The sequence below is a fragment of the Pedobacter vanadiisoli genome (genome assembly GCF_042684385.1).
Taxonomy (GTDB): Bacteria; Bacteroidota; Bacteroidia; order Sphingobacteriales; family Sphingobacteriaceae; genus Pedobacter; species Pedobacter vanadiisoli.
Genome location: NZ_JBHULL010000003.1, coordinates 519,044 through 576,024, shown reverse-complemented (window position 1 = coordinate 576,024; position 56,981 = coordinate 519,044). Strand labels below are relative to the sequence as shown.

Sequence of the window (56,981 nt, the reverse complement as noted above, 5' to 3'; positions counted from 1 at the left end):
GATCACCGCCAAAGTAATGCAGATCAGCACCATACAGCTTTTTCATTTCGTTGTAATAGATATCAGCTATACGTTTAAAAGCAGGATCGCCGGTTGATAAAAAATCGGGACGGGTAAATCCACCAGCCCATTTGCCCTGCGAAATTACATCTACCTTTACTTTGTTTTTTAACGTAGTGGGCACCATACCATAAAAGCCATGCATTACCGGTTCTATACCGAGCCCCTTCATCCTGGCAATTATCTTTTTTTCCAGATCAGCCTGCTGGTTGATGAGGTTTTGAGTTACTGGGCCACCCCACGATTCCATATTCCCCATTAACCACCAGGCACCAAAAGCTGGCCCCGGGATAAATTCCAGTGTTTCTTGATCGGAATAGCCCAATTTTTTTAATGTATTCTGCCATACGGCTTCCATACCAACCGGAGCCAGCATGATATTTACCCCATTTAATGCCATCCAATCGAGCTCGCGTTCCCAATCGGCCCAATTGTAAAAACTCATCGAATAACTGATGGTACAATAATTTAAGGCATAGCGATATGGATAGGGCGAAGCGATCCTGATTTTTTCTTTCACCAGAGGGATTTTTCCGATTGGAGAAAGGTTATCGCCCATGTGCGACATGCTCCTGTGGCAATAATACCTGAGGTACCAGTTTAAACCTTCGGCAGCGGCATTTGCACCCGAAGCACTGATTTCTATTTTATTATTCCTGCTAAAAAGTTCAAATACATCTTTACCCTTGTTTGCTGGTATAGATTTAAAAACCAGCGATTTTGTTAACCATGGAGCCCGTCTTTCCGCCAATTGTCTAACTGCGTCAAACGTTTGCGCTTTAATATGTGTATTCAGAAACAGAACTGCTAAAAGAAAAACAAATTTTAAAATACGCATGCCCATTTTAATTAATTAAGGTATCAGAAATTAATTTGAAAAAGGCAAGAAAGAATGTCCAGCCTGTACGATGAAGCTTAAAAACTGAACACCTTATCTTTACCTTATTAGTTTAATATTGGTTTAGAGTCGCTTACCCTATTCTCATTAATCTTTTTAATTATCTCCTCAAATTCAGGTTCTTTGGCAATGTACTTATTCAGCAAATCGATCTGATTTAAGCCCCTTACGAGGTTGTGTTCAGGATAATTCGTTTTATAGTAAATATCGCCGTTTAAGAAATCAGCAATAAACCTTACCGCCTGCATGTAAATCATAAATTTACCAGAATAAATAAAGAACTGTTTTTCGGTAAAGGCCAAAACCTGGTCCATCTCTTCCATGTAACCTTTATGTATTGCAGCAAAAACGTCTTCTCTAATGGCTATTTTATTAAAGTCTTTTTCTTCTTCATTGGCTTCTGAGAGATAGGTTCGCATCATATCACCCACATCGCTGATGAAGTATCCCGGCATTACGGTATCCAGGTCAATTACGCATAAACCCACACCGGTTTCGGCCTGTAACAATACATTACTGATTTTGGTATCGTGGTGTATCACACGTAAATTAAGTGCACCGCTATCTACCATATGTATATACTGCTCTTCTATATCGTAATGTCTGATAATCTCTTCTATAGCGAACTTTGCCTCACTGATCCTTTCGTCGCTGGCTTGTTCCAATGCTTTTTTAAACTGCTCTACACGCAAAGGCAGGTTATGAAAATCTTCGATAGTGGGCTTTAGTTTTTGTGCGTTGAAAGCACAAAGCATCCTGGTAAATTTACCAAACTGCTTGGCAGCGTGGTAAGCCTGCTCTGGCTGGTGTACAAAATCAATGGAGCAAGAATTTTCTACAAACGGAAAAATCCTGTAAAAATGATCGTCAACAACCGCAAAATCATCTCCGTTCGAAGCCGTAATGGGAGCAACAAACAGGTATTTAGGGGCGGTTTGATCGAGATATTTTTTTATTGTCTCGATATTCTGAGCAATATTTTGGGGCTGGCGAAAAACCTCGGTATTCACTTCCTGCAAGATATAGGCTACTTTTTCATTGTAAACTTTCCAGGTATGGTTAATTAAACCCGAGCCGAAAGGTTCAATTTTAAAATTTTCTGTATTAAGTCCATAAGCACCTAAAACTGCTTGAAACATAAGATGTTAATATATTTGAATGAATATTGTTTTAGGTAAACCACTTACCATGGCAACCTAATATTTGTTTTTTAAAAATATGCGGGCAAGCCATAAGCAATACCCGCAACCGAGACTAAAAACCGCTATCGTCTAAAGCAAAAGTATTTTTACGATCTTTCCATTTTCCTTTGGTAAAATCAGGGAATTTCTGCGGCATATTACCCTCTTTTAACGATTTGGTAGAAAGTGGGGTAATTACACTCATGGTAACTGAATCGTATACATCTATCGGTGTTTGTTTTTTCTGTTTTACCGCCTGGATAAATCCATTAAATACAAACCAATCCATACCACCGTGGCCAGCCCCTACTGCTTCTGCTTCGTACTTTTTCCAAAGTGGGTGATCGTATTTATCAAACCACTCTTTTGCAGGATCCCATACATCGTCTTTTTTCGATTTGTGGTCGATGTAAACCGATTTGTTTACGTCCATCCACAATCCTTTTGTACCCTGTACCCTGAAACCGATCGAATACGGGCGTGGCAGGTGTGTATCGTGACTTAGTAACACAGTTTCTCCGTTTGCACAGTTGATCAAGGTAGTGGTTATATCGCCGTTTTTATAATTGATTTTGGCATTTGGATGACCCGGAGACATTTCTTCTACATAAGCGGCCAAGCCTCTTGCTTTAGAACTGAACGATACCAGGCTGGTAAATCTATTTCCCCTGTTAATGTTAGCATATTGCATTAATGGACCAACACCGTGGGTCGGATATAAATCACCGTCCTGATCGATGTTAAACTGTGTACGCCACTGCGCCTCACTTAGGGCTTTTGGCCCATACTCTACCCCACCGCCATAATAATCTTTACCGTTATTGAATAGTACATTTCTTAAATTATGCTGATAACCACCTTCAAGGTGTACCAATTCGCCAAAAAGTCCTTGTCTAACCATGTTTAGAGCAGCCAAAACATCTCTGCGGTAGCAAACGTTTTCTAAAGTCATGTAAGGTATGCCGGTTTTTTCTGAAGTATTTACAATATCCCAGTGATCCTGAACGGTTAAACCTGCTATTACTTCACAGCCTACATATTTACCAGCTTTCATGGCATCAACAGCCTGGTCCCGGTGAAACTGCCATGGTGTTGCTATAATTACGGCATCAATGTCTTTGCGTTCCAAAAGTTTCTTATAAGCATCTACACCACCTGTATATTCTGTTGCTGCAGGTCTGCCTTTTTTAGCAATAAAAGCACGGCAAATTTTAAGCGAGCTTTCCTGGGTATCGCAAATGGCCACGATTTCTACATCATCTCTTAAAGCACCTTCAGAGATATGGCTCATGCCCCGCGCGCCAACGCCGATATAGCCCAATCTTACTTTTGCATTGTCTGATGATGCAAATAAACTTCCGGTTGGCAGGATGGTTAAACCCGCAGCCGTAAATGCACCATTTTTAATAAATTCTCTACGTTCCATTTGTGTTATTTACGTTTATTATTTAAGTTTTAAGTTGATTGCAAATTGTTATTAAACAAACGTTCTACAACCGTTTATTTCGCTGTTTTATAGCCATAACTAATTCACATTCAAGATTATAAATTTTTAAAAGGTTTTTGATTAAAATATAGTCGGTAATCTTTAATTCTGCCGTTGGCGTTATCTTGTCTGGGTAAGAGTTTCAGTGCCTTAATACTGTAATTTTTACCCAGGTCTATCACAATCTGGTGCGGTGGTTTTGGCGACTTGTTTTCCCATTGGGTATGCCAGATACTCGTAAACTGCAGATCGAAAACATTTGCCGCATTTCCGTCATCGCCCCCCAGTTCTTCGCTATCGGCAAAAACAACCTTCCAATCGTTACGCGGAATCTCATTTCCCTCATCATCAATTAATACCATTTCGGCTACAGTGGTAAAAGGCTGTCCCTTTTGCTCGGTAAGCGCCTCGAGGCAGAAATAACGGGCTGTAACCGGTTTAAAGTTTACAGTTTGCCATTTGTTATCGTTTGCAAAAGTACCTTCAGCGTAGGGCTGCTGGGCATCGGCAAGCCATTTCTGACTTGCGTTACGGTGCAACTGGGGCTGCTTTTCGTTTACTATATCTAAAATAGGGTGATCTAAAAAGCTTAATGCTGGCGTTTGGGTACCAAACAAATCGAAAACAACAACTTCGTTATTCCCCTTTTTTAACCAGCTGCCTGGCACCAGCATGGTTTGCGTTGGGCCGATATTCCAGTATCTGCCCAAGCACATGCCATTTAACCAAACTAATCCTTTATTCCATTTACCCATATCCAGGTAAGTATCTTCTAATTTACTGGCCTTGAAGCTACCTTTGTAAAACGCTGCAGCTGCAGGCTGGCCGTTAAGTTTTTCGTAACGGAGCGGAATGTTTACCTCTCCCATCCTGACCGGATAATTTTTCCAGCCTTTTAAGGCAGTCTGTTTTCCGTTTTCGCTCAAATAAACTTCGCCATGAATGCCTTTCCAATCGTGCATTTGGTAGCCATAATTTACCCTGCCCGTTGCTTCTACCAAGATGCTAAGCACACTTTTATTTACATGAGCAGGTATTTCTATACTAAAACGACCTTTTCTTCTATCGAGTTCACCAATCTTTTTGCCATCCAGGTACACCAAAGCGTAATCATGTATATCTTTAAAAACCAGGTTAGCTTTTTTACCGGCATTTAAACTGGTTTCATATAGCACACAGCCGAAATCCTGATTTAAATCTTCCATTAACAGTGCGGTATCTGCTAAAACCGGTTTAGGCAGATTTTTAGTAAGTACCGCAACCGATGAGAAAGTAACTGGATCTAATTTTTGTATTTTATTGGCCACCGGAACATCGGGCAAAACCTCTCCTTCCTGCAGGTAATTGGCAAATAACTTGCGTATAGCGTAAAATTTCCCGGTGGCATTACCTGCTTCATCAATCGGTGCATCGTAATCGTAACTACTGGTTTGTGGCAGGTACGGAGGGGCATTTGCACCACTGTAAGTTCCAAAACTGGTTCCACCGTGGGCCATATAGATGCTAAATGAGGTTTTATGATCGAGCATGTATTTAAGTTCGTCAACAATACGTTGGGTATTACCTTTATGGTGCGGCCTGCCCCAGCTATCGAACCAGCCCGGATAATATTCGCCGCACATTAATGGTCCGGTTGGTTGTATGGCCCTTAGCGCTTTAAAATTAGCCTCCGGATCGCTGCCAAAGTTTACCACGGCAAATAAACCTTCTGGGTGGTCGTTCTTTAACTGAGATGGCCCATCGCAATGAAACAAAGGAACGGTAAAACCCGCTTCCTGTAAGTTGGATTTAATGATATTCATGTAATCCTTATCCTTACCGTAGCTGCCATACTCGTTCTCCACCTGCACCATAATGATATTGCCTCCATTAGTGATTTGTAATGGCGCGAGCTGTTTTCCTACTTCTAGCAGGTATTTTTTAGCCCGGTTTAAAAAATATGGATTTTGTGTGCGCAAACGGATGTTTTTATCTTTAAGCAGCCACCAGGGGAAGCCACCAAACTCCCATTCGGCACAAGAATATGGCCCTGGCCTTAATATTACGTACAAACCCACCTCTTTTGCCAGTTTACAGAATTCAGCCGCATCACTTTGGCCTGTCCAGGTAAACTGATCGGGCTGTTTTTCGTGCATGTTCCAAAAAAGGTAGGCACAAACCGTATTTAAACCCATGGCTTTTGCCATTTGCAGGCGCTGTTTCCATTCGGCTTTCGGAATCCGTGCAAAATGCATCTCGCCGCAACGGATAATATAAGGTTTGCCATTCAGTTCGAAAGATTCACTGCCTATGGCAAAACTAGTTGCATTTTGAGCCCAGCTACCTGCCGACAGGCTGATTAACAGCAATAAAGCAATTATTTTTTTAAGCAGTGGGAAGCGCATTGGTTAAAATTCTGTTCAGTTTTGTTGATTTGTATTTTTAAAAGTAGAACAAGCAAATGAGCATTACAACATAAATATCAGCGCAAACGATTGACTAATATTTATGTTACCCATGTTATTTAAGCGGTGAAGTTTTCGCTATACTTCTTTTTAGTACAAAGGGATTAGACGTTCAGCACGGTCTAGCTTAAGAACCAGGTCAGGACTTAAGTTCATCAAGAAGCATAAAGAGGTCTGCATTACCGGTTCTGCCGAATTATTCGAAGAACCAATAGAAGAAAAAGATGGATGTTGAAATGTATTAAGCCGGAATGGATCGGCTAAACTACTTTTTTACCTCAACCCTGAGCGGTTATTTCGCTGTGGCAAAGGTGCGGCGGTTTCAACTCTACCAGAGTTTTATGTTTTATACCCCACTTTTCGAGTTCGTTAATGATCGACCTCAATTCGTAGCCAATTGGAGTTAATTCGTATTCTACCCGCAGCGGAACTTCGGCATAAATGGTTCGCTTAACAATTTTATCTGCTTCTAATTTACGGAGTTGCAATGTCAGCATTCGCTCTGTGATATTTGGCAAATGTTTTTTTAACTCTCCAAATCTAAGTTTACCGTTCATTAACCATGAACAGATCACCAGGGCCCATTGCCCGCCTATAATATTGGCGGCATAAACTTCTAAACATTCATCAGCTAAAGCTTGTTTGTTAGCATAGTTGGTTGAGGTTTCCTTGATCTTGGACATACTTACATTTTTTATAGTACATTACAATGGGTTGCTAATTTACAAAATAAGAGGTTACAGATCTATTTTTGCGCTTGTAACATTAAAATTCGAAAAATGAAAACATTGATCATCGTAACCCATCCCAATATTAAAAGTTCTTTAATCAACAAGCGCTGGATTGAGGAGTTAACTAAATACCCCGAGAAATATGTGGTACATCAACTCTATGAGACATATCCCGACGAACAGATTGATGTATTGGCAGAACAAAAGCTTGTTGAGCAACATGATAGGATTGTATTCCAGTTCCCCTATTATTGGTTCAATTGTCCTCCGCTTTTCAAAAAATGGTTAGACGAAGTATTGACCTACGGTTGGGCCTATGGTAGCAAAAGCGGTTTCAAAGTATCTGGCAAGAAGGTTGCCCTGGCGATTTCGCTTGGAGTTGATGAAAACGAATTGCACCCATCAGGAATGTATAAGTATACATTAGAAGAATTAACGCGCCCGTTCGAACTTTCTTTTCAGTATGTAAAAGCCGATTACACGCCGCTGTTTGCTTATTATGGAATGGAAAATAATGTTTCGAAAGAATGGATAGAAGGCAGCATTCCTTTGTATTTAAATTTTTTAGAATCGCTATAAAACAATATGCATTGATTGCCCCTCTAAGTAATTCTTAAAGGGGAATCAAACCTTCCTGGGGATGGCAACAATCTCTAACGCGGACTCATCACCATTAATTACGGTAAGCCCCCTAGCCAGCTTTCAAAAAGCCTGACAATTTCCGAATCATGACGTTATTGCATCTTTACAGTACATTATTTTATATTTTCTTCTATATTCGTTGGTATAAACTATGCCACCCCTAAGCCACGTACCGGATCTTGAACTGATCTTGCTGATAAACCAGGAAGAGGAACAGGCATTTACTGAAATTTACAACCGCTATTGGGAAAAAATGGTATCTTATGCCGTAAGGTTAACCAAGTCGGAAGAGGAAGCTGCTGATATAGTGCAGGAAATCTTTGTATCAATCTGGAACAGAAGGACTACCTTAGTGGTTAAAACTACTTTAGGCGCTTATCTCATCCGCAGTACCCGCAATCTGTGCTTAAGGTATATTGAAAGAAATATCCATACCGGTGATTTTTTAGATAAAATAACCGAACAAGCGGTTGATAACAGCCTGAACATTGAAGAAAGCATCTCGTTAAAAGAATTACAGGAAAATATAGACCTGGGAATTGCCAAATTGCCTAAAAAAATGCGCGAAGTTTATCTTTTGAGCCGCGATGAGCAGCTATCGTACCGCGAAATAGCCGAAAAACTTAATATTGCTGAAGGAACAGTAAAAAAACAGGTAAGTAATGCACTCAAAATAATAGCCGATTCTTTAAATGGCAAACTTTCGGCCACTATGATGGCTATATTTTTACACCTTTTAAAGTAATAAAAAACTTTTTTTATTTTTTTTAAAATAAATCTACCACCAAAACTACTTTTTCGGAATATCTATTTGTAAGGCACGCTCAATGCGCTTCAAAAACCTATGAAAACCGAACAGGCAAAACAATTAATACAGCATTATTTAGATGGAACAGCTTCAGCGAAAGAAGCGCACCTGGTTGATTCTTTTGTGGAGCAGCAGTTATTGGAAAATACATGGACTGCCGATGAGGCGCAAAAAGCGGCTTTTGGCGAAAAGCTGAAAGCACGCATTGATGCACAAAGGTTAAAAGGAGAACATAACAGGCAAAACCAGGTGGTAAGGCCTAAAACCATCACCCGCCGCCTGTGGATCATTGCCGCTTCGGCAGCAGTGCTGGCCTTGTGTATAATTGGCGGCTTGTTTTTAATAGAGAATAAAACCGAAGACCGGTCAGAACGCTATGCCAACGATGTAGCACCTGGCGGTAACCGTGCCATTTTAACGCTTGCCGATGGCCGCAGAATCGATTTATCAGATAGTAAAACTGGAGAGCTGGCCATTACAAACGGACTCAACGTTAAAAAGGCTGCAGACGGCTTGCTGGTTTTTTCTGTTATTGACAATGGAAGGGCAAAAGAAGAAGGAACAAATAATACCATAACAACCCCCTCAGGTGGCCAGTATCAGGTAAACCTGCCCGATGGTACCCTGGTATGGTTAAATGCAGAAACGAAATTCAGTTTTCCAGGTCATTTTAACGGGAAAAACAGGGAGGTTGAGCTGGATGGAGAAGCTTATTTTGAAGTGAGCAAAGATAAAAACCACCCTTTTATTGTTAAAAGCAAAAAACAGGAAGTTGAAGTTTTAGGTACGCATTTCAACATTAACAGCTACGAGAACAGTTTAAGTACCAAAACAACACTTTTAGAGGGCTCGGTAAAAGTAAAAGGAACCGGGGACGAAAAAATAATTGCGCCGGGTGAGCAATCGGTATTGTATGGCAATACCATTGAGGTAAATGCAGTAGACCCTGCATTTGCCATCGATTGGAAAAACGGTGAGTTCAGGTTTAAAAACGAGCCTTTACCCAGCATTATGCAGAAACTATCACGTTGGTATGGTGTTCAGTTTGTGATGAATGTTCGCTCTGAACGAACGCCTTCTTTTTCAGGTTCGGTATCGCGTTTCGATAACATTTCTGAAGTGCTTAAAATGCTCGAAGAAACAGGAAATATTAAATTTTATATTAACGGTAAGGTAATAACCGTAAAGTAATATTGCCAACAGCCTTAACCATGCTGTTTTAAATCAATCAATATCAACTAAAACCAGAAAAAAATGAAGAAACCACTACAGGAACAGCGTTAAATAGCACAATAGGTTTAGAAGAAAAAACCATGGAAGTGTTGGAAGCACAACCATGGCCATAATCTGAGTTAACCCTTTAAAAACGAATTCTGAGGTCCATTTACGCATTAACCCAAACAAACGAAAGTATGAATATTTATCCTTTTTATCAAGGAAGGCATTCGGCGTGCCTTCCTAAAAAAATCCTGTTAATTATGAAACTCACCATCATCATCATGACGACTTTACTCATGCATGTTAGTGCCAGTAGTTTCTCGCAAAAACTTACCTATGCGGCTAAAAATATAACCGTAGACCGGGTTTTTAAAGAAATAGAAAAGCAAACCAACTATAGGGTATTGTACGCCACCAGCACGCTGAACGATGCGGCAAAGGTGAACGTAAACTTTAAAAATACGCCACTTAAAGAAGTAATCGAGTACCTGTTAAAAGACCAGCAGTTAACCTACAATATTGAACAGAATACCGTATTGATTAAGAAGCAGGAACGCTCATTTATCGATAAAATAGCTTCGGTTTTTAGCTCCTCGCGTTTTAACGGCCGCATTGTAGACGAAAACAATTCGCCCCTTGTAGGCGCAACCATTACCGTTAAGGGCAGTAAAAAGTATACCGTAAGCGGATCAACCGGTGCTTTTGTACTCGATCTGGACGAAAATGAGGTTTTGGTTATTTCCTATATCGGTTACGAAACCAAAGAACTGAAAATAACGCGAGGCTTATTGCAGAGCGGTGTAGCCAGTTTGCTCGATATTAAATTAAGTCCTTCGGCTTCCTCTTTAGACCAGGTGCAGGTAATTGGTTATGGCAGCACTACCAAACGCAACAATACCGGTTCCGTAAGTTCAATCACTGCCGAAGAAATTGGCAAACAAACTGTAGAAAACCCTTTGCTGGCTTTGCAGGGGCGCATTGCCGGTGTGCAAATTACGCAAGATAACGGCTTGCCTGGTGCCGGTGCCCGGATGAATATCCGTGGCGCATATACGGGAGTATCCGGTGCAGGTTATATTCCATTGTACATCATTGATGGTGTTCCTTTTACCTTATTTAACGGTGCACAACCTGCTACCGATAACCTGAACGCAAACGGAGTGAGTGCTGCAAACGGGGGCGTAAGTCCTTTTAGTATTATTGCACCCGAAGATATCGAGCGTATTGATATCCTGAAAGATGCCGATGCAACTGCCATTTATGGTTCGCGCGGATCGAATGGTGTGGTATTAATCACTACTAAAAAGGGAAGTAAAGGTAAAACAGCTTTTAATTTCAACGTAAATTCAGGTGTAAGCAATGTGGCCTATTACATCCCGATGATGAATACGCAGGAATACCTGGCTACCCGAAGGGCTGCCTTTGCCCGTTCGGGCGTTACGCCAACCACTGCCAATGCCTTAGACTTAACGGTGTGGGACCAGAATGCCTATACCGATTGGCAAAAATACTTTATTGGCCATACCGGGCATACCACTAATGCTACCGGATCAGTTTCTGGAGGTAATGCTCAAAATTCCTTCCTGTTTTCTTCGACCTATCGTAAACAAAGTACCGTTTTCGAAGGCGATTTTGGCTCCACTACCTTTTCGAGCAGGTTAAACGCTGGTCATAAAAGTAGCGATGGCCGCTTTAATATAGATGGTTCGGTAAACTATACCTACATGAAAAACCTGTTGCCATCTACCGATTTGAGTACCATTTACAACCTGGCACCTAACTATCCTTTGTACAATGCCAACGGCAGTGTAAACTGGACATCCACCAGTCCGCTTTCTTACAGCTCGCAAACAACCAATGCACAAACCACTAATTTATTCAGTAATGTAAACCTTTCGTACCGCATTATCGATGGTTTGGTGGTTAAAGCCAATTTGGGTTATACCTCAACCCGTTTAAAGCAGCAGCAAATTAACCCGGCCAGTTCGCAAAATCCGAATACTGCACGGGTAAGCTCGTTAAGGTATACTGATAATGATAACAACAATTACATTATTGAACCACAGGCAGTGTACACCACTAAAATTGGAGAAGGTAACCTCGAAGCTTTAATCGGTACCACTTTTCAGCGTACTAAAGCAACCGGAATCTTTTTAACCGGTACAGGTTACAACAACGAAAACCTGATTAACTCTTTGACAGGAGCTTCGGCTGTGATTACCAACTACAATGCAGATGCAACTTATAGTTATACAGCCTTTTTTAGCCGGTTAAACTATAACTGGAAAGGTAAATATATCGTTGATGGAACATACAGAAGAGATGGTTCATCACGTTTTGGGGGTAACAACAAATTCGGAAATTTTGGTGCTGTAGGGGCATCGTGGATTTTTACCCAGGAAGATTTCATGAAGAACCTTGGCTTTTTCAGCTTTGGTAAATTAAGGGCCAGTTATGGTATTACCGGTAACGATCAGATTCCGAATTATGGTTACCTGTCACTTTATACCTCTACTGGTTCAGGCAATGTTTACGATGGAGTGGGTACCTATGTACCTTCAAGTATTCAAAACCCGGATTTAAAATGGGAAACCAATTATAAACTGGATGTAGCAGTAGAATTGGGTTTCTTAAAAGACCGGATTTTGCTAAAAGCAGATTATTACCGCAACCGTGTTTCTAACCTGTTAAATTTTATTGCTATCCCCTCTCAAACAGGTTCAACGGGTTATACAGCTAATTTAAATGCAACGGTACAAACCAAAGGTTTTGAATTTGAGTTAAACACCATCAACGTAATAGCCGGCGATTTTAAATGGAATACCAACCTGAATCTAACCATCAGCCGCAATAAATTACTGGCTTTTGATAACCTCGAAAATACTTTTTATGCCAATACCTATATTATCGGGCAACCAACCGATATCCGGAAGTTTTATAAATACACCGGGGTTAACCCGGCTACTGGCCTGCCAACTTACCAGGATTTAAACGGCGATGGCAGCATTAGTTTTGCAGGCGACCGGTATGTGGGCTATTATGGTCATCCTTACTTTGCCGGTATGAACAACAGCCTGAGCTATAAAGGTTTTTCACTCGATTTTATGTTCCAGTACAATCACCGTTACGGCATATTAAATCCGACTTTAAGTTCGAGCCCTGCTGGTATTAACTACAACAACATGAGCACTGCCCTGTTAGATCGCTGGGGAGCCGTGGGCGATGCAGCGCTTTTCCCGGCTGCATCGACCGTTAACGATCCATCTTACGGAAACTTAACTTCATCGGATGTGAACTGGGGCGATGCTTCTTACCTGAAACTGAAAACAGTAAGCCTGAACTATACTTTCCCTAAAGCAATTGCCAGTAAATTAAAACTATCTAACCTGGGCGTGTACGTACAGGGGCAGAACCTTTATACCTGGGCCAAACAGAAATATACTTACGACCCTGAAACTACTTTACCAGGCACAGGACCTGCTTTGGGTACAGGGCAGTACATTGCCTTCCCGCAGGTACGTACCATTGTATTCGGTTTAAACTGTTCATTTTAATCAAGGAAATCATGAAAATTAACTATATGTATTTCAAAAAAATAATGGCATTGGGCTTGGTTTTAATGGCAATGTCATCATGCAAAAAATTTGTTGAAGCCGATTTGGCCAATAACCTTATCGCTAAAGAAGATGCCTTTACTACCGATAATTCGGCTACCAGCGCTACCTTATCACTTTATTCTTACTATTCAACAGTAGATCACTTAAGATACAGTACCTGGTTTGGCGGTTTACTGGCCGATGAATTGCAGAATACCACCTCGAATGCTGATTTAATTCAGCTCTCGCAAAATGTGGTAGCACCAACCAATACCAACCCTACCAATTACCTCTGGACCTATCCTTATCAAACCATCCGCTATTGCAACCTGATTTTGGATGGCATTAGTCACTCTACCGGAATGACCACACCGATGAAAAACCAGTTAAGCGGCGAGGCTAAATTTTTCAGGGCTTTAATGTACTTTAACCTGGTAAACTTTTATGGAGGTGTGCCCATTACTTCAGAAGTAAACGAATTGGATAACGCTTTTAAACCTAGGGCAACGGTTGCTGAGGTTTATGCACAGGTGCTTAGCGATTTAAAGGATGCTCAAAACCTGTTACCCACTACTTATGTAGGTAGTGCCGCATTTAAGGTTAGGGCAAATAAATGGGCAGCAACTGCATTACTGGCTAAAGTTTACCTATATAATAAAGATTATGCCAACGCCGAGGCAGAGGCAACCAAAGTAATCGGATCGGGTACTTATAGCATGGCTACTTTATCAAACGCCTTCATTAATACCAGCGGTGAAACCATTTTGCAGTTATCTACCTTGTATGGTGCATCGGCCTTTAGCACTTACCGCACAACCAGTTCGGCAGCTAATGTAGCACCACCGGCTTATGTGTTGTATAACAATTTCACCAAAGATTTCGAGCTGAACGATAGCCGTAAAACCTCCTGGATTGATTCGACTACTTTTAATGCCGTTAAATACTACCGTATTAATAAGTACAAGGTACAATCGGCCACAGCGGCTACTCTGGGTAACGAATATACTGTGTTGTTGCGTTTAGGCGAACAATACCTCATCAGGGCAGAGGCCAGGGCACAACAATTAAATATTGGTGGTGCACAGGACGATATTAACGTCATCCGCACCCGCGCAGGTTTGGGCAATACCACTGCTGCCACACAAAGTGCATTGTTAACAGCTATTGCCAAAGAACGCAAACTGGAGCTTTTTGGGGAGTATGCCAATCGCTGGTTCGATTTAAAACGTACCGGAACTGCTGATGCAATTTTAGGAGCCTTAAAACCAACCTGGAAAACAACTGCACAACTGTTGCCTATTGGTTCAGACCAGATTTTACTAAATAACAAACTCACACAAAACCCTGGCTATAACTAAGAGATTTAAAATTAATCTGCCTGAAATTAAATTCAGGCAGACTAATGATTGCAAAAAATAAATATAAAAGCTTATGAAATTATTAAAAACTGCCTGCTCAGTACTGTTATTGCTAGTTGCTACTCATGCAACAGAGGCACAAACCACCAAACCAGCCGACACCCTGGTTCAATACCTGGATAAACTGGCAGCCTCTAAGGATTCGGCCGATAAAACTGTTTTAAGCGCCAGATTGGCTAATTTATCAGAAGCTAAAACCGAAAAAGAAGTATTAACAGCTGCCAATTATTATTACCGTATCGGCGATACTAAAAAATCCGACGCCATCTACAGCACTATCGCCACCCGTTTCCCTTTGGGTACACGAGCCAGAAATGAAGCTTCTAAAGACTTTTACCTCCTTAAAACCGCTGCCGAAGCCGAAGCCGCTTACAAAGCCTGGATAAAAAAGTTTCCACCAACAATGTACGAGAACACCAAGGTAGACGACCGCCTGGCTTACGATTATGTAAGGGCAGTGATTGCCGGTAAATTTGCAGCCGAAAAAAATGTAGCTAAAGCTAATGAATATGCCAATATGCTTGAAGTTGATTTCTGGAAAGGTAATGCTTATTCCGGCCTCACCAGTGCTTTTTATAAAAATGGCGATTTAGCCAATGCCGAAATTTATGCTAAAAAAGCAATGGATAATGCTTTTTCTTATATAGATGGCAAAAAAGGCAATGAGAACTGGGCCAAATTTTCAGCTTCAGGCTATGCGGGCCTAACCAGTACTTATGCCAATATTTTATTCGAAAGGAAAAAGTATGCCGAGGCTTTAAAGTATTCGGAGATTGCCTATAAAAAATCGACCAGCCTAAGTCCTAATTTGAACTACCGCTATGCACAAATTTTAATGGGCCTGAACAGAAACCAGGAAGCTTACGATAAACTGGAAGAAGTAGTTAAAGCGGGTAAAGCCACGCCCGAAATGGCTGCCGATTTCAAAAAACTTTATGTAAAAGTTAAAGGTAGTGAAAATGGTTTCGATGCTTATGCAAGTGCAATCAGAGAAGCCTATCTGGGAAACCTGAACAAACAATTAACCAAAGGAATGGTAAATGAACCTGCCCCGGCTTTTACCTTAACCGATTTAAGCGGCAAACAGGTTTCGCTGGCAGATTATAAAGGTAAAATCGTAATTATTGATTTCTGGGCAACCTGGTGCGGTCCGTGCAAGGCCTCATTTCCGGCGATGCAAATGGCCGTAAACAAATATAAAGATGATGATAACGTAAAATTCCTTTTTATCCATACCTGGGAAAAAGTGGCTGATCCGGTTAAAGATGCTGCCGATTACATTAAAGGTATGAAATACTCATTCGAAGTACTGATGGATGTGAAGGATGCCGAAACCAAGGTAAACAAAGTAGTAAGCAGTTACAAGGTAAACGGTATCCCGGCCAAATTTGTAATTGATGCAGCCGGTAATATCAGGTTTAAACTAACCGGTTTTGATGGCAGTAACGAGGCCGCTGTTGATGAACTGAGTATGATGATAGATATGGCAAAAACCAAATCATAAATTGAAAGAAGTCAGGCCTTTAAAGCCTGACTTCTTTGTTTATAAGGGCCTGAGCAAAATAATAGCTCAAGAGATTTACAAACTAAAACTTCCAGATCCGCCAAAGTACAACTGCATTAATGGCTATAACTAACGACATCAGTAAGAACAGTTCAAAATCTGTTTCCGGAAACCGGCTTGATTGTGAAAGAAAGGCTGCTGTAAACAATATTGTTAATACGCCTATGGTGACACTAAGTATCAGTTTCCTGGGTTTATTGATTACTGGCTTAGCCTCTACCTGGGGAACTGCTATTGGTGTTTCCGTAAATCTTTTGTTGAGCACCTGCAATGCTTCAACATCCAGCTCTAATTGCTGAGCCAACAGGTTTAGGTTAAATGTCCTGGGTATAACCTCGGCATTTTCAATCCGCTGCACCGATCGCAGGTTAAGTTTTGCCAGATCTGCCAATTGCTGTTGAGAATAGCCTTTTTTTAAGCGTGCCTCTTTGATTAGTTTAGCAATTGTGTCTTTTTTGACGTTATCCATTCTTTTGCAGTACGGCGTTATTACGGCATATGTAAATGTCGTAATCTTCTACAATTTTATAGGCATATTTTTACAAAAAAACTTATGCTTGCTATTGTTATTGAATTATTGCTTTCCTGGTTATTGTTAAAGTATACAGTTGATCAAAATTTAAATGTATTAAACTGGTATCCTTGTCCTAAACAACTGCGCAATATGTTGCATGGCTTTATGCTGCCGGCTGTTTATTTGTCGTGCCTTTACCTCGGCATCTCTTTATGGGTACAAAATCCCTATAAAATGAACCCGGATTACACAGCTGTCAATTTTTTTAAAAGCTCATTATTTGTATTAAAAGGAGTAGTTTTTGAAGAGCTGATCTTTAGAGGTGCATTATTATATATCCTCATCAAAAAACTCGATACCACAAAAGCGGTAATTTTATCTGCAATCGCTTTTGGTGTTTATCACTGGTTTTCTTATGGTATACTTGGCCAACCATTTCAAATGCTGGTTGTGCTCGTCTCAACTGGTTCCATGGGTTATTTGCTGGCATTAGCGTTTGTAAAGACCCGATCTATACTGCTGCCATTCGCATTGCACTTGGGTTATAATTTCACCTCGATGATCTTATTTTCTAAAGAAAAAAGTATCGGCCTGCAATTGATGGTTAAAACCTTTGCAACTGACCCGGTTCAACCGAAAGGTATATTACCAATCATCATCGTTATTGTTTATTATACCGGATTTCCGATGGTTTGCTTTATTTATCTCAAATTATTGAAACCGGCTGCTATCGATCAATAACTGAAGATACACGACAGAAAAGAGCTTTTAAGCAATTCTGATTGATAAAAAAACTCTAAGTCGTCCTTAGAGGGGCTTTAAAGCAGGGGGCGGCACAATGGAAAACTTGAACTGTTTTACGGAATTTTCGGGCAATTATAATTCGACTACAATCTTACCAACTGTCCTGCCACTTTCAATTTGCTTATGGGCCTTGGCTATTTGGTCAAAAGTAAATGTTTCTGATATATGAGGTTTTATAATATCCTGTGCTAACCATTCAGCGATAATCTTCATCTGATCTCCATTCGAGCTTACAAGAAAAAACAAACCATTTACTCCCTTTGCTTTAGCTCTTTCGTTAATGTCTTCACTTAATCCGGATGGAATACTGATTAAGGTTCCAAACGGCTTAACAACATGCAACGATTTATCAATATTAGCACCACCCACAGTATCAAAAACGAAGTCAAATCTAGCTTCGCTATTTTTCCAATTGTATGTATGATAATCAATATGCTCATCTACACCCAGTTCGAGTACAAAATCCTTATTTATCTCAGAAGAAGTGCCTGTTACTTTAGCACCCAGATGTTTAGCCATTTGAACGGCGAAATGACCAACACCACCGGCAGCAGCATGTACCAATACACTTTGCCCCCTTTTCAAATTAGCATGTACAAGCAATGCCTGATAGGCTGTAAGTGCTGCCAATGTACTTGATGCAGCCTCGGCATGTGTTACATTGGCTGGCTTAAGTGCTAATTGATTGATGGGTGCGGCAATATATTCAGCGTAAGCCCTACCATGCCCGGGAAATCTAATTAACCCAAACACCTCATCTCCAACCTTAAATATCGAGTCATCGCCTGCCTCCATTACAATACCGCTAATATCCCAGCCCAAGATTAACTGCTCCTCATTTTTCAATAATTGATATATGCCTTGCCCAGCACGTACTTTTGCATCTACTGGATTAATGCTAATCGCTTTTACCTGCACCAACACCTCATCGCTGTTAATAACTGGTTTTTCGACATCGGCATATACAAAATTTTCTACATCACCTGGTTCATTTATAATGATTGTTTTCATCAAAGAAATATTCTATTTAGATAACGGCAGATGCATTGAACGCTCACACCTGCCATTATGGTTACTATAATGGTTATTTAAAGATATTTTGCGAGGTTCAATTCTACATCCCCGTAGGTTTGTAAGCCTTTTTCCAACAACGCCTTAATTCTAGTTCTGGCTTCGGGTTCTGTAAGGGAAGCAAAAAAGGCAATTTGGGTTTCTGTAATGTGCTCATTTCTAGGAATAGTAGCCCGCTCGTTCATAGTTGCCTTAATCTTTTTGATAATTTTCAAATCAAAAGATGCAATTCGTTTAGCTAGATTTTCTACGAAAATATCAAGCTCCTTATCTGCGAAAGCCCTATTGATCCATCCATAAGCTGCTGCAGTTTCTGCATCATAATCGTCGCCACTTAAAATAATTTCTAAAGCCCTTGCTTTACCTGTCAGTAAATGCAGCCGCTCTAATCCACCCCCACCAGGAAAAGAACCAATTCCAATTTCAGGTTGAGCAAAAACCGCCTTTTCCTTGCTGGCAAAACGCAGGTCAAAAGCCTGAATGAATTCACTTCCCAACCCCCTTGCCCTACCTCTTATCGACGCAATACTTACGAAAGGCGCCTGTTCTAAACGTTTAGCTATATCTGGCCAAGACTTAGATAGACCAGTTTTTCCTTCTCCCTTAGGAAATTCGAAGATGTTAACCAATTCTGCATGCGCAACATAAAAATCAGGGTTGGCACTTTCAAACACCACCACTTTTAGATTTTCATTAGATTCCAATTCGTCCATCAAGGTACGTAACTGTATAGAAAATTCTGGGTCAAATACATTAACAGGAGGATGATTAATGCTAATTTTCCAAAAGCTTTCGCTGATGGATTGTTTTGTGAAGATCATAATTCTAATTTATTTATAAACAGTTTAATATATGCTGAGGTCAAACCAATACATAGTACATCCAGTTGAAACCAATATTATTAATCCTAATATTGGCGTAAAATGTATGAACCTTCGTATAGATTGAACTCATATCTTTGTGGTTTAGAAAACAATATCGATTCTATATTTTTTATCACTTGCAAAATGCAAGTATATAGATATATTATATCACTTGCAAATTGCAAGTATAATTTTATGAAAAAAATAAATATGAGATCGGGATGTCCCGTAAGTAATTCATTAGACATTTGGGGAGATAAATGGTCTTTATTGATTGTAAGGGATTTAATGTACGCTAAAGAGTGTACTTATGGTGATTTTTTAAAATCAGAAGAAAAAATTGCAACAAACATACTGGCTACGAGACTACAAACTTTAGAGTTAGCGGGCGTAATTTCAAAATCAGCACATCCAGAAAGCAAGGCAAAAGTATTGTATCGACTTACAGAAAAGGGAATTGATCTTTTACCCCTGATGATTGAGATATATTTGTGGGGAGATAAATATTTTACACTTTCAGCAGCGCACCAGGCTTTTATAAAAGAGGTAAAAAAAGATAAGGAAATATTCTTAAAAAACGTAATGCAAAAGCTTAGGAATCATATTTAGACATTTGACCAATCAGCAACCAATTAATTAGTAAAATGGTTTTTCATTGCAAACTAGCAAATTCTCTATTAGGTTGACCCAACAAGGCTCCAACCGAAACACGTCTCTATTTGCTTTAATCGAGGCATAAAAACAGGCTAAAAATACAAAACGTCCTTCACGATATCATGAAAGGCGTTTGTGGGCGATACAAGGGAAAACTTGAACCATTTTCTGATTATTTTTTTCAACTCTCTTCGAATTTTTGCAACAATACTTCTATTAGTTTTTTGGGGACTGTTGTTTGTTTGATTGTAGATTATTCCAAAACTAGCCGCATTTAACTTTGCAAACTGGATAATTTCGTCAAAAGGCATCTAAGCAACTGACTTTAAGCGAATTTAAACCATTCAAGCGTGTTATGAAATAAGGATTATATGATTGGCAAAATCAAATTCTTGGTGGCCGAAACAACGCTTTAGGCGAAGAAGATCTTTCTTCAAGAATTGAAACGGGAGCAATAGAGGGCAACAAGAATTTGATGTCCTGCGAGATAAGTATGAGACTACAAATCCATGGTGCTTACTGAACAGTTTGGACCGTACAGGGATAGATGGCATTCCCGAAATACACAGGAATATATGCATTCTGCTACTTCAGACGAGTTTTACCTGAAACAAACCCCTAATTTCAACCTCTTCTTTAAACCTTTCAAGTTACTTTGTTTGCGCCAGTAAACTTTGAATATGTTCATTCCTTTTAGAAATAGTTATTTCAAAAAGGTTTTATCCGCCTGTAGTTTTATAAGTATCAACCAATGATATTACAAGACAATGATTTGATTGTTTATTTGTTTAAAATGATTAGCTTTATCTAATAAAGTTCTATGAGACAGCACTTAATCTCCTTTCTTGTACTCTATGCCAGTATGGCTTTTGCACAAACCAAAAGGCCTTTGCCTATTATTGACATGCATCTTCATGCTATCGGCGCTGAAGACCAGGGGCCACCACCATTAAAAATCGGAGCACCGTATGAAAATTTTGGAGCGTTTGACCCTAAATCAAGTTATCCCGAATCGTTTATCGGCGCCATGAAATCGGGTGAATGGAACCAAAACAGCGTAACTTCTCCCGTTAGCGATGCGGATCTGCAAAAGCAAACCCTGGCCATTTTAGAAAAATACAATATTTATGCTGTTACCAGCGGAGATATAAAGAAAGTACTTGCCTACCAGCATGAAATGCCAAGGCGGATCATCCCAGGCATATACTGGGATTTAGCAATGGCTAAAAAAGAAAAGCTAGACGCAGATTCACTCAGCAAGCTTTTCAAATCAGGCGCTTTTAAGGTATTTGGTGAAATTGCGGTGCAATACCAGGGAATATCTCCATCCGACCAGGCTGTTGAGCCTTATCTAAAAATGGCCGAATCGCTTGACGTTCCTACTGGCATACACCTGGGAACAGGGCCTCCGGGAAATGCTTACCTAACTGGTTCTAGGGCTAAACTTGGCAGTGCGCTGGTACTTGAAGATGCATTATTAAAACATCCGAAACTACGTGTATATGCCATGCACGCCGGCTGGCCCATGCTTGATGATATGCTGGCTATGCTCTATGCCTATCCAGAGTTATATGTAGATTTGGGCGTAATCAACTACATCCTGCCACAAAAGGAGTTCGATTATTATCTTGGCCGTATGGTGAATGCAGGCTTTGGAAAACGTATTATGTACGGGTCAGATCAAATGGTTTGGCCGGGCGCAATAACGGTAGGCATTAAAAGGATTCAATCAGCAAGCTACTTGAACGAAGAACAAAAGAGGGACATCTTATTCAATAATGCCGCAAGGTTTTTAAGGTTAAGCCCTAAGCAAATCAAAGCCATGTACTAATCGGGTTTAAGATCTTGTATTTCGCTTTAAATAATCGATGATCTTTTCTTAACCTTACTTAAAAATTCAGGAATCATGCCCAGCTAAATTCGATTTCAGTTGTCGGTAATCTATTAAGGACTATTATTTTTTGAAATTATGATTTAGTTAATTTGCATGTTTAACTGATGTTTTCTACTATCCTATGAGCCAAGCAAGGGAACTATTGTTGATAGGCGATCCTGACGGCGTAGATTTCAAGGCCATAAAATCTGAGTCATACAGAAAATTTCAGGGGGTAAAAAATAAAAACGTCCTTCACGATATCATGAAGGACGTTTGTGGGCCCACCTGGGCCAATTTTCATGAAAATATTAACTGTTAATCAGATAGTTACCGAATTCCTTTGCAGTATAATTAAAATTTATAACCTAATCCCAAGCTAATATTAGCTTTGGTTATCTTTGTTTTTGACGTTGATGGCTGTATAGTGCTAAAATTTGAGGCGTATACCACATCATTAAATTCAGCTTTTGCATCGCTGTAATCTGCGTTGGCTAAAAAGATTAGATTGTTTTTAATATTACATTTTAATCCAATTCCTAACAAATAAGTAAATGCCATAGCTGATTTTTCGGCCTTATTTATATAAAAGTTTTGATTATTTACTGTTGTCGTCCATGAGGTTTCTGGTTCCTTTACATTTGTCGCCCCTGCTAACCCTCTAATTGTAAATTCAGCCTTATCAGAAATAGGAATGGCATAATAAATACCCGCTAGAAAGGCTGTTGAATTCCAATTTTTTGCGTTTACATTCCAATTTCCTCCTGTTTGAGAATCAATTAACTTTTTAATATCTGCTTCGCTGAAATCATTGTTGTCTAACTTTATCATTGCTTGTATTCCAAAGCTTTTGATCAACTTATAATCATAGTTGACTGCAATACTGAATCCCGTTTTCGCATAGCCGGCTAATTCATTATTTCTGTCCGTACTTGCAAAATCGTTTAAGGGAATACTGGTGCCAACATTTAAACTTAAAGCGCTTTTAGATTGGGCATAACAGACTATTTGCCCAATTGTAAGGCAACTAAGGAGCATTAATTTGATTTTCATCATTTTTTGTTTTTGATTATTGAATAAGGTTTAAAATTTGAGTGGTGATTGTAGGATCGTCTATTTCATACGATATTGTTAGTCTCTTTCTTGCCGGTGTAGAGTTGTGCGTGGTTGTTGGCCCTTTAATAAAGTTACCATCAGATTGCAAATCTTTCTCTTGAAAAAGTCGTGCTGTATAGTACGAAAAAAAATCGTGACGTAATACGACCGAAATTTTATACAATAAATCTGTATCAATAGATTTTTTTCCGAACACTTCTTTAATGTTCTGCGGAAACTTATCAATTAAACGGGCAAATTCGGCGTTTGTGAGAGCGCTATTTTTCACCTGCTTTTGGATTATCTGTCCAATGTGTATTTCCATTTAGCAAATGTCTAATAAATTTTATTACTGTATATCAAGCAGTTATAACTAATTTCATTATTTATCATAATTAAATTTCATTATTTAATAATAATATTTATTAGTTTTATAACACTATTTAATTATAGTAGAGTAATGAATTTAATTATTTAATAATAAAAAATGCAAAATGACGGCCAAGAACAACATTAAAGAAATCCTTTACACTCGTGGTTTCAGAGACTTTAAACCTACTCGTGAATTACTTGATAGAATTGGCACAAATGCCTGGAGGTTCAAAAAAATAATTGATAATAAGTTGGAAATGACTTTATCTGAATCCGCTGAATTTGCGGGATGGCTCGGAACAACAGTCGACGATTTGATCCAACCAAATAACACCGAACCACCATTAGGGAAATCTGATATATCCGAGAAGAATTAATCTATGAGCAAACAAACTAAAATCATTTCTTCAGCTTGGGAGGCAGAGGAAATAATCTTAAAACTGATGGCAGAACAAAGCAAGATCAGGACAGCCAGGGACGATGCCAAACTGAAAGCAGAAAATGCGGTACGCGACGTACAATATCAGTTTTACATGTGCAAGGCAACGATTTTGGATAACCGGTTTATTGAGATCGGCAAAACAATTGAATTGATCACCGAATTTTTACCGTTACCCGATGATGACCGCTGCTGAATATTTGCATAACCAGTCAAGGTACAGGAATTTATCCAAAAGACTGGCGCAGTTGGAAGCACAGATACTTCGCAATCAACACGATCCTGTAGCACTGGCCGAATTACGGGCAGAACATAGGCAGGTCACGTCTGAACTATCAATCATTTTAATTAACAATATCGAGCAATCAGGCCATGGCACTAACTAAAAGAGAAAAGAAAATCTTAGCAGATTTCGGCAATGATCCTAACTATAGGATTGAAACCAACGCCCGCAATCAAATAATTGCCGTTCAGCTAAAACCAGAAAAAAGCGACATGCAGCGCTTTATTGAGGGCGAAGAATTTACACTCAAACTCTTTGCCTTCGATAAAATTAGGTTCCGTTTTGACGAAAAACAGTCTCTTATTTTAAATGAAAGCGGCGCCGATCCCATTCCGGTGCTTGCCGCATTTGTTGGCGGTTTCCTGTATAAACAGGAAAACGGTCATACTTCACGTATCCTTTTCACCGATGTAAATTTTATCAACAATGATCAACTATTTTAAAACCTCAAAAGAAAAATATGCGGCCGTGTTGCCAGATGGCTCATACATTGAATGCTATACAGATGGCGATTATACTTTTTTCGCAGTAGGCATCGCACCAGGTATTAAACAAGACATAGAGCGCAGATGGCAAGCAGCCAGTGAGGCAGAGTTTCAAGCGGTCAGTGAAAAAGCGACAAAATCTATTGTTAACCTCTTAGACATTTTTGCTACTCATGAAAAAGCCGTTTAATACGTACAATGGTGGTAAAGCGGGTAACGGTACGTACCAGCAGATTATTAACCACATTCCAAAATGCGATATTTTCATTGATGCAATGGTCGGAAACGGCGGCATTTTCTACAATCTGGCCTTGCCGGCACTTACCCACATAAATGACATTGACCCTGCAGTCATAGCCCAACATGACGTTACCAGATCTGCGACGATCGTTATAAAAAGCAATGTTGATTACAGATCCTTAATTGTCAAATATAACGGTAATACAGGCATCGTTGTAGGGTACTTTGATCCCCCCTATTTATTTGAGGTTCGTAAGAGTAAAAAACCGCTGTATAAACACGAATGGACAAAGCAAGATCATATCGTTTTTTTAGCAGCAGCTCGCACAGCCGACTTTAACGTTGTGATATCACATTATCCTTGTGAATTATACGATGAAGCTTTAAAAGGATGGCACACCCACGATTTCCAAAGTATGACCAGAAACGGCTTAAGAACGGAGCGTATTTATATGAACTATCCCCCGCCGGTTATTTTACAAGACTTTCGCTATATAGGTAAAGACTACCGCGAACGCCAACGCATTAAGCGTAAGATTGAGCGCCACATAAACAGGTTAGAAGCAATGCCCGTAGATGAAAGAACCGCTATTCTTTCATCGATCACAGTCAAGTACAGTGCTACTGCAGCAAAATTTATCACTCCTGATCATATCGCCGCTTTTGGCGATACGGTACCGGTAGCTGAAAATGACGATAAGATCCTGAATGAATTTTCAGATTCCGCAACGCCTGATTTAACTATGAAGCCAGGTGCTGAAGCACAGGCAAAAAAAACGTTGCTGGCCATGGAAACTTTTTTAATTGATATGCCATGACAAATAAAGAAAAATTTTTAGACGGTTTCCCTTTCAGGTTAGAAAAAGGCGGCGCTTTTTTCAGGTTTGAAAAATATGATTTTCCCAATAGTATACCGGGAAAGCTGATGTTTAATCATAAAGGATACCGATGCCTGGTTATGAATGTAGATGAGGCTGGTTTTATGCCATATAGCGCCCAGGATACATTTATCAACCGCTTTTTTCACTTCAACAAACTAACCTTTTTAGAAAATGACAAATAAAGAAAAATTTTTATCGGGCTATTCTTTTCAGGTAAACGACGACCCCGAAGTATTCTATTTCATCAAAGGGAAAAGAATTATAGGTTGGTTAAAAACTAATAATCTTCCTTCATATTGCATTGTAAGTTATGTCGATGATCACGGTTTTGATGTAGAATCCATCTTTTTAGGAACCGCTGTAGTATCTCGTATCGAGTTTGAAGACCTAAATTTTAAGCCATGACAAACAAACCTATCGACTTTTTCCGAAACTGGAACGGAAAACTATTCTGCGAAGCTTTCAGCACTATACGCCTTAAAAATGACCGTTACCAGATAGGTGAAAAATACGACATAACGCTAAATGATCAATGGTGCGGTGATGCCGAAATAGTACACATTGTACATTTTAAGCTTGATCAATTAAAAGAATCAATGTCTTACCTCGATACCGGTTTTGGTATAAGGGAAACCATAGAACAGCTGTTAAGCATTTACGGCAACGACGCACTAAATGAGACTTTTAGCTATATCGTTTTGAAAAGAATAACAAAAGATTATCACTTAAACCTGCACTTAAATGCTCTCGAACCTAATATCAATGCTCCTGTTCAGGGATAAAGACGATTACACGTCGTCGGCACTGCTATGGATGTGTATCATCATTATAGCAGAAAAAATACAATTAACATTTTTCAACTAACGGCAAAAAAAAAGCGGTCGCACATTGGGAGTGTGCGCCGCTGATATTTTCCAAACAAACTAAAAAAAGTCATGCAAGAAACAGGCCAAAATTTAAAGTACACCATTAAAAGCCGCATCGGTAAGATGCCAGGCACTCCCCGGAGTAACGCATATAAAATTTGCATAGAACTAGGCATAAGTTTTTCAACCCTTAACAACTGGATGAACCTGGTTATAGGCGACAAGTTCAGCATACCGGTAGAGGATTTCTACAGGATCGCTAAACAGTTGGGATGTACACCGGATGAATTATTTACTTCAAGGGATTTAATTAATAATGGCTAAAAAAACGACTAAAGAGGCAAATGCTGCCTTTATTAAAAATTCAGCATTACCTACAGATACAGCACCTATCGAAAAACCTCAACCCGATAGCTCTTATTTTGCTGAACGTATGGCGCACCTCGGTATCAGAGACCCCAAAAAGGAAAGCTTTGCAATACCTAAAGGCGCGAATACCTTTTGGCATCCAATTTTCACCGCGAGCGCTACTGATGATGTAATCATCAACTACCCTGCTTTAGATGGTATGCAGGAAACTTATATCGATGGTGATGAGGTTAAACCATTCAGCCGGATACGTTATAACCCGAACAAAAACCGGGAAAACAAGTACGGCCAACCTGCCGGATCAGGAACACATATATTTTTCCCTGTTGAAATACTTGATAAGTATCAGGGTGGTTTAGAGATTGAAACATTGATCCTGGTTGAGGGGGAATTTAAAGCACAGGCCGGAAGTATGCACGGCCTCGACATTGTCGGCTTAGGCGGAAAAGATTTGTTTACTGACGGCGAAAAAGACCTGCATATCGACATTTTAAGGATCATTGATAAATGTAAGGTTAAAAACCTGGTTCTTTTACTGGATGCAGACGTTTTCGCGCTAAATTGGGATAAGGAAAACGATCCCGATAAAAACCTTTCTAAACGCCTGAACGGCTTTTGTAATACGGTTATTAAGTTCCGGGAGGTTGCCAAATCAAAGGTTAAGGACTGTTATTTTTCGCACATATCTGAAAGGTTCCTGCACACTACCAAAGGGCTTGATGATCTGTTTTTCGACCGTAACGGATCAGAGGAAAAGATCGTGGCCGACCTCTTAAAACTTAAACTTTCAAAAGCTTTTTTCAGCACGATTAACCTTTCTGCTGAAAGCATCCCCTTGATTAAAAAATATTTCGGGCTTGTATTGCACAAAGGTGTGCCGGCTGCATTCTATGGCCGCTACATGGAAGAAATCGGAGACCAGGAATTTAATTTTTTTGGTACCAGGTATAAATTTTTTCCAAACGACGGCCTAAAGCTTGTAAAGGATGCCGATAGTTTTAAGTTTATCCGTGTAGGTTGTGATTACTTCAAGATCATCAGTGTACCGAACACCAATAAAGAGGGTGTTTTAGACACTAAACGCGTACCGTGGAAGAAAGCAGAGATCACCCAGGATTATGTACACGAAAAAGGGTTAAAAAATTTCCTTTCCACCATCGATAAATACGACGCTTTTTGCAATGTTCCCGATAATACAGGGCACTATGAGCCGGTTATTTCGGGTTGTTTCAACCTGTACAGTAAACTGGATCATTTACCAGAGGGCGGTAAATGGGAAACTATCGAAAACTATTTAAAACACGTATTTGGTGAAGCTAAAACCGCATCGGGTTACACAAACTACGAAATAGCTTTAGATTACCTCCAACTGCTCTATTTACGTCCGCGCCAAAAATTACCGATTGTGGCATTGGTCAACCGTTTAAAAAATACCGGTAAATCAACCTTTCTGTGGTTGCTTAAAGAAATATTCCAGGGCAATTGCACATTTATAGGAAATGAGGAACTAAAAGACCACTTAAACGACGATTGGGCGGATAAATTGATCGTTGGTATAGATGAGGGCTTTATCGATAAAAAAAGCGTTTTGGAGCGCTTAAAATCAATGAGTACAGCCAGTACCATCAAATTGCGGGGAATGTACGCCGGCCGGCAGGAAATACCGTTTTTCGCAAAGTTTGTGATGACCAGTAACGATGAGGATAACTTTGCCCCTATCGATAAGGATGAAGTACGTTTTTGGGTAAATAAGGTACCGGTTATTACAAAAGACGATCCGGATTTATTGGATAAAATGATCATGGAAATACCTGCGTTTCTCGATTACCTGCAAAACCGAACGCTATTGCATAAAAAGGAATCAAGGCATTGGTTTAACCCGGCCTATCTCGATACCGAAGCCGGTAAAGCAGTTAAAAACAGTTCGCGCAGTTGGGTAGAGAAAGAATTACGTGTAATAATGAAAGATCTTTTTTTCGAATACCGTTACCACACATTGGCCTACACTATAACCGAACTTATGGAGCTGTTGAACGGAGCCAATGCCGGTGTAAAATTCAGAAAAGCCGACGTTGTGGAGCAATTACAATCGCGTTTTAATATGACCAGTAAACACGGGCGTTACAGTTTCCCGGATAAAATTGACCATAAGGAAAGTAATCTGTTAGGGCAAACATTCACCATTAAGCATAGCCGGTGTTATGAATTTTTCGTGGAGGATTTCCTAACACCGGAAGAAATGCGCAAGGAGTTTAGCCAGATATACAAAAAGCACCAGATTGACGAATACCGCGAAACGCGCATCCAGGAATTGGAATTGGCGGACGGTGGAGATTTACCATTTTAATCTAATACTAACATCTTAAACAACTTTATTACAATGAGAATTAATACTAACCAGTATAATATGAATTTTGGGGCTGTGACGGATACAGAAACAAAAAAACTGAAAGCAGGAATATTTTTTGCCGGCGGGGGCGGTATCTCTAAAGGCTTAGAACCTTTGAAAAAACAAATAAAAATTGCCTGGCTGCTAAATCATGATGCAATTGCAATAAAGACTTCATCTTTCCACAATAAAGGAACAACAGTTTATTGGTCTGATGTCTATATGCAGGATGAAAAAGAAATGGAACCGGTACACATCGTACAGGCTTCCTTAGAATGTGATGCGCATACCGACGCTAACCCAACTGAACTTAAAGATAAACGGTCTTATGCTATGGGTTGGGAGTTTTTCAGGTACCTACCTCATTTAAACCCACTTGTAATCCACATCGAAAATGTACCATCATTTAAAAAATGGGGCGTATTAGGCGAAGATAATAAAGTAATTAAAGGCACAGAAGGCTTTGAGTTTGAGCGTTGGAAAAAAGCAATAATGGATTTAGGATATGAGTATAAAGAATCGATACGCAACGCTGCCGATGATGGTTTACCAACAAGGAGAGTAAGATATTTTGCTTTTTTTTATCGACCTGGCATTGATATAAATTTCCCTGAATACACGCATAATGAAAACGGCACCAATGGCAAAAAAAAGTGGAAATCATGCCGTGAGTATATTGACTTAGAAGATACTGGAATAAGCATTTTTGGTAGAGAGTTTAACGAGAACCTACCTAAACATTTAAGAAGGCCGTTAGTGCCAAACAGTCAAAAACGAATCGTAGGTGGTATTAAAAAACAAAACCCTCAATTGTATCAATTTCTGTGTAAGTATCATGCCGGTGTTCATTCCGAACGGTCTTACAGTCTGGATCAGCCACTCAGGACGGTAGACACCAGTAACAGGCACCAATTGGTTACGGTAAATGGTGGGCAATTCATACAGGATCACTGCCAGGCAGATCATTACCAAAACGTAGATAAGCCCTTAAAAACTCAACTTACGTGGCAAACTAAACAATTGGTAACAATGGAGAAACTAAAATTTATAATGGATCATTGTCATTCTGACAAAATCCAATCAATAGATGAGCCTTTAGGCGTTCAGACCACACGGCAAAGTAAACAGCTGGTTGATGTTAACGAAACATTTATTGTTCAATATTACGGCGGGAGTATTCAGTCAAACAATTTGGATGAGCCTATAAACACAATCCCTTGCAGGGATATTCATCAACTGGTTAGAATTGAAAAAATGCAATTTTTGACGATGTATTTCAATTCAAATGGGCATCCGGATTGTAACACCGACAGCCTGGACAGACCGATATCTCCAATACTGCAAACAAATAAACATCAATTGGTTACTGTATTGGATGATTTCGATATTAAAGTCAGGTTTCTACGGGCTGATGAACTGGCAGCTTGCAGCACCTTTCCGCGGGATTATTTTAGCCATCCAGAATTAAAGTTATCCCAAAAGCATGCTATTCAATTGATCGGCAATGCGGTACCCCCAAAATGGATAACCCTGCAAATGAAAGATAACCTGAACTCAATTTTAAAATATCGATACGCTCGAAAAACAGCATAAAACAGAAACGGCCATAAGTTTAACACTTACGGCCGTTTTCTTTATTAACGCTCTCTAATACAATTGTACGCAAATTATTCAACATGGGCAATCATATCGATTAAAATATCTGCATCTGTTGCTGTAAACTGATCAGAATTGAAATATACCCGCCAACCGTCGCTAGTTTTGTTGATCGATCCATTATATAACCTATCGATCAGGATTACATAATCGCCGCCGGCACCATTTGGCTGCATAAGCTCTATGTACCTCGTCTGGTTTCCAAATGCTGCATCAAACTTTATCATATCGTCTTAAATTAAACCCTATAAGATAACATCTTTTTCGACTGATTGTTTACCCTTGCTGGCGTCGTTTGCTTTGCAGGTTAAGCAATCTGCACGGTTAGGCATCTAAAAGCAAAGCAAACAACGCAAATAAATCGTGAGGCTGATTTTTCATCAGCTGAACACCTTATCATTTATTTTGCAAGCCAACATTTTTTTTCGGCCGCCCCCTCTGTTGTGATGAGAGAGATGGTGTTGAAAAGATTTTTTTTGGCGCAACCAAATAATATTTTGTTCGAAAATTTTATTTCCACCAATACTATTATAATTCTGTTACTTTTTGTTACAAAATAAAAAAATAGATTTAAAGGTAAATCAAGAGGGAAAATTTGTAGCAAAATGTAACAAAACGCAAAAATCTGCAAATTGATTTTGCTACATTTTGCTACAACCTGAAACCCTCATTTTGTTACAAAATGTTCCGAAATATCCTATTTTGCTACACTTTGCTACAGAAAAAATAGCCTGATTGATGTTTAAAAGGCATTTGTAACAAAAAACAGGTTGTAGCAAAATAAAAACGCAATTCTATTAAAATCGTTTTTTTGCTTTTTCCACTCTTTTCTACTTACCATCAAATTTTAATGTACAAAATTTTGTTCTGTGATTTTGTTTAACAGGTTATTCAAGATCGTTTCTAACCCTGTTTTCATAGTACCATCTTTGTATATAAGCACTCCCAATGCTTAAACCAAACAAACTAAAAACTAATGCAATTAAACGAAAACAGCACTTCGGTAGATACTCCGTCGGTTGCCGTTGTCGCCGACGATCTGGGTATTGAGTTACACCAGGTACAACCGGTAAAACAACCGCGCAACCAACACTTAAAAGTAGACGAACCGAAAAACCGGCAGTTTACAGCACGCTGCACAGAGAGCGAACACAGACTTATTAGCGCAGCAATGGCAGCGAATGGCTGTGCAGATATTGTCCGATTAATGCTGTTTTCGATTAATCTGCATAGAAAAGACGTGTTTTCAAGCTTCAAACTAAGATAATGCCAAAAGTAAAACACAATCCCAAAGTACCAAAACGGCTAATTAGCCGGGTTCAGAAAGCAATCATAAAAACAAAAATGGAAAACAACACAAAACCTGAAAACGAACAGGTACAGCCCGAAGAAATCAAAATGATTGAAGCTGATAATGTGGTACCTGTAGATAAAGCAGAACTACAGGCTTTAATCGATGAAAATTTAATTCAAAAGGAAGAATTAGGCGCTTTAGTTGGCTTATTTCTGAATTTTAGACCACTTTTTAAGGGTGATGTTAACCCTATATCGTTGGTTTCGCTTATTCCGAAGCTGTTAAGTGATCCGAAGATAAAAACCGAAGTGGGTGCAATATTGCCGATCATCGAAAAATACAGCGCATAATGGAAGCAGTAAGTTTAGGCGAAATATTAGGCAAAAAAGTTAATGTAACGCCGGTTACAGTGTTGGATGATGACCCAGCAGATAATTTTGTAATGGATGACCCGGAACCCGTGGAAGTCATCGAACCGGAAGAAGTAAGCGACCGGGCCGAGCCCGAACACGGTTACATGCCGCCGGATCACATCGGCGAAACGATAGTTAATACGCTGGATGGTTTACAGAGTTCAGTTTTGCCTTTTTTGCTAGAAATGAAAGTTTTTACTAAAAAGGAAAAAGAACTTCTGCAAACTATCGATACAACCGGATCAACTCCCTACCCGCTTAACAGCCAGGAAAACAACCTTTTGGAGAAGTGGAAACGCCACCAGGAAAAAGTTAAGCAAGTTCCGTTCAATGACGGTGAAAAAACCCGGCTCATTGCTGCGACCGCTAGATATGCGGAAACAACCGAAATGAAATTAAGCCCGTTAGAAGGTTTGATGTTGAGCTTTAGCGAAGTGGTGTTTAAAAGGGGTGCCATGTTTTTTACTGAATAATATGAGACTGGGGCGCTTAATACCGATGCGGGCTGCGTTTGCAGCACTTACACTGATGGGATGCCATTTTCCGGCTGAAAAAACTTTCATACAGGAAAAACAGGTTGTAAGGGATAACATAAAGGCTGTGTTTTCGCAAGAAAAACGCAGACAGCGTGAAGAAATACAAGTCGATCCATATAGTGGCGGATTGGATTACGATCCATACACTTTCGATACTTCGTCAATGTCACCCAAGGAGTATGGATTATCTATTTATCACGGGAATATGCGTAAACGCAGTAATCGGCTACGTTTTAGCCACAACGCTAAATTAAAAAGACGATGCAGGAAATAGTTAAGGATTTATTATTAGGGCTGTTTGTAGGTATAATTTTAGGTCTGGTCATTTTCAGGGATTAGGTATGTTTTTCGCGCTGATAATATTTATTGTTTTCCTTTCTGCCCTGATCTTTTGGGATGAAATCATGATCATCCACAACAGTTGGGGATTGCGGAATTTCATTTACGATCACCTCTATAACCTGTATTCGGTAATTATTAAAATATTCAATTTATGAAACGATTGCTTTTTGGTGCTATTGCCGGTTTTGGTGTTGCTGCTGTTTTCATCCCACGGATGATCCGTAATATTTTAACCGAAAACAGGCTTATAAGCGATAACGGACATATTGAGCGCCACAAAAAAACGATTTCAGCAATTACGCAAAATAAACTCAACAATAATGACTAAAGAAACCGGTATCCCGAAAACACTTAATGCATTCGGTAAAGAATGGTGCCTACAGGGTGAATTTACAGACCTTAAAGAAATGGAAACCAATAGAGCTAATTGGATCAGAATCGGTCACAAAGCAATGATCAAAAATAAAAACCGTTTATACGTAACCCGGTTTCGGCAATAATGGAAAGGGATTTACATTATAGCGCAATTGTTGTAGGCCGCAAAGGTGTAGGAAAAAGCACTTACATGGCCAAAACAGCCTCACAATATCCGTCAGGATCGAAAGTATTGATCATTGATGTAAACGGATCACCGGCATATAACAGTTTTAAAACAATCGAACCCAAACAAGTTAAATTGTTTCGAAGTGGCCATGCTAAACTATTGGGTACTCCTACCGATGAAACGTTAGAGATCATTGCAAGGGATTTCCGGGATGGTTTAATTGTTTTCGAAGATGCCACTAAATATATTTCCGGGAATGTACGGCCAAGCATTAAGCGTTTTTTGGTTGACCATCGGATGTTCCAGGTAGATTTAATTTTCGCATTTCATTCACTCAAATTTGTGCCGCCGTTTTTCTGGTCTATGATCAGTTATTGCACGATTTTTAAAACCGCAGAAGTTTTCAATAAAAAGTATCAGGATCGCATTCCCAATTATGAAATCATTAAAAAAGCCTACGATAAAGTAGCAGCTTCAAAAGATGTCAGGTTTAATATAACCGTCGAAACCCTAGTTTAATAGCATGAGCGAAGTTAGGATACAACCATATTCTAAAAAAGAGTTAAGGGCGCTTTATGGTGTTTCCCGTACCACCTTACGTGTTTGGATTTCAAAAATTGCAGACCTGGGAGATTACATCGGCGGGCGCTATACCCCTAATCAGATCGCTAAAATTTTTAACCATATCGGTAAACCATAAAAACTATTAAAATGAGTAAAGAAAAAAATTCATCGAGTCCGGCCACGAGTATTCTCGGCCTATTAGGATTGGCATTTGTAATCCTCAAATTGTGTAAGGTAATAACCTGGTCGTGGTGGCTTGTTACTCTCCCATTTTGGGGCGGTCTTGCTTTCTTCGTCATCGCTTGGTTGGTGATCGTATTGGTATCAATTATCTTTAAATAATGTAATTTTTAAGTGAAACCGCTTAAGTAAAGCCCCCGAAAATCGGGGGCTTTTTTGTTTACAAAATTTTAAAAGCGTTCACTTGCGGCAATTAAGTGAAAACAACGTCAATATATGGTTAATCAGGGTTTTAGGTTGGGGTAAACTTGTATTCGAATCAAGCAAAAACAAAAACCAAACTCTTTAAAAATGGGACTTTCCATCGACAAAAAACAAGCTGCAACAATTGTAGTGGCAACGGTTCTAGCCGCCGTAATTCTTTTCTTTTTACAGAAATGGCTAGTAAAAAAAGTAAAAACCCCTAACGGTGAAACCGCAAGCTTTGTTGGTCATCCATCAATCGGCTATCTGTAGGCCAAAACAATCATCCGATCAAAAAACAAACAAATTAAAATTCCAAAAAACTTAAAAAATGAAAAAGAAAATTTTTGGCGGTAAATCTGTAATCGCTTTTGCTGATCCCCGTTTTGTAAACCACAACTATAAATCTGCTGAAGATTTAGAGCAAGAAGCGAATGCACTTTCAAATTTCCACGGTGGAGGCATCGGGTATGTTGGCCAAGGTGATCAGTTCTTAGATTTTGCCGGTAGTGGCGTTTCCCTGGCTTCAGCTGCAAGAAATGCAAAACCCTTTGTTATCACCTTTACGAATGCGAATGCTGCTGCCCGTGAGGTGTTGTTATGCCCTGGCCTTATCCGTAACGCAACCGGTTTAATGGCAACAGGTGCTTTTAACGATACCAGTGGTGCCGCCGGTTTATCTGGTCAATCAGGTTCACCAGGTTCAATTGAATGGTTTAACGCTTTCATCGAAAAATTCCCTTCTGTTGTAAGCGGTATTAAGATTGCGACACAAAACCTTGCCCAAATGGATCAAGTAATGACATTGGTAAAAGAATCACCTTTCCAAAGCCATTCATCAAAAGTGATCACACCGGGTATCTATGCAAGTGAAGGGAACTTCAATACCGCAATTTTAACCATCCCGGAACCATTCTACCTAACGAATGAGCATAAAGTAAAATACGTGATTTTAGGTAACACTACGGTTGCAATCACCTTAATGATAGGTGTTTCTTTAAATATCTCGAAAGCGTTGCGTACAAAGGTTGAAACTGCAAAAACAAACATCGAAAACGCAGGCGGTGCCGCTGTAGTTTCCAAATTTATCGGTTAATAAATCCTATGGATACCGCAATATTCAAAATAGTTGCGCAAGAGCCTGAGAGCGTTGCGCAACTGTTTAACCTTTATGGTTACGATATGCCGGTAACCCCTCGTAACCTGCAAAACCTGTTAAAACGTTACGGAACCGAACCCCTGCCATTTAGTGATGCGACCGGTGATGAAAAGCCAAAAAAATCATTTGCTGAAATAATGAATATGATTGCAAGCGGTACGCAAACACTCGCTAAAGTCATTTCGGCAGTAAAGGGAAATTCAACAAATATCGTCAATGGTCAAAACGTTAATGTGTCATTAGATGGTAGACCAACAGGCGCCACGGATAGGGTTTTAGGTATAGACCGAAAACTCTTTATTGTACTGGCTTTAGTGTTATTAATTCTCCTGGGCGTTCTATTATTCCGTAAAAAACAATGACAGGTTGGGCAAAAGGGATCACAAAAATAACAAGGGTACCCGATTTAGGGAGCACACCGGCAAGGGTAAACAGGCGAACAGGTGAAATGTTCGTAAGTGTGCGCCACATGAAAGCTATGCCGAAAGAACACCGGCTCTTTGTGATGTTGCACGAAAAGGCACACGTTGAACTACAAACAACCGATGAGGTTAAAGCCGATGCCAAAGCATTCAAAGAATATGCTGACCTGGGTTATTCGCTGAATCAATCCGTAAAGGTTTTAACCAGCGTATTGAATCAAAATAACCCCGAACATCATTGGCGTATGTACCTGCAATTACAAAGGGCAAAAGCCTACGATTACAGCCACTACGGCAACACTAAAATTTATACAAATGGGTAACAATGCTCTATTAAGTAAGAAAAAACGAAAGGAACTAAATCAATATGGCCTTTCTAACACACCATACGGCGCTGTCCTTTCTGTAGATGAGGCAAAAACAGCTTTTAATAATGTTGTACCTACTGCTCAGGATCGAATTGCGGAAGGGCCAATATATAACCCTATGAACTTGCCGGAGGCGGAAGTGAAAAAAATGAATGCATTAGGTGTATCTGGTGTAGGTGCTACCAACATCATTACTTCCGGTGATGATGATGATGAAAACGGGGATACTAATGCATTCTATTACGATGATAACAACATTTTCTCCTTTACAGGTGAAAAGAACAAGGGTAAAAAACCGAATGCCGATCTATCTAAGCTGCCTACGCAAAAACAACGGTTGGCAAAACCGGATGTAAAGATACTTTCTGATAAGGACGGTAACAATTTTGAATATTTAGGCCAATGGAATGGCGATTTATCGTTTTTGGATGAAATTGCCAAAAATCTTGCCCTCCCTCCTGCCGGCTCATTCCTATACCGTAAACCAAGTGGTGCAAAATTCGGCGATTATATCCAGATGGATTATTACATCGGTCTTGATCCTGATACGACTGATTTATTTATAGGTTTAAAGGGCAACCTAATGTTTAAGCCTATTGGTCATAAATTTATTAAAGCCAATGAATTTAGTAATTGGACTGGACCATTCGGTAACGCGGGGATTTTGGGAAACAACACAATTGCCCCAATGGGCCAAACGTTTGGTTTCGCACCTAATATCGGTACAAAAAGTTTGTATAACGTAAGGGCAGGAAATACCAATTTCGGTAACCTTTCCTATACAAACAATATCAAGCCAATTGGTTTAGGGGCTTTTTATAATCCTTTGCCTATCGGAAACCCTTTAAACTTCAACGCGGCGGCAAAACCCAAAACCTCTGATCCAACAGAAGAAACCAGTAACAGTGCGCCTGGTACCGGCTTTGAGAAGGTAGCTAATGGGGTTGCCGCCATTGCAGGGGGAGCCGCTGCCGTTATCAATGCTATCAAAAGTAACAGACAGATGCCTGTTAGTGCAAGCAATGGCGATATGGCCGGATACATAGCCGCGCAGAATGCAGCCGGTGGCGGTGGCTTTGGACCAGGTAGTTTCGGAGGCTTTGGTACTGGTGGGTTTGGTGAAGGTACCGGCATCAGCTATGACGATGACGGAAACGCGGTTTACACCAATCAAGGTGGACGAAATGGGGGTTACCCAAACCCAAATGCAGGTAGTTCCAAAACAATCCTTTATGTGATTGCAGGTTTAGCGGTGGCAGGTCTAATTTTTTATTACATCAAAAAACATAAGAAGTAATGAGTTTACCCAAACTGACCGACTTAAATAAGTTCATTCTGCCTGTTTTACTTTTAGGTGTGGTGGTTTATTTAATCTGGAAAAACGGTAAAAAAGCAGGTCAAACGATCATACCAGATGTACCATATATTCAGGATCAGGGCGTAATAACCAAAAGCTTTAATCCAAACATATTGGCAGAAGAATTATTCAACGTCATGGATGGACTGTTTACCCTTAGTGGCACCAAAGATGCCGCATTCCGCAAGCTCTACGAACTGCCAACCGATAATATGGTGATTGCTGTTTACAATGCCTTTAACTCAAAATATGGCTCAAAAGGTGATGGGTCGTTAACCAAGTGGATCAATGATGAATATTATTATGATGCCTTTGGCTACAAAAATAAGGTACTCGCCCGCCTGAAAAGTTTACGATTACAATAAGATGAGCACAAAAAGATAGTTCGCAAAAAAACCTTAAAACGTGCTGCCGGTAGACCTTTAAAAGTAAATGGATATACCATCAGCTACAATCCTTTATTTTCAGAATACAGTGTGACCCATCCAGATATCGGCTACTGCACGGGTTTTAAACTGAAACGAAAGGCAGTTGACTACGCTAGACGTGGTTAAGAATTAACAAATGTTTTACTTCTAATTTTTAATAAAATGTCAAACAACACTAAATATCTGATAATTGCTGCTGTCGTTATTGTAGCAGGTTATTTCCTTTGGAAAAAATACACGTTGGTTAAAAAGGTTGCCTAACATGGAAAGCAAAAACACCGGCGGCGCTATTGCACTTAGCATCCTGATCGTTGGGGCAATAGGTGCAATAGTGTACTTTCTGCTAAGAAAGAAGAAAGTTAAAGATGATGCTGCTGCAGCTTCAAAACCCGCCCCGATCAATCAGAATGTTTCCTCAAAGATCAGCGCCGGATTTGAAAAAAGTTTAAGTGTTTTAACACCAACAGAAGTTAAAAAATATGCCGGATGGCTGGATAAAGCCGAAAGCATTGCTGCCGGGTTTGTGACGCAGAAAGGCTCTGATCCACAATTAGTGTACAATCTTACAACGGTAACAAATTTCCCGGATAACAATTTCAGGACTATTGTACAAAACTGGAAATCAGTACGCGGAATAAGTGATTTACGAGATACAAACATGCTAAAAGCATTGGGTAACCTGATTGATCCTAGTTATGATGCTGTAAATGATTTCTACGCAAAAACAGTTAAACTTAAAATATCTTAAATGAGCGTAATAAGCGACCTGGTTAATAAGGGGGAATTACCCAAAGTAACCGTTGAGGTAAGAATCAGTAAAGAAAATATGGTCGATCTGGCCGTAATAGCAGTTATTGCGGCAATCATCGTCTTATTGATCAGTAGAACACTTTTAAAAAATCTATAATGGTTTCATCAGCAACAATTATTGCCCAGATCAAAAAAGAAGAAGGCTTTATGCCGAAAAAATATAAGGACGGATTTATCAATAATGTTCAGCAATATTCAATCGGTTATGGCCATCAGATTAGGCCGAACGAAACCAACCTTTTAACAGCATACTTGACGGAAGCACAGGCAACCGAGATGCTTGTTAAGGACTTAAAAACCTATGAAGCTGCTATCAACAAGAATGCAAAAATACCGCTCAATCAAAACCAATTTGATGCAATGGTAAGCTTCGCATATAATGCCGGTACCGGTGCAGCTGCCAAAGTTTTGAATACCTGGAACACAAGTAAAGGCGACATAGCAAAAACTATTTCACATTTAAGCCAATACCACAAGTGGACGGTAAACGGCGCGCTAGTTGTTAATACGACATTGGTGGCACGCAGAAAACGTGAAGCAGCTTTATTTCAGTCTGGATCTGGCAGCACCATAACTGGCGATACTTCAGTAAAAAAAAAGGTTTAACCGCGGTAGTCGTCGTCGTAGCGATAGTGTTGGCAGTTTATCTAACCTATAGAATAATCAAAAAATGAGACCATCCGAAAAAGCAATACAGGCAATAAAGAACCGGGAAAGATGCAGTTTGGTTTCCTACCGTTTACCAGGGGAAAAACATTATACCATCGGTTGGGGGCATTACTGTGATAGAACGCCGGCTCTAGACCATGCAGGTGCCAGGATAACACAATCTCTGGCTGATGCATTTCTAATTCAGGACGTGGAAGAAAAGACTTCGTATTTAAACGCCATTTTAAAAACAGAGGTAAGCCAGAATCTATATGATGCGCTTGTATCAACCTTTTATCAGTACAACCCTAAAAATCTTTATTTAAGGGGTATTATTCAAGCTATCAATTTAGGTGCTTCGGCTTCAAGGGTTGCTAAAATGCTCATGGCACTGCCAAGCAATAAATACAACAAAAAGGCGCGGAAAGTAGATGCATTATTGGCCACTACCGGCGAACTGCACCACATCGATAATATTAGAGTATAGAACCAAACAAACATAAACCAGACAGACTTAAAAATGGGCGTAACCAAGCATTCACCGGTGTATAATAGGGAATCGGTTGCGCCCGGTCTCTTTTAAGCTTTAAACAATGAACTTTATAGGCGAAGAAACCATAGGGGTATTACCACCGGCCATACCTGCCGACGAAATATCTCAACCGGAAAATTACACCCCGGTTCCATTAGGTAATAAAGGCCCGATCGGGATTACCAATACAACGTTTGTATTAAATACGAATGAATCTACACCTGCCGGTGAAAATAAAGTAATGAGGCTGCACCAGGGTACTTATGCTAACTCTGCAATTGTAGTGATTGAAGCGGCAGAGGGTGCAGCTCTTAACGCTATCATTGCACGTCATTGGCAGGATGGCAGTTTGCCAACCCCTACCGATGGTCTACCAATGACACACCTTAGTATTTTCGAAATCGTCGGTACCGAAAACATACGTCGTTTTAGGATCATTTCAGCCGACAATAAAGCTCACAAAGTTCAGGTTCAATATTTAATGTAAAAATGGAATACAACAAAAAAAGGGTTTACCAGATACCTGTTTTTAATACCGGCGGAGGTAATGGCACTCCTGGTGACGGTGTTCTATTGGCATCTGATTTGGGCGATTGGTTAGACCTGCCCGAAAAGAGCCTTAATATTTTCGACGAGCAGATCAATATTCAGTACAAATTGGATATGATGAGTTACCCTGATAAGGCTATCCTGTTTTTGGTTGGTCAATTTGGGATAAAACCTGATTTTGTCGGCTCTGAACTTATACTAGGGGTATTACCCTTAAATACACACCCAAAGCACCAATTAAAACAAAATTTCACATGCCAGTCAACCGAATGTTATTTGGTGATAGAGTTAAACGGTGAAGTTAAATTGCAGGCCATTTCGGGCGATCTTCCGGTAACCATTGGCGTTTCCGAAGTTGATCCGTATTTCATCAACGTGGATTATAATCCAAAAATCGAAGACGGTACCGGGGGTGAAACTTTTACAGCAATTAGAACGCAAAATTTTACCAGGAATAACTGTACTGCAGGTTATGCCGGCACCTCGGTTACGTTTGAAAAAACCTATACCTCTACGGTTAGCCAGGCAGATGCAAACAATCAGCGTGCAAATGATGCAAACTTTGCTACAGAAGGCCAAGCCTGGGCCAATGATCCTGCAAATGGTGCGACCTGTGAAGCATTACCTGTATTTAGTGCAAGCCGTACGCAAAACTTTACCCGTTCAAATTGTGCGGAAGGTCTTATCCCTGGTTCTATTCCTTTTACTAAGAATTATACCTCTTACGTAAGCCAGGCAGATGCCGACAACCAAGCGGCAACTGATCCAAACTTTGCTACAGAGGGGCAAGCTTATGCCAATGATCCTATAAATGGTGCAACCTGTAGTGTTCGTTATTACGCGCAACGGGCAGAATCGTTTACACGAAACAATTGTGATCCCGGTTCAACTGGTTCATCTGTAAATTTTACAAAAAATTATCAGTCGGATATTAGCCAGGCAGATGCCGATAACAAGGCGGCTACAGATGCAAACTTTGGTGCGGAGGGGCAGGCATATGCAAATGATCCTGCCAACGGAGCAACTTGTACGGTTTCGATCTGTGAACCCCCAACAAATGTAACAGTTGAAGATTTGGGTATATCACAGCGGGCAAAACCGGCTGCGTCTACAATCATAATTGATACAGCCCCTTTGGGTGCGCAGTGGTGGAATGCCCGGATTCTTATTTCATTGTTTTTCCAGGATGGTAAGGCGTATATAGGCAGTTTTACCGGCGACCTTTCAACACCACACGCCAACGGACACTATGATGCTAATTGGGGGGATAATGCAGGGCTTTCCGGTAACAACCCCGAACTTGTTGGGCTTGCTCCTGATCATAATGTAAGCCTGGAGATTTACAGATTCGTTTCCGGTAACGATACGGTACGCGCAATGTTTTCGATTAATCCTGATGGTAGTTGGGGGCTTGTATTTGTCAATTCAGGTCGTTCGGAATCGGGAACTGTTTACGAAGAGGGCTACGGGCATCAAATCAATAGTCCTATAGATTTTAATGAAAACAAAATATACCTCTTCGATAAAGATTTAGGTACTGAAGAAATGCACGCATTTAGAATATCATATCAGGGAACCGGACGGCACACACTTACCCTTTCCGGTGATACTATGTTCAATTACGACCTTAAAGAAACAACATCGTCACCGGTAATAATGATGGTAAAGCCTGATACTGGCATTAAGGGAACGATTACTAAAGTTTGCAGTTTACCGCCCGATTACAGTGATTTAAGCACACCTGTTAACTTTAATCCTTAGAACCTATTAATAAAATGAAAAATAGATATTTAAAATTAAGTGATTTACCATTACCAAGTGCTGGCGTTTCGGATTTAAAACCCAAAAAAATAGTTTTTGGTAAGGCTGATGGCGAAATTACACAAGATGATGACTTCGAATTTGATGACGACACAAAAACCCTAAAGATTGAGGTAGAGTTACAGGCAGATAACACTGGCAGTATTGTAATAATGGGTGATTCTATAGGTTTTGGTGTTGGCGCAACTTCAAACGCTGTTAGATTTTCTACCATTATCGCTGATTATTTAGGTTTAACAGAGGTTAACAAAGCCTATCCGGGTGCAACAGTGACTGATCAAGGTTTAGAAATACCTAATAAAACCGAACAACTAAAAAAGTTGATCGCAGAATTTGGGATGAATGATTACCGACTACCTGATGCTACGACAACAAAATTTGAGAATGATTATCGGGCTTTTATTCAAAGTGCCATTACCGCTGGATGGAACAGTAACGATATAACTGTTTTAAGTATTCCAGCATCACAGTACACGTTAGATGCTCCAACTCTTGCTAAAGTTAGGGGTTTCAATGAAATTATTTCGGATTTGGCAACTGAATTCGGGCTTAATTATGCTGATGTATTCGAGCCACTATTATTCAATGGCGGAGAGGCTTATTCCGCTGATGGTACCCATCCCAATGATGATGGGCATCGAGAAATTGCGTTGTATACTTTGGCCAAAATTCAGCCTGTATATTTGATTGAAGCGCAAGGGGTTGTTACAAGTAAAATTATTGAAGGATTGTTGCGACACAAAGGAAGGAATTTGCACAATCAAAACACATTTAATTTGGTCGGCATCGATAAAAAGGGCAATATAGGCGTTGTTAATACTATACCGGATGGAACCAGAGCCAGTGGTAAACTAGTACTAGACGGTTTATTACAACAAAAAAATGCTACTGTTCCCGATGGTTCTAATAAATTAGATATTGTCTTGGCTTTAGGTGGCTCAATTAAACAGGCTTATTCTAAAGCAGTATACAATGAAATTATTCCATCATCCATACAAGGACATATGGAGTTTAGGTGTCATTACGAAAATGGAAATATTATCTTCTACTCTGTTGATGGTGCTAGTGAGATAATGAGAATATTGCCAAATGGAAATTTAATGCCAGGCAAAGATATTGTTCAAAGTTTCGGTACGAGCATAGGTAGTGAATACACTGGTAATATAGGTACAAGAGGTTATTTAAAATTGTTTTCAAATACAAACGAAACGGTCATTTCAAATCATTTCTCGTCTGGTAAGTTTAAGATTAGGATGAGTGGCGGTGTAAGTAGCAATGATGATGCGGATTTGCGTGACGTGTTAATGGTTGATTCCTTTGGCCGTGTTAACCTCGTAGATGATGGCAACTATAATGAATATGCTTCTGCAAAGCTTTCAGTTAACAGCACTACCTCTGGTTTTCTCCCTCCTAGAATGACGTCTGCTGAAAGAGACGCAATGTCAAACATTAGAGCTATAGAAGTTGTAACAGTTGGTAGCGGCTATACTTCAGCTACGATATCTATAACTGGCGGTGGTGGGACGGGGGCTACTGCAAACGCCATTTTATCTGGAGGAACGATAACCTCCATTGAGATAACTAATAATGGCTTTGGCTACACAAGCGTACCCACAGTAACCGTTACAGGTGATGGAACTGGGCTAACAATGGAGGCTCGGTTAAATATTGTTGAAGGGCTAGAAATCTACAATCTCACTACTCATAGAAAAAATATCTATGACGGTACAGGATGGAAACAACCAGTTATGGAAAACGCAGATTAATTTATAAACCAAACAAACTAAACTATAAATGATTAAAACATCAATTCAAATGGCCGCGGGTACTCTGGGTTTTGCAGGCATGGCTGAAATCGCACAGGATAGCATCCATCAAACCGCTAATCTTATTGCACAAAATGCCCCACCCCTGGGTGATCCGAACACATACGTAAAAGGTCTTATTGTTTCCGGGATTATACAAATTGCAATGAAACTGATTGACCGATGGGCTGAAAAGCGTAAAGCTAAAAAGGAAGTAAAAGAAGCTGAATTAGTATCGAAAACCTAAGATTAATCCAAATTTTATTAACTTCGGTAACCGCAAAATGCCGACATGAGATTGTTAAAGCCTTTCAGAAATGAGAGGCTTTTTTATTTGCTGCAGCACAGCCATAAATAACAACAACGGCCCTCACAGTCATTAATGTGATATTGGTTTCATACAGATGAAAATGCCTATGATTGATCATAATTTTTCTTCAGTATCGTTGATAACATCGTTATGAGATCCAAAGGTTGGTAGAGAAAAGCGATTAAAATTCTGCATATCCTTTCGCTTCATTTCGGAACTTTTTTTCTGATAGATCATTGTTGTTTCTAGCTTCGAATGCTTTAAAATATCCTTGCTTAATACCGTTATATCGCCACCATAATAAACGTAAAAAGTTCCAAAAGTATCTCTAGCCGAATGAAAAGTAATATGTTTGTTTATTCCAGCCATAGATGTCAAAACTTTTAATGTTTTATTAGCAGTTTGTTCTGATACAGTCCTAAAAATTAGCCCTTTCCTACCTTCAATAATTTTTTTTCCAATATCAGGTAAATCAACTCTAAGACTTACCCCGCTGTTTTCACCCTTAACGGTATCCAACCTTAATACGCCAAACTTAATGTGTTTGCTATGCAAAATTTGAAGTTCAGAAAATCTGTACCCGCCCGACGTCGCTGCAAAAACAAACATTTCCAAAACGTTAAGTTGAGTTTCAGTCAAACGTTCCTTTTCTTTGAAAAGGTTTATTAGCTGGATTAACTCATATGGTTCCAAACTCTCCCTCTCCCCTTCAATATACGAATTGTTAATTTTTGTGCTTGTATATGGGCTTTCGGGGATCAACCCTTCTTTTCCTGCTAAAGTGAGGAATTTTCTAAAAGTCTTGTGTGTACCAATTACTGTATTGTAAGCATAATTGGATCGTAAATAGTTGTTAAATTTGGTTATGAGTACGCTGTTTATATCCGAAATAGGCAACGGGCCAGGATAGAAGCTTTTAAACCTGGCAAATTTCGTGGTATATGTCGTTCTTGTTGGTAGTTTTATTTCTCCATCGCTCAACATTTTGTCCGCTCTACTTTCGAGCCATTCGTGTACGTTTTCCCGACTTGCATAATTGGTGAACTCCCATTTGAACTGTTTATGCGTGATTAGCCTATCCGTAAGCCGGTAGCGCATTAAAATGTCATTAGCACGGCTTTTCTCTTTTGCTATAGAAAAATTCAAATCTCTAACTCTATCAGGTTCAATATCGCTGATCAAAAAAAGTTCGCTTTTAAAATCAAACTGATCTTTATACCAATAAATTTCAATTGGCAGCATTCGCGGGTCACCGTCGATAACAATTTGAAGTCCAAAAGCGTGTTTTCCTGTTTTCTTTTGGATCGTTGGATAGGGTCTGATTTGATAGCTAATTTTTTGGATTACAGAATTCATAGCCTTAAAAGTTTGCAGTAAACTATCAGGAATTGAACTTCTGATGAAAATTAACAGTAATTTTGCAGTAAAAAATCTGCCTTTAAAGCTATTTAAAGGCAGATTTTTTAAAAATTTGTGGGCCCACCTGGGCTCGAACCAGGGACCAAAAGATTATGAGTCTTCTACTCTAACCGACTGAGCTATAGGCCCGGAAAAAAGCCTTGGCTTTTTTGCGAGTGCAATATTACAAATTTGAATTGAAATTAGGAAAATGTTTTCGGCATTTTTTTATAAAAGGTAAGAATACAAACTCATTTTCAAGTGCTTAATTTTATTTTTTATTTAACTGATGCCTGGCTTTCCTTAAAAAATGTGGATAAAACACCTGCCAACCTGTATTTAAATCAATTTCGAATAGGTTAATTTTGTAATTGATATGAATACGCCCGATCCGGACAACCAACTTCTTTTAGATTTTTTAGCCACCACCAACCAGCCTGTTTTTTTAACGGGGAAAGCCGGTACAGGCAAAACTACCCTCCTCCGCAAGATCAGGGATACCACAAAAAAGAATTTCGCTATTGTTGCACCCACTGCTGTTGCAGCAATAAATGCCGGTGGCGTAACGCTCCACTCCTTTTTTCAGATTCCTTTCGGCCCTTTGGTTCCCGCTGTTGATGAAAATGCTGAAACTAATTTTAAATATTCAGACGAAAAAACAAGGTTATTGCGCTGCCTTGATTTATTGATTATTGATGAGATTAGTATGGTTAGGGTTGATCTGATTGATTTTATAGACCGGACTTTAAAGCGGGTTAAGGGCTCAAACCGTCCCTTTGGTGGCGTTCAGGTGTTAATGATAGGCGATCTTTACCAGCTCTCTCCTATTTTTCACGATGCCTGGCATATCCTGGGCAGTTATTACTCCAGCCCTTACTTTTTCGATAGCCTGATCTTCAGGTCAACGCCAATGCTAACTTTTACTTTAGATAAAGTTTACCGCCAATCAGATCCCGTATTTCTGGATATTTTGAACGGCATGCGCGAAAACAATCTCAATGCCGATCTGCTTGCCAAACTGAATGAACGCTACGATCCATCGCTGGATCAGGAATGGAAAGACGATTACATTACACTTACCACACATAACCAACTGGTTAACGAAATTAACCAGGGCTGCTTAGATAAATTACCAGGCGAAATTTTCGAATTCAATGCAGAGGTAAGCGGCGACTTCCCTAAAGATGCCTATCCTACCGACGAAAAGCTCCAGTTAAAACTGGGTGCCCAGGTTATTTTTATTAAAAATGATTCTTCCGGTAAAAAGCAATTCTACAACGGAAAAGCGGCAAAAATTACAGCGATTAGTGACAATTCAATAAAAGTAACCTTTACCAATGGTGGCAGGGAAATCGAAGTTGAAAAAGAAATCTGGCAGAATGTTAAATATAGCCTGAGTAACGAAGAAAATAAAATCGACGAGACCAGTACCGGGTCGTTCTCGCAATACCCATTTAAACTTGCCTGGGCCATCACGGTCCATAAAAGCCAGGGATTAACGTTCGACCAGGCGATAGTTGATGTAAGCACCGCATTTACCCACGGGCAAGCTTACGTAGCACTGAGCCGTTGCAGAAGCCTGGAAGGACTTATCCTAAAATCGCCTGTTTTACCAGAAAACATTATTACCGACGCTAAAGTAATCGATTTTACCAAAGCCGCTCACCAGGATAAACCTACAGCCGCGCTGCTGGCACGTTATACACAGCAATATACCTGGGGGCTGATTCATGAGCTGCTGGACTTCTCCCTGATTGCCAAAGACTGGGAAAAACTCGGCCGCTCAAAACTCGTCGACAAAGATGAAAAAATTGCCTTCTTATCGATTTACGAACAGGGAAACCAGCTCTTTCAGCATGAAATTTTTAAAGTAGCCAGAAATTTTATCACCAAAGAATTTTCGAAAATAAATACCAACGAAAATCCGGCAAATGAAAGTGCTTTTATGGAACGTTTGCAAAAAGCGTCTGATTATTTCGTTCCAAAACTGGAACAGCTCATCGCCCTAACCGCAAAAATTGTAGCCATCAACTTTTATAACGATACGCACTCTGATAAGCTGCTTACTGCACTAAACGACTGTAGAGATGCACTCATGGTCAAACTGGCTTTGTTTAAAATTTCCTGGAATCCCTTTTCGATCAAAGAATATATCAACACTTTGCACGCAACAAGCAATAAACAACCAGAGAAAAAACCGGCTAAATCTAGCATTAAGCCAAAAGAGATTTCCAATCCACAGGTTTATAAAAACCTTGTTGAATGGCGCAAAACAATCGCACTACAACGTGGCACTCCCGATTATGCGGTACTTTCTGATTTAGCATTACTTTCTATTGCCGAAAAAATGCCCAGAACTACCGACCAATTGGCAGCACTTAAAAGTGTAGGCATAGGCAACGCAAAAGAACTTGGCCAGCAGATTACCCGTATTGTGAATGCGCATTTAGGCACCAGCGAGTTATTTTAACCCTTGGTTAAGCATTTATAGCTTTTATGATAAAAAAAGCATTTAAAAGGATATAAATTACCAAAAGTGCAATCGAAAAAATGTGGTCAAATTTTTGGGCTTTTTCTTCCTTGCCTCTTTTAATCAACTTAAGTGAAAGTGCTGTTGATACAATAACCGCCAGGATAAATATAAGGGTAATGCCATGCAGGGTATCTACCAGTGTAAAAGTAGTGGATTCAGGAAGCGAACCATCTATTATGTATTTATTACCAATTACAGCAAAAAGAGAGCCTACGCTTAACCCAAAACGCGAATCGATACTATCAGCATGGATATAAAAACACATATAGGCAATTAAAAATGCCACATACATGCCTAAAAACATTTTCCAGAACAAACCAAAAGCATCTCTGCTAATCCCGATCCTCACCTTATAACTGCTATATTCTGTTCTTGGTACTTTTATACTTGGATCGCCAAAAGCCGTTTCATAAATTTTATTTGCTGCAGAAGTTTTTAAACTGTCGATATTCCACCCGCGTAAGGTAAACCGAGGATCAAATTGTTTGCCCAGTGTATCGGGTACAAATAGCAGCGATGAGGAATCGAATTGTGAATTTTCTACAGAAAGCCTTAATACCTGGTGGTCGAATGGAAAATTGTTAATCGACCATGAATCTTTCATCACACATTGCAGCTTCATCAGCATATACACTTCATCACCAATGGTATCGACGGTAGAAAACGACTTACTCACTGTTTTAGCCTGCGGTACTTCAAGGTTATCCACAAAATTAAATTCTTTGTTTTTATATTTTAACCACAGCCAGAAGTTAATGGTATATTCTTTATCTTTAAAATCTATGTCGTGTATACTGGTTACATAAATCCCGGTTTTTACAGTATCTACTTTCTGCGCTAAAGAAACCGTGATTGTACAGAAAAGCTGGAGTATTAGCACCAGCAAAGAGAGTTTGGCTGTTTTCAACTGTGTTTTGATTTATAGGGTAAACAATTTCTTAAATATACAGAATAAGACTTTATTTATATATAAGTGATATTTTTAGCTAATAAGCTTTCAGGCCCCGCTTTTTTTTAATACTTTCGCAACCCCATTTTAGCCGGCAGCCACAGCATATCAGACCATGAGTAAGTTTTTATACGGAATCGATTTTGGAACAACCAATTCGGCACTTTCTATTTATGATGAAGAAAAGAAAGAAATTGTAGAAACGATTTCTATCCCCTCACTGATTTATTTTACTGAAGTAAAAAGCATTGTTGACGGAGAAAGTTATATTGTAGGCGAAAAAGCAATAGATGCTTATTTAAATGACGGCATGAAAGGCCGTTTTATCAAATCCATCAAACAGATCCTCTCCAGAACTACTTTTACCGAAACCCGTATCCATAATAAAAGATATACCGCCTCTGACCTGGTGGCGCTCATTCTTAAAGATTTAAAAGCGAAAGCCGATCAGATTATTGGTGAAAATTGTCAAAAAGCCATTATAGGTCGCCCCGTTTTTTTTGATGACGATAATACCATGAAAGATACCCTGGCACAAACCAGGTTAAAAAAAGCAGCAGAAAGTGCCGGTTTTACCAATGTTCGCTTTCAGTTTGAACCTATCGGGGCTGCTTTTGCCTATGAAAAAACCATTACCCAGAAAGAGCGTGTTTTAGTAGCCGATTTAGGTGGAGGAACAACCGATTTTACCTACCTTATTCTCGATCCGGCCAAGGTTGGCAGCAAAGACCGCAAAAACGATATGATAGCATCCGGCGGCATTTACATTGGAGGTGATAGTCTTGATTCTGCCTTCATGTGGGATAAAGGCACACCATATTTCGGAAAAAACACCTTATATGAGGCCACGCCAGGCAAAGTCTTAAATGTCCCCAAGTCACTTTTTGCAAATATCTGCACCTGGGATAAAATGAATTTTTTTAATGGTTTAAAGATCCAGAAAGAAATTGAAGAATATTATTATTACTCCGGGAATGATCCTAAATTTAAAAACCTGATCACACTTGTTGAAAATAACCTGGGTTATTCTTTGTTCAGGTCGATAGAGAAAACCAAAATCGAGCTTTCCGACCAGCTTGTTTCTACATTCGTTTACAGCAATATGGGCATTGAGATTAATGAAAATATTTCGCTAGGACAGTACAATGCTATTATCGAAAAAGACATTCACAAAATCGATGCTTACCTGGATCAGTTTATGCAAGCACACCAAATCAATCCGGTCGATATTGACTGCTTGTTTTTAACTGGAGGAACCTCGATGGTTTCGGCCGTGCAAAATCTTTTTAGATCCAAATTTCCTCACATCCCACTAAATTCTGGTGATAATTTTAAAAGTGTAGCCAAAGGTTTGGCCTATAGCGGCTATCTGTTCGAAAATTGATCACGTAGGCTATACACCGTTACAGGCTAAAAAAGAGATTCTGATTTGGGTTTGGGGCGCTCTGCCTATATAAAACACCAACTTTCTTCCCGTTTTACGCTTGTATGCTTTCCCGAAAGTTCGGGATACCTCATTGCTGCAGGGTAACGCTGCAACTCTGGCCAGGTGACCAAAACAGCATTTCATTTTTGGGGCTGCAGGGTGCTGAACCCTCGTTCCTAAACCCGATTGCAATGTAAAGCCCACAGCGTAGCGAGCAATGAAATGAAAGCGGGATTGCAAACCGCCAAGAACCACAAACCGCTCATTTCCCAATTCTATTTCGGCCGGTGAGACACCTACCGATAGGGTTTTATGATATGTGGAGAAACTAATTATAGGCCGAGATAAATCCTAATTCATTTTTTAATCGTCCTGCTTACACAAAACACTTAGTTTTTTTCAACTTCGGACCAATCAAAAATTGGATTTTCTGATGGTGTTTTAGCCTGTTTCATTAAAGCATAAAGTGACTTTACTATATCGGGATTTTTCGCAGCAATATTATTTTTTTCCCCGATATCAGTTTTTAAGTTATACAGTTCTAATTTTTCGGGGGTACCTTTATCTTTAAAACGGATCAATTTCCAATCGCCTTTGGTTAAAGCCTCTTTTAATCCATCTTCATTAAACTGCCAATAGAAATACTCATGCTCTTTAGCGGCTTTTTTCCCATTTAACAATGGAGCGAACGACAGACCATCTATATTTTTTGGTGGTACTGTACCGGTAAGATCATCAAGGGTCGGCAATACATCCCAAAAAGCCCATGGTGTGGTATTAACCTGTCTGGCCGCAATTTTACCAGGTGCCCTTACAATTAATGGTACGCGGATTCCACCTTCGTACAGGTCTCTTTTTATTCCTCTAAATTCGCCACTGCTGTTAAAAAATACAGGATCTGCCCCGCCCTCTTTGTGTGGACCATTATCACTGGTAAAAAAGATATAGGTATCGTTATCTAACCCTAATTTCTTAACCAGGTCTACAATAGTACCTACATCTGCGTCAAGTTTATTTACCATTGCTGCAAAAACGGCATGTGGCTGTGCCTCACTGCTGTAGTTCCCTTTCTTTTCAAAAGGTGTTTCAGGCTGGAATTTACTCGAGCCATCTGCATTCTGGAACTTCTTTAATAGTTCTGCCGGCACTTTTAACTCAGCATGTGGAACCGTTAAAGGCAGGTACAAAAAGAAGGGCTGATCTTTGTTGGCTTTAATAAATTCAACAGCTTTATTTACAATCAGGTCTTCAGTATATTTCGTGGTATCAACAGGCACTTTTACGGTTTTACCATTCACAATTTCGTACAGGCGGTTGGTGTAGTAATGGTGCGCATGCGATTGATCCAGGTATCCATAAAAACTATCAAAACCTTTTAAATGCGGGGCGCCTTTGCTGTCTTCATCGCCAAGCCCCCACTTACCAAACATACCTGTTTTATATCCGTTTGCTTTTAAGCTTTCGGCAAGGGTAAAATCCTGTGCACGTAAAGCAGCAAGACCATCCTTTGCCTTGGCATTGCCTCTTATCCAGGCATGGCCCATGGTAAGGCCAGTCATTAAAGCACATCTTGAAGGTGCACAAACGGTATTTCCTGAGTAAAAACGGGTAAACTTAATCCCCTCATCGGTTAGTTTATCCAAATGGGGTGTTGGAATTTTAGAATTTGGATTAAAGCTATGCACATTTCCATAACCTAAATCATCTGCCAGTATAAAAATAATATTCGGTTTCTTTTTACCCTGTGCCTGTACAGCGGCAAAGTTAGCCATCAGTATGGCGAAAGTAATAAGTTTTAGTGCAGTTGATTTTGTAAAAAGTCTCATAAACTCTTGTTTCACAATGATTACATTTTGGCAAATATAATTTTTTAAAAATAATCTACAAATCCACTAGACTTTTATTTTACCCCCTGAATTACCGCAGACACACGTTTGTAAATAATAAAATACAACTGCGTAACATTATTAGGAATATTTTTTTTCTTTAAGTTAAGATTTTATAATTTAGCCTGCACAAAATTGGTGCGGCTGATAAAATAGATGCAGTAAGCAAAACTTTACGCGTTAGGCGCTAGAACAATTAATGTAGTGAGGTCTGGAATACCTGTTCTCTAGAAGAGACGACGTTGAATTGATGAAAATTTCTTTGGCAGACGCACCAATTTTTCTTTCTAAGTGAGACGGCTAAATTTAAGTACCGAAATGCCTTTATGACGTTTAAAACTGGTGCTGAAATTAACAGTTTGCTCAAAACCCAAAAGTGCAGCTATTTCATCAACAGTGTAATCGCTATGAAGCAATAATTCTTCTGCTTCGCGCATAATCCTGTCTTTTATAAGCACAGCCAGACTTTTTCCGAGCACACGATCTAAAAATTTATTCAATTTACCGGCACTCATCCCCATGCCCTCTGCATAAAACTGAATAGACCTCTCTTTCCTATAAAATTGTTCTAAAATGGCCCTGAAACGCAATACCTCCTGCAAATCATCTAAGTTAAAAGCAGCAAGATAACCATCTAAGCCAGCCGTAAAACCCAGAAACAACGATAGGTACTGTGCTAAAAAAGAAATATCACTTTTACTATTGATTTCTCTTGTTAACTGATCGAGCAGATTATAGGTTTTAATTGATCTGTGCTGATCGAGATCCCTGAAAGATAAATTTAAAAAGAGATTTTTAGCCTGGGGATCTAAATGCTGAAGTAAGAATTCGGCATATAGTAAACTGCTAAAACTTAGCCAATAACCTGAGGTAATTTCTCCATCCAACCTCACCAGGCCTTCTTCCGGAATAAAAAAGACCCTGCCCTTTAACAAGGGGTAATCGCCAGAGTTCATGCATAAAAAGCCAGTTCCTCCACACACAATCAACATCCGCATTGGGTATAGCGCCTGCAACGCATGTTGCCTCTTAAAAAAACCGCTAATAGGCTCTAGCTGTATCATAAAAACTTAAGGATAAACAACAGTAAGATCAAATTTATCTGATTAGGTTACAATCTGCTAAAATAATTATTTTAACGGTAAAATTCTACCTGTAATTCAATGGCGCGTTAGCAATATGTACTGACTTTAGGTAGCAATAAAAGATCAGAACCGCGTACCCTCTTATTTTATTATTTTATCAATAGAGCTGGCTAATCATCTTTTTTAATCTTCTTTACCAGTGAGGTGCCTCACAAAATTCAGGATGAATGTTACCCATCCATCCTGAATTCATTATTTTCCATTATAATGTTGCTGTGTATACCTCAGATTGACTTATCCTGTAGCAAGAACTTTTATTAGCTTAGACGGTAACCAATTGATCAACTGCCGCTTCTTCCCTTTTCATCGGCGTTACCGCCACGGCGCTCTTCGGCCTGGCGAACTTTCGTATTGCCGAATCGCCAGTTGAAACTCAGGGAAATACGCCGACTCTCAAAAGTACCGAAATCAGTATACTGTAAACTACCGAAGTTTACAATGGTATATTGGCGCTGGGTCTTAAAAATATCACTAATCCCGATCCGCAGTGAGGCCTGATCATTAAAAAATTTACGGCTGATACTTGCACTCGCATTAGCGCTGCTTTGCTGCAGATAGATCAGGTTTTGCGAAGCAGAAGTATACCGACCACTCAGCTGCAACTGGTATTTACCGGGCAGGTTAATGCGCTGACTGCTGGAGAGTTGATAGCGCCATTTACCCTGATCCAATTTCCCCTGAAACAACTCTCCGGTAAAATGATCATTACCCACATTGAGCTTATTGAGCATATTCCACCATTTAGTGATCTTCACCGGATAGTTGAGATCAAAATTCAATGTATTCACGGTACTGGCGTTAGCCGGCATTTCTATAAGGATGCTGCCTGACTGGCGATAAACAGTATTAAAATAATCAGCCATGTGCATAAAGGTACTGATCAGAGAAATCCTGTCATCAAAAGTATAGGTTAGCTCAACCTGGTCGTTGCGCTGCACGCGCAGCAGGGGGTTACCCGTTTGCTGGTTAAGCGGGTCTAACACGTAAGAAAAAGGTTGCAGGTCGTTATAATTTGGCCGTTTGATCCGGCGGCTCAACGACAGGCGTAAATGATGTTTGGAACTCGGCGCATAAGTAAAATATGCAGAAGGCAAAAAGTTAATGTAACTTGTATCAGGTTTAGTGAATGAACTGGTTTCTCCTTTGGCTTCCGTCTGTTCTGCCCGCAAACCCAATTGCCAGCCCCAATGCCCTTTATTCTGGCTTAAACTGCTATACACTGCACGGATATTTTCATAGTAATGAAAAAGATTCTCATCCTGGGTATTATCGGTTCGTACACCTGCAATCTTAAACCCCGATTCGAGCTTGAGTTTATTTTTCCACGAATGTGTATAATCGGCTTTAATTGTACTGATACTTATACCAGTAGTTGTTTGGTAATTTAGCGAAGGCTGACTGGTAGTGACCAGTTCGATACTGCCATCTTTATAAAAATCGGCACGGTCAAGGTCTACGGTGAATTCGGTACCTAGTGTATCGCTGTACCGGTAATTCAGGTTATAGGTGTTCCAGTGCCGCACACTAAGCTCACGACTGGTGGTCTGGTAACTATTAGCGCCCTGTTGCGAATAAGTATCATAACTCCCTGTATTTGTACTGGATTCCCGCTCAATCACACCACCGAAAGTACTGTTGCGGCTGGCAGCATAATCGGCAGTTATACGAAAAACCGGATCACTCCATTTATCCAGGCTACTGGTCTGTTGATTGATCATATCCGGGTACAGCTGACGCATTTTCGTATTTTGGGTCAGGTAGCCACCACTGTGCCAGGCGCCATAACCGCTTATTGCCAATTTCCCTGCACCGTAATTTAGTAAAGTTGAAAGATCGGTCCAATTATGATTACTTTGTGAGGTACTATAGTCTACATTGCCCCTAAATCCTTTATTAACACCAATTGTTTTGATATTAATGATTCCGGTGTTACCGTTTACTTCATATCTGGCAGGTGGATTGCTGAGAAATTCTACCTGTTTTATATTGCCTGAGGGCATAGCTTTCAACATTTTAGCCAGATCGCGGGCAGTCATTTTCACCACTTTATCATTGATCATCACCTGAACTTCAGACTTGCCGCTCATTGTGATCATATCTTCATTATCACTTACCGTTATACCCGGGGCAAGGTTTACGATATCCAGTCCGTTATCGGCCAGCTTTTTAACCTGTGCATTAACACTGATCACTGAACGGTCGGTTTCCTGCCGAATGATGGGTTGACGAGAAATTACACTAACCTCCTTTAGTGCTTTTGTATCAGGATTGAGCTGGATAAGCATATCTGTGGTTAATCTTTTTAAAGTGTCAGTCAGAAAGCCTGTATAGGTAACAACCATATAATCGGCTGTACCACTGTAGGCGAAATATCCCTGATTATCGGTCAGTAAGGTTTTGACTGGTTTAACAGCCTTGT

61 protein-coding genes and 1 tRNA gene (2 of these 62 running past the window's edge) are annotated in these 56,981 nt (G+C 39.8%); 45 read left to right on the top strand and 17 right to left on the bottom strand.

All coding sequences use genetic code 11. From position 1 onward, the window contains the following. From ACFSR6_RS03535 to ACFSR6_RS03515, 5 genes are all read right to left on the bottom strand, one after another. Positions 1–898 carry the 5' portion of an alpha-N-acetylglucosaminidase gene (locus ACFSR6_RS03535; protein ID WP_379075014.1) on the bottom strand. The gene continues 1,259 nt to the left of window position 1, outside the view, so the window shows 898 of its 2,157 coding nt (coding positions 1–898); it begins with the start codon at positions 896–898; the stop codon falls past the left edge of the window. A gap of 107 nt (positions 899–1,005) precedes the next feature. After that, positions 1,006–2,097 (bottom strand): phosphotransferase enzyme family protein, encoded by a 1,092-nt coding sequence (locus ACFSR6_RS03530; protein ID WP_379075011.1) that lies wholly within the window; start codon positions 2,095–2,097, stop codon positions 1,006–1,008. Between the two features lie 115 nt (positions 2,098–2,212). Continuing rightward, on the bottom strand, positions 2,213–3,565 hold the full coding sequence (locus ACFSR6_RS03525; RefSeq protein WP_379075008.1) for a Gfo/Idh/MocA family protein: 1,353 nt from the start codon (positions 3,563–3,565) through the stop codon (positions 2,213–2,215). A gap of 116 nt (positions 3,566–3,681) precedes the next feature. Further along, positions 3,682–6,009 (bottom strand): beta-galactosidase, encoded by a 2,328-nt coding sequence (locus tag ACFSR6_RS03520; protein WP_379075005.1) that lies wholly within the window; start codon positions 6,007–6,009, stop codon positions 3,682–3,684. A 338-nt stretch (positions 6,010–6,347) separates the two neighbouring features. Further along, positions 6,348–6,752 carry a winged helix-turn-helix transcriptional regulator gene (locus ACFSR6_RS03515; protein ID WP_379075002.1) on the bottom strand — a complete coding sequence of 135 codons (405 nt, stop codon included), beginning with the start codon at positions 6,750–6,752 and terminating at the stop codon, positions 6,348–6,350. A gap of 96 nt (positions 6,753–6,848) precedes the next feature. On the opposite strand from ACFSR6_RS03515, the gene ACFSR6_RS03510 reads away from it, so the two are divergent. The 6 genes from ACFSR6_RS03510 to ACFSR6_RS03485 all read left to right on the top strand — a co-directional run bounded on the left by ACFSR6_RS03510 (position 6,849) and on the right by ACFSR6_RS03485 (position 15,986). Beyond that, on the top strand, positions 6,849–7,379 hold the full coding sequence (locus ACFSR6_RS03510; RefSeq protein ID WP_379074999.1) for an NAD(P)H-dependent oxidoreductase: 531 nt from the start codon (positions 6,849–6,851) through the stop codon (positions 7,377–7,379). 214 nt (positions 7,380–7,593) lie between these two features. Continuing rightward, a complete protein-coding gene (locus ACFSR6_RS03505; RefSeq protein WP_379074996.1) occupies positions 7,594–8,187 on the top strand; it encodes an RNA polymerase sigma factor in 594 nt (197 codons plus the stop codon). 99 nt (positions 8,188–8,286) lie between these two features. Next, positions 8,287–9,441: a FecR domain-containing protein gene (locus ACFSR6_RS03500; protein ID WP_379074993.1), complete on the top strand. Its 1,155-nt coding sequence runs from the start codon at positions 8,287–8,289 to the stop codon at positions 9,439–9,441. A gap of 287 nt (positions 9,442–9,728) precedes the next feature. Then, positions 9,729–13,022: a SusC/RagA family TonB-linked outer membrane protein gene (locus ACFSR6_RS03495; protein ID WP_379074990.1), complete on the top strand. Its 3,294-nt coding sequence runs from the start codon at positions 9,729–9,731 to the stop codon at positions 13,020–13,022. An 11-nt stretch (positions 13,023–13,033) separates the two neighbouring features. Continuing rightward, entirely contained in the window at positions 13,034–14,422 is a 1,389-nt protein-coding gene (locus ACFSR6_RS03490) for a RagB/SusD family nutrient uptake outer membrane protein (RefSeq protein WP_379074987.1), read from the top strand. Between the two features lie 73 nt (positions 14,423–14,495). Next, a complete protein-coding gene (locus ACFSR6_RS03485) occupies positions 14,496–15,986 on the top strand; it encodes a redoxin domain-containing protein (RefSeq protein ID WP_379074984.1) in 1,491 nt (496 codons plus the stop codon). Between the two features lie 82 nt (positions 15,987–16,068). On the opposite strand, the gene ACFSR6_RS03480 is transcribed toward ACFSR6_RS03485, so the two are convergent. Next, positions 16,069–16,515: a helix-turn-helix domain-containing protein gene (locus tag ACFSR6_RS03480; RefSeq protein WP_379074981.1), complete on the bottom strand. Its 447-nt coding sequence runs from the start codon at positions 16,513–16,515 to the stop codon at positions 16,069–16,071. Between the two features lie 84 nt (positions 16,516–16,599). Here ACFSR6_RS03480 and ACFSR6_RS03475 point away from each other — a divergent pair, with 84 nt between their 5' ends. Then, entirely contained in the window at positions 16,600–17,301 is a 702-nt protein-coding gene (locus ACFSR6_RS03475; protein ID WP_379074978.1) for a CPBP family intramembrane glutamic endopeptidase, read from the top strand. A gap of 135 nt (positions 17,302–17,436) precedes the next feature. Here ACFSR6_RS03475 and ACFSR6_RS03470 read toward each other — a convergent pair whose 3' ends face one another. Further along, positions 17,437–18,375, bottom strand: coding sequence for an NADP-dependent oxidoreductase (locus tag ACFSR6_RS03470; protein WP_379074975.1), 939 nt, complete (start codon positions 18,373–18,375; stop codon positions 17,437–17,439). A gap of 77 nt (positions 18,376–18,452) precedes the next feature. Beyond that, the gene (locus ACFSR6_RS03465; protein WP_343524545.1) at positions 18,453–19,256 is read right to left on the bottom strand and encodes an enoyl-CoA hydratase/isomerase family protein; all 804 of its coding nucleotides are present in this window, start codon (positions 19,254–19,256) and stop codon (positions 18,453–18,455) included. 237 nt (positions 19,257–19,493) lie between these two features. On the opposite strand from ACFSR6_RS03465, the gene ACFSR6_RS03460 reads away from it, so the two are divergent. After that, on the top strand, positions 19,494–19,907 hold the full coding sequence (locus ACFSR6_RS03460; RefSeq protein WP_379074972.1) for a winged helix-turn-helix transcriptional regulator: 414 nt from the start codon (positions 19,494–19,496) through the stop codon (positions 19,905–19,907). A gap of 865 nt (positions 19,908–20,772) precedes the next feature. Further along, on the top strand, positions 20,773–21,783 hold the full coding sequence (locus ACFSR6_RS03455; protein ID WP_379074969.1) for an amidohydrolase family protein: 1,011 nt from the start codon (positions 20,773–20,775) through the stop codon (positions 21,781–21,783). 396 nt (positions 21,784–22,179) lie between these two features. Here the strand turns inward: ACFSR6_RS03455 and ACFSR6_RS03450 are convergent, their stop codons facing one another. Further along, positions 22,180–22,881: an outer membrane beta-barrel protein gene (locus ACFSR6_RS03450; RefSeq protein WP_379074966.1), complete on the bottom strand. Its 702-nt coding sequence runs from the start codon at positions 22,879–22,881 to the stop codon at positions 22,180–22,182. 13 nt (positions 22,882–22,894) lie between these two features. After that, positions 22,895–23,245, bottom strand: a complete 351-nt coding sequence (locus ACFSR6_RS03445; protein WP_379074963.1) for a hypothetical protein — start codon at positions 23,243–23,245, stop codon at positions 22,895–22,897. A gap of 169 nt (positions 23,246–23,414) precedes the next feature. Between ACFSR6_RS03445 and ACFSR6_RS03440 the strand changes: the two genes are divergently transcribed. The 12 genes from ACFSR6_RS03440 to ACFSR6_RS03385 all read left to right on the top strand — a co-directional run bounded on the left by ACFSR6_RS03440 (position 23,415) and on the right by ACFSR6_RS03385 (position 30,837). After that, positions 23,415–23,669, top strand: coding sequence for a hypothetical protein (locus tag ACFSR6_RS03440; protein WP_379074960.1), 255 nt, complete (start codon positions 23,415–23,417; stop codon positions 23,667–23,669). Positions 23,670–23,672: 3 nt separating this feature from the next. Then, entirely contained in the window at positions 23,673–23,927 is a 255-nt protein-coding gene (locus tag ACFSR6_RS03435) for a hypothetical protein (RefSeq protein WP_379074957.1), read from the top strand. Further along, entirely contained in the window at positions 23,911–24,117 is a 207-nt protein-coding gene (locus ACFSR6_RS03430) for a hypothetical protein (protein ID WP_379074955.1), read from the top strand. Before ACFSR6_RS03435 ends, ACFSR6_RS03430 begins: the two co-directional genes overlap by 17 nt. After that, complete coding sequence (locus ACFSR6_RS03425) at positions 24,104–24,457, top strand: hypothetical protein (protein ID WP_379074952.1); 354 nt, start codon at positions 24,104–24,106, stop codon at positions 24,455–24,457. The genes ACFSR6_RS03430 and ACFSR6_RS03425 overlap by 14 nt, the downstream gene beginning before the upstream one ends. Beyond that, entirely contained in the window at positions 24,441–24,689 is a 249-nt protein-coding gene (locus tag ACFSR6_RS03420; protein ID WP_379074949.1) for a hypothetical protein, read from the top strand. The genes ACFSR6_RS03425 and ACFSR6_RS03420 overlap by 17 nt, the downstream gene beginning before the upstream one ends. Then, the gene (locus ACFSR6_RS03415; RefSeq protein ID WP_379074946.1) at positions 24,673–25,557 is read left to right on the top strand and encodes a hypothetical protein; all 885 of its coding nucleotides are present in this window, start codon (positions 24,673–24,675) and stop codon (positions 25,555–25,557) included. Before ACFSR6_RS03420 ends, ACFSR6_RS03415 begins: the two co-directional genes overlap by 17 nt. Further along, positions 25,554–25,802 carry a hypothetical protein gene (locus ACFSR6_RS03410; protein WP_379074943.1) on the top strand — a complete coding sequence of 83 codons (249 nt, stop codon included), beginning with the start codon at positions 25,554–25,556 and terminating at the stop codon, positions 25,800–25,802. Before ACFSR6_RS03415 ends, ACFSR6_RS03410 begins: the two co-directional genes overlap by 4 nt. Continuing rightward, positions 25,792–26,025 (top strand): hypothetical protein, encoded by a 234-nt coding sequence (locus tag ACFSR6_RS03405; protein WP_379074940.1) that lies wholly within the window; start codon positions 25,792–25,794, stop codon positions 26,023–26,025. The genes ACFSR6_RS03410 and ACFSR6_RS03405 overlap by 11 nt, the downstream gene beginning before the upstream one ends. Then, complete coding sequence (locus ACFSR6_RS03400; RefSeq protein WP_379074937.1) at positions 26,022–26,402, top strand: hypothetical protein; 381 nt, start codon at positions 26,022–26,024, stop codon at positions 26,400–26,402. The genes ACFSR6_RS03405 and ACFSR6_RS03400 overlap by 4 nt, the downstream gene beginning before the upstream one ends. A gap of 153 nt (positions 26,403–26,555) precedes the next feature. Then, a complete protein-coding gene (locus ACFSR6_RS03395; RefSeq protein ID WP_379074934.1) occupies positions 26,556–26,810 on the top strand; it encodes a helix-turn-helix domain-containing protein in 255 nt (84 codons plus the stop codon). Then, complete coding sequence (locus ACFSR6_RS03390; RefSeq protein ID WP_379074931.1) at positions 26,803–29,202, top strand: primase-helicase family protein; 2,400 nt, start codon at positions 26,803–26,805, stop codon at positions 29,200–29,202. The genes ACFSR6_RS03395 and ACFSR6_RS03390 overlap by 8 nt, the downstream gene beginning before the upstream one ends. Before the next feature lie 33 nt (positions 29,203–29,235). Then, complete coding sequence (locus ACFSR6_RS03385) at positions 29,236–30,837, top strand: DNA cytosine methyltransferase (RefSeq protein ID WP_379074928.1); 1,602 nt, start codon at positions 29,236–29,238, stop codon at positions 30,835–30,837. A gap of 74 nt (positions 30,838–30,911) precedes the next feature. On the opposite strand, the gene ACFSR6_RS03380 is transcribed toward ACFSR6_RS03385, so the two are convergent. After that, a complete protein-coding gene (locus tag ACFSR6_RS03380) occupies positions 30,912–31,127 on the bottom strand; it encodes a hypothetical protein (RefSeq protein ID WP_379074927.1) in 216 nt (71 codons plus the stop codon). A gap of 749 nt (positions 31,128–31,876) precedes the next feature. Here ACFSR6_RS03380 and ACFSR6_RS03375 point away from each other — a divergent pair. The 22 genes from ACFSR6_RS03375 (at position 31,877) to ACFSR6_RS03270 (ending at position 45,162) form a co-directional block, all read left to right on the top strand. Further along, a complete protein-coding gene (locus ACFSR6_RS03375) occupies positions 31,877–32,167 on the top strand; it encodes a hypothetical protein (RefSeq protein WP_379074925.1) in 291 nt (96 codons plus the stop codon). Positions 32,168–32,244: 77 nt separating this feature from the next. Then, complete coding sequence (locus tag ACFSR6_RS03370) at positions 32,245–32,544, top strand: hypothetical protein (protein WP_379074922.1); 300 nt, start codon at positions 32,245–32,247, stop codon at positions 32,542–32,544. After that, the gene (locus tag ACFSR6_RS03365) at positions 32,544–33,080 is read left to right on the top strand and encodes a hypothetical protein (protein ID WP_379074919.1); all 537 of its coding nucleotides are present in this window, start codon (positions 32,544–32,546) and stop codon (positions 33,078–33,080) included. The genes ACFSR6_RS03370 and ACFSR6_RS03365 overlap by 1 nt, the downstream gene beginning before the upstream one ends. Positions 33,081–33,105: 25 nt before the next feature. Next, positions 33,106–33,417: a hypothetical protein gene (locus ACFSR6_RS03360; protein WP_379074915.1), complete on the top strand. Its 312-nt coding sequence runs from the start codon at positions 33,106–33,108 to the stop codon at positions 33,415–33,417. Positions 33,418–33,636: 219 nt separating this feature from the next. Beyond that, positions 33,637–33,813: a hypothetical protein gene (locus ACFSR6_RS03355; RefSeq protein ID WP_379074913.1), complete on the top strand. Its 177-nt coding sequence runs from the start codon at positions 33,637–33,639 to the stop codon at positions 33,811–33,813. Further along, a complete protein-coding gene (locus tag ACFSR6_RS03350) occupies positions 33,806–33,985 on the top strand; it encodes a hypothetical protein (protein WP_379074910.1) in 180 nt (59 codons plus the stop codon). Before ACFSR6_RS03355 ends, ACFSR6_RS03350 begins: the two co-directional genes overlap by 8 nt. Then, positions 33,985–34,548, top strand: coding sequence for a hypothetical protein (locus ACFSR6_RS03345; protein WP_379074907.1), 564 nt, complete (start codon positions 33,985–33,987; stop codon positions 34,546–34,548). Before ACFSR6_RS03350 ends, ACFSR6_RS03345 begins: the two co-directional genes overlap by 1 nt. Before the next feature lie 4 nt (positions 34,549–34,552). Continuing rightward, positions 34,553–34,729 carry a hypothetical protein gene (locus ACFSR6_RS03340; RefSeq protein ID WP_379074904.1) on the top strand — a complete coding sequence of 59 codons (177 nt, stop codon included), beginning with the start codon at positions 34,553–34,555 and terminating at the stop codon, positions 34,727–34,729. 395 nt (positions 34,730–35,124) lie between these two features. Further along, positions 35,125–35,289 (top strand): hypothetical protein, encoded by a 165-nt coding sequence (locus ACFSR6_RS03335; RefSeq protein ID WP_379074901.1) that lies wholly within the window; start codon positions 35,125–35,127, stop codon positions 35,287–35,289. A gap of 58 nt (positions 35,290–35,347) precedes the next feature. After that, positions 35,348–36,112: a hypothetical protein gene (locus tag ACFSR6_RS03330; protein WP_379074898.1), complete on the top strand. Its 765-nt coding sequence runs from the start codon at positions 35,348–35,350 to the stop codon at positions 36,110–36,112. 8 nt (positions 36,113–36,120) lie between these two features. After that, positions 36,121–36,537: a hypothetical protein gene (locus tag ACFSR6_RS03325; RefSeq protein WP_379074896.1), complete on the top strand. Its 417-nt coding sequence runs from the start codon at positions 36,121–36,123 to the stop codon at positions 36,535–36,537. Beyond that, complete coding sequence (locus tag ACFSR6_RS03320; protein WP_379074893.1) at positions 36,534–36,920, top strand: hypothetical protein; 387 nt, start codon at positions 36,534–36,536, stop codon at positions 36,918–36,920. Before ACFSR6_RS03325 ends, ACFSR6_RS03320 begins: the two co-directional genes overlap by 4 nt. Further along, positions 36,913–38,262 carry an LPXTG cell wall anchor domain-containing protein gene (locus ACFSR6_RS03315; RefSeq protein WP_379074891.1) on the top strand — a complete coding sequence of 450 codons (1,350 nt, stop codon included), beginning with the start codon at positions 36,913–36,915 and terminating at the stop codon, positions 38,260–38,262. The genes ACFSR6_RS03320 and ACFSR6_RS03315 overlap by 8 nt, the downstream gene beginning before the upstream one ends. Continuing rightward, a complete protein-coding gene (locus ACFSR6_RS03310; RefSeq protein ID WP_379074889.1) occupies positions 38,262–38,687 on the top strand; it encodes a hypothetical protein in 426 nt (141 codons plus the stop codon). Before ACFSR6_RS03315 ends, ACFSR6_RS03310 begins: the two co-directional genes overlap by 1 nt. Positions 38,688–39,012: 325 nt before the next feature. Continuing rightward, a complete protein-coding gene (locus ACFSR6_RS03305) occupies positions 39,013–39,498 on the top strand; it encodes a hypothetical protein (protein ID WP_379074886.1) in 486 nt (161 codons plus the stop codon). Next, positions 39,499–39,657 carry a hypothetical protein gene (locus tag ACFSR6_RS03300; protein WP_379074883.1) on the top strand — a complete coding sequence of 53 codons (159 nt, stop codon included), beginning with the start codon at positions 39,499–39,501 and terminating at the stop codon, positions 39,655–39,657. Beyond that, a complete protein-coding gene (locus tag ACFSR6_RS03295) occupies positions 39,657–40,166 on the top strand; it encodes a lysozyme (RefSeq protein WP_379074880.1) in 510 nt (169 codons plus the stop codon). The genes ACFSR6_RS03300 and ACFSR6_RS03295 overlap by 1 nt, the downstream gene beginning before the upstream one ends. 64 nt (positions 40,167–40,230) lie before the next feature. Then, positions 40,231–40,695: a glycoside hydrolase family protein gene (locus tag ACFSR6_RS03290; protein ID WP_379074877.1), complete on the top strand. Its 465-nt coding sequence runs from the start codon at positions 40,231–40,233 to the stop codon at positions 40,693–40,695. 106 nt (positions 40,696–40,801) lie between these two features. Beyond that, positions 40,802–41,227 carry a hypothetical protein gene (locus tag ACFSR6_RS03285; protein ID WP_379074874.1) on the top strand — a complete coding sequence of 142 codons (426 nt, stop codon included), beginning with the start codon at positions 40,802–40,804 and terminating at the stop codon, positions 41,225–41,227. Between the two features lie 2 nt (positions 41,228–41,229). After that, entirely contained in the window at positions 41,230–43,050 is a 1,821-nt protein-coding gene (locus ACFSR6_RS03280) for a DUF5977 domain-containing protein (RefSeq protein ID WP_379074871.1), read from the top strand. 14 nt (positions 43,051–43,064) lie between these two features. Beyond that, on the top strand, positions 43,065–44,876 hold the full coding sequence (locus tag ACFSR6_RS03275) for an SGNH/GDSL hydrolase family protein (RefSeq protein ID WP_379074869.1): 1,812 nt from the start codon (positions 43,065–43,067) through the stop codon (positions 44,874–44,876). Between the two features lie 28 nt (positions 44,877–44,904). Then, entirely contained in the window at positions 44,905–45,162 is a 258-nt protein-coding gene (locus ACFSR6_RS03270; protein WP_379074867.1) for a hypothetical protein, read from the top strand. A 177-nt stretch (positions 45,163–45,339) separates the two neighbouring features. Here ACFSR6_RS03270 and ACFSR6_RS03265 read toward each other — a convergent pair whose 3' ends face one another. Both ACFSR6_RS03265 and ACFSR6_RS03260 read right to left on the bottom strand, forming a co-directional pair. Continuing rightward, positions 45,340–46,581 carry a tyrosine-type recombinase/integrase gene (locus ACFSR6_RS03265; RefSeq protein WP_379074864.1) on the bottom strand — a complete coding sequence of 414 codons (1,242 nt, stop codon included), beginning with the start codon at positions 46,579–46,581 and terminating at the stop codon, positions 45,340–45,342. A 118-nt stretch (positions 46,582–46,699) separates the two neighbouring features. After that, a tRNA-Ile gene (locus ACFSR6_RS03260) sits at positions 46,700–46,773 on the bottom strand. A 226-nt stretch (positions 46,774–46,999) separates the two neighbouring features. On the opposite strand from ACFSR6_RS03260, the gene ACFSR6_RS03255 reads away from it, so the two are divergent. Next, positions 47,000–49,093 (top strand): HRDC domain-containing protein, encoded by a 2,094-nt coding sequence (locus ACFSR6_RS03255; RefSeq protein ID WP_379074861.1) that lies wholly within the window; start codon positions 47,000–47,002, stop codon positions 49,091–49,093. A gap of 7 nt (positions 49,094–49,100) precedes the next feature. Here the strand turns inward: ACFSR6_RS03255 and ACFSR6_RS03250 are convergent, their stop codons facing one another. Next, positions 49,101–50,063 carry a hypothetical protein gene (locus ACFSR6_RS03250; protein WP_379074858.1) on the bottom strand — a complete coding sequence of 321 codons (963 nt, stop codon included), beginning with the start codon at positions 50,061–50,063 and terminating at the stop codon, positions 49,101–49,103. A gap of 157 nt (positions 50,064–50,220) precedes the next feature. Here ACFSR6_RS03250 and ACFSR6_RS03245 point away from each other — a divergent pair, with 157 nt between their 5' ends. Then, on the top strand, positions 50,221–51,489 hold the full coding sequence (locus ACFSR6_RS03245; RefSeq protein ID WP_379074855.1) for an Hsp70 family protein: 1,269 nt from the start codon (positions 50,221–50,223) through the stop codon (positions 51,487–51,489). 431 nt (positions 51,490–51,920) lie between these two features. Here the strand turns inward: ACFSR6_RS03245 and ACFSR6_RS03240 are convergent, their stop codons facing one another. The 3 genes from ACFSR6_RS03240 to ACFSR6_RS03230 form a co-directional block, all read right to left on the bottom strand. Next, positions 51,921–53,357, bottom strand: a complete 1,437-nt coding sequence (locus ACFSR6_RS03240; RefSeq protein WP_379074852.1) for an arylsulfatase — start codon at positions 53,355–53,357, stop codon at positions 51,921–51,923. Positions 53,358–53,704: 347 nt separating this feature from the next. Further along, positions 53,705–54,481, bottom strand: coding sequence for a helix-turn-helix domain-containing protein (locus ACFSR6_RS03235; RefSeq protein WP_379074850.1), 777 nt, complete (start codon positions 54,479–54,481; stop codon positions 53,705–53,707). Positions 54,482–54,843: 362 nt separating this feature from the next. Continuing rightward, positions 54,844–56,981, bottom strand: partial view of a TonB-dependent receptor domain-containing protein gene (locus ACFSR6_RS03230; RefSeq protein WP_379074847.1) — the 3' portion only. 118 nt of this gene lie beyond the right edge of the window; 2,138 of the gene's 2,256 nt are visible here — the last part of the coding sequence; its start codon lies beyond the right edge, outside the window; it ends in the stop codon at positions 54,844–54,846.

Excerpts from the sequence above, each read along its gene's own strand:
- ACFSR6_RS03530 (WP_379075011.1), bottom strand. The coding sequence starts at position 2,097 with ATGTTTCAAGCAGTTTTAGGTGCTTATGGACTTAATACAGAAAATTTT.
- ACFSR6_RS03525 (WP_379075008.1), bottom strand. The coding sequence starts at position 3,565 with ATGGAACGTAGAGAATTTATTAAAAATGGTGCATTTACGGCTGCGGGT.
- ACFSR6_RS03520 (WP_379075005.1), bottom strand. The coding sequence starts at position 6,009 with ATGCGCTTCCCACTGCTTAAAAAAATAATTGCTTTATTGCTGTTAATC.
- ACFSR6_RS03515 (WP_379075002.1), bottom strand. The coding sequence starts at position 6,752 with ATGTCCAAGATCAAGGAAACCTCAACCAACTATGCTAACAAACAAGCT.
- ACFSR6_RS03510 (WP_379074999.1), top strand. The coding sequence starts at position 6,849 with ATGAAAACATTGATCATCGTAACCCATCCCAATATTAAAAGTTCTTTA.
- ACFSR6_RS03505 (WP_379074996.1), top strand. The coding sequence starts at position 7,594 with ATGCCACCCCTAAGCCACGTACCGGATCTTGAACTGATCTTGCTGATA.
- ACFSR6_RS03500 (WP_379074993.1), top strand. The coding sequence starts at position 8,287 with ATGAAAACCGAACAGGCAAAACAATTAATACAGCATTATTTAGATGGA.
- ACFSR6_RS03495 (WP_379074990.1), top strand. The coding sequence starts at position 9,729 with ATGAAACTCACCATCATCATCATGACGACTTTACTCATGCATGTTAGT.
- ACFSR6_RS03490 (WP_379074987.1), top strand. The coding sequence starts at position 13,034 with ATGAAAATTAACTATATGTATTTCAAAAAAATAATGGCATTGGGCTTG.
- ACFSR6_RS03485 (WP_379074984.1), top strand. The coding sequence starts at position 14,496 with ATGAAATTATTAAAAACTGCCTGCTCAGTACTGTTATTGCTAGTTGCT.
- ACFSR6_RS03480 (WP_379074981.1), bottom strand. The coding sequence starts at position 16,515 with ATGGATAACGTCAAAAAAGACACAATTGCTAAACTAATCAAAGAGGCA.
- ACFSR6_RS03475 (WP_379074978.1), top strand. The coding sequence starts at position 16,600 with ATGCTTGCTATTGTTATTGAATTATTGCTTTCCTGGTTATTGTTAAAG.
- ACFSR6_RS03470 (WP_379074975.1), bottom strand. The coding sequence starts at position 18,375 with ATGAAAACAATCATTATAAATGAACCAGGTGATGTAGAAAATTTTGTA.
- ACFSR6_RS03465 (WP_343524545.1), bottom strand. The coding sequence starts at position 19,256 with ATGATCTTCACAAAACAATCCATCAGCGAAAGCTTTTGGAAAATTAGC.
- ACFSR6_RS03460 (WP_379074972.1), top strand. The coding sequence starts at position 19,494 with ATGAAAAAAATAAATATGAGATCGGGATGTCCCGTAAGTAATTCATTA.
- ACFSR6_RS03455 (WP_379074969.1), top strand. The coding sequence starts at position 20,773 with ATGAGACAGCACTTAATCTCCTTTCTTGTACTCTATGCCAGTATGGCT.
- ACFSR6_RS03450 (WP_379074966.1), bottom strand. The coding sequence starts at position 22,881 with ATGATGAAAATCAAATTAATGCTCCTTAGTTGCCTTACAATTGGGCAA.
- ACFSR6_RS03445 (WP_379074963.1), bottom strand. The coding sequence starts at position 23,245 with ATGGAAATACACATTGGACAGATAATCCAAAAGCAGGTGAAAAATAGC.
- ACFSR6_RS03440 (WP_379074960.1), top strand. The coding sequence starts at position 23,415 with ATGACGGCCAAGAACAACATTAAAGAAATCCTTTACACTCGTGGTTTC.
- ACFSR6_RS03435 (WP_379074957.1), top strand. The coding sequence starts at position 23,673 with ATGAGCAAACAAACTAAAATCATTTCTTCAGCTTGGGAGGCAGAGGAA.
- ACFSR6_RS03430 (WP_379074955.1), top strand. The coding sequence starts at position 23,911 with ATGATGACCGCTGCTGAATATTTGCATAACCAGTCAAGGTACAGGAAT.
- ACFSR6_RS03425 (WP_379074952.1), top strand. The coding sequence starts at position 24,104 with ATGGCACTAACTAAAAGAGAAAAGAAAATCTTAGCAGATTTCGGCAAT.
- ACFSR6_RS03420 (WP_379074949.1), top strand. The coding sequence starts at position 24,441 with ATGATCAACTATTTTAAAACCTCAAAAGAAAAATATGCGGCCGTGTTG.
- ACFSR6_RS03415 (WP_379074946.1), top strand. The coding sequence starts at position 24,673 with ATGAAAAAGCCGTTTAATACGTACAATGGTGGTAAAGCGGGTAACGGT.
- ACFSR6_RS03410 (WP_379074943.1), top strand. The coding sequence starts at position 25,554 with ATGACAAATAAAGAAAAATTTTTAGACGGTTTCCCTTTCAGGTTAGAA.
- ACFSR6_RS03405 (WP_379074940.1), top strand. The coding sequence starts at position 25,792 with ATGACAAATAAAGAAAAATTTTTATCGGGCTATTCTTTTCAGGTAAAC.
- ACFSR6_RS03400 (WP_379074937.1), top strand. The coding sequence starts at position 26,022 with ATGACAAACAAACCTATCGACTTTTTCCGAAACTGGAACGGAAAACTA.
- ACFSR6_RS03395 (WP_379074934.1), top strand. The coding sequence starts at position 26,556 with ATGCAAGAAACAGGCCAAAATTTAAAGTACACCATTAAAAGCCGCATC.
- ACFSR6_RS03390 (WP_379074931.1), top strand. The coding sequence starts at position 26,803 with ATGGCTAAAAAAACGACTAAAGAGGCAAATGCTGCCTTTATTAAAAAT.
- ACFSR6_RS03385 (WP_379074928.1), top strand. The coding sequence starts at position 29,236 with ATGAGAATTAATACTAACCAGTATAATATGAATTTTGGGGCTGTGACG.
- ACFSR6_RS03380 (WP_379074927.1), bottom strand. The coding sequence starts at position 31,127 with ATGATAAAGTTTGATGCAGCATTTGGAAACCAGACGAGGTACATAGAG.
- ACFSR6_RS03375 (WP_379074925.1), top strand. The coding sequence starts at position 31,877 with ATGCAATTAAACGAAAACAGCACTTCGGTAGATACTCCGTCGGTTGCC.
- ACFSR6_RS03370 (WP_379074922.1), top strand. The coding sequence starts at position 32,245 with ATGGAAAACAACACAAAACCTGAAAACGAACAGGTACAGCCCGAAGAA.
- ACFSR6_RS03365 (WP_379074919.1), top strand. The coding sequence starts at position 32,544 with ATGGAAGCAGTAAGTTTAGGCGAAATATTAGGCAAAAAAGTTAATGTA.
- ACFSR6_RS03360 (WP_379074915.1), top strand. The coding sequence starts at position 33,106 with ATGCGGGCTGCGTTTGCAGCACTTACACTGATGGGATGCCATTTTCCG.
- ACFSR6_RS03355 (WP_379074913.1), top strand. The coding sequence starts at position 33,637 with ATGAAACGATTGCTTTTTGGTGCTATTGCCGGTTTTGGTGTTGCTGCT.
- ACFSR6_RS03350 (WP_379074910.1), top strand. The coding sequence starts at position 33,806 with ATGACTAAAGAAACCGGTATCCCGAAAACACTTAATGCATTCGGTAAA.
- ACFSR6_RS03345 (WP_379074907.1), top strand. The coding sequence starts at position 33,985 with ATGGAAAGGGATTTACATTATAGCGCAATTGTTGTAGGCCGCAAAGGT.
- ACFSR6_RS03340 (WP_379074904.1), top strand. The coding sequence starts at position 34,553 with ATGAGCGAAGTTAGGATACAACCATATTCTAAAAAAGAGTTAAGGGCG.
- ACFSR6_RS03335 (WP_379074901.1), top strand. The coding sequence starts at position 35,125 with ATGGGACTTTCCATCGACAAAAAACAAGCTGCAACAATTGTAGTGGCA.
- ACFSR6_RS03330 (WP_379074898.1), top strand. The coding sequence starts at position 35,348 with ATGAAAAAGAAAATTTTTGGCGGTAAATCTGTAATCGCTTTTGCTGAT.
- ACFSR6_RS03325 (WP_379074896.1), top strand. The coding sequence starts at position 36,121 with ATGGATACCGCAATATTCAAAATAGTTGCGCAAGAGCCTGAGAGCGTT.
- ACFSR6_RS03320 (WP_379074893.1), top strand. The coding sequence starts at position 36,534 with ATGACAGGTTGGGCAAAAGGGATCACAAAAATAACAAGGGTACCCGAT.
- ACFSR6_RS03315 (WP_379074891.1), top strand. The coding sequence starts at position 36,913 with ATGGGTAACAATGCTCTATTAAGTAAGAAAAAACGAAAGGAACTAAAT.
- ACFSR6_RS03310 (WP_379074889.1), top strand. The coding sequence starts at position 38,262 with ATGAGTTTACCCAAACTGACCGACTTAAATAAGTTCATTCTGCCTGTT.
- ACFSR6_RS03305 (WP_379074886.1), top strand. The coding sequence starts at position 39,013 with ATGGAAAGCAAAAACACCGGCGGCGCTATTGCACTTAGCATCCTGATC.
- ACFSR6_RS03300 (WP_379074883.1), top strand. The coding sequence starts at position 39,499 with ATGAGCGTAATAAGCGACCTGGTTAATAAGGGGGAATTACCCAAAGTA.
- ACFSR6_RS03295 (WP_379074880.1), top strand. The coding sequence starts at position 39,657 with ATGGTTTCATCAGCAACAATTATTGCCCAGATCAAAAAAGAAGAAGGC.
- ACFSR6_RS03290 (WP_379074877.1), top strand. The coding sequence starts at position 40,231 with ATGAGACCATCCGAAAAAGCAATACAGGCAATAAAGAACCGGGAAAGA.
- ACFSR6_RS03285 (WP_379074874.1), top strand. The coding sequence starts at position 40,802 with ATGAACTTTATAGGCGAAGAAACCATAGGGGTATTACCACCGGCCATA.
- ACFSR6_RS03280 (WP_379074871.1), top strand. The coding sequence starts at position 41,230 with ATGGAATACAACAAAAAAAGGGTTTACCAGATACCTGTTTTTAATACC.
- ACFSR6_RS03275 (WP_379074869.1), top strand. The coding sequence starts at position 43,065 with ATGAAAAATAGATATTTAAAATTAAGTGATTTACCATTACCAAGTGCT.
- ACFSR6_RS03270 (WP_379074867.1), top strand. The coding sequence starts at position 44,905 with ATGATTAAAACATCAATTCAAATGGCCGCGGGTACTCTGGGTTTTGCA.
- ACFSR6_RS03265 (WP_379074864.1), bottom strand. The coding sequence starts at position 46,581 with ATGAATTCTGTAATCCAAAAAATTAGCTATCAAATCAGACCCTATCCA.
- ACFSR6_RS03255 (WP_379074861.1), top strand. The coding sequence starts at position 47,000 with ATGAATACGCCCGATCCGGACAACCAACTTCTTTTAGATTTTTTAGCC.
- ACFSR6_RS03245 (WP_379074855.1), top strand. The coding sequence starts at position 50,221 with ATGAGTAAGTTTTTATACGGAATCGATTTTGGAACAACCAATTCGGCA.
- ACFSR6_RS03240 (WP_379074852.1), bottom strand. The coding sequence starts at position 53,357 with ATGAGACTTTTTACAAAATCAACTGCACTAAAACTTATTACTTTCGCC.
- ACFSR6_RS03235 (WP_379074850.1), bottom strand. The coding sequence starts at position 54,481 with ATGATACAGCTAGAGCCTATTAGCGGTTTTTTTAAGAGGCAACATGCG.